General features: G+C 39.8%; 57 protein-coding genes, 1 other RNA gene and 1 pseudogene (1 of these 59 only partly in view). 27 read left to right on the plus strand and 32 right to left on the minus strand.

Annotated elements, in window-relative coordinates:
• Positions 1-573 carry the beginning of an SfnB family sulfur acquisition oxidoreductase gene (locus FTT92_RS03535; RefSeq protein WP_180171465.1) on the minus strand. 675 nt of this gene lie to the left of the window's left edge, so the window shows 573 of its 1,248 coding nt (coding positions 1-573); its start codon is at positions 571-573; its stop codon lies beyond the left edge, outside the window.
• A 304-nt stretch (positions 574-877) separates the two neighbouring features.
• On the opposite strand from FTT92_RS03535, the gene FTT92_RS03540 reads away from it, so the two are divergent.
• Positions 878-2,287 (plus strand): LLM class flavin-dependent oxidoreductase, encoded by a 1,410-nt coding sequence (locus tag FTT92_RS03540; RefSeq protein ID WP_180171466.1) that lies wholly within the window; start codon positions 878-880, stop codon positions 2,285-2,287.
• 51 nt (positions 2,288-2,338) lie between these two features.
• Here FTT92_RS03540 and FTT92_RS03545 read toward each other — a convergent pair whose 3' ends face one another.
• Both FTT92_RS03545 and hpaI read right to left on the minus strand, forming a co-directional pair.
• Complete coding sequence (locus FTT92_RS03545) at positions 2,339-2,557, minus strand: transposase (protein WP_180171467.1); 219 nt, start codon at positions 2,555-2,557, stop codon at positions 2,339-2,341.
• 327 nt (positions 2,558-2,884) lie between these two features.
• Positions 2,885-3,679 carry a 4-hydroxy-2-oxoheptanedioate aldolase gene (hpaI, locus tag FTT92_RS03550; protein WP_180171468.1) on the minus strand — a complete coding sequence of 265 codons (795 nt, stop codon included), beginning with the start codon at positions 3,677-3,679 and terminating at the stop codon, positions 2,885-2,887.
• 252 nt (positions 3,680-3,931) lie between these two features.
• On the opposite strand from hpaI, the gene nfsB reads away from it, so the two are divergent.
• The 3 genes from nfsB (at position 3,932) to FTT92_RS03565 (ending at position 5,313) form a co-directional block, all read left to right on the plus strand.
• Positions 3,932-4,585, plus strand: coding sequence for an oxygen-insensitive NAD(P)H nitroreductase (gene nfsB, locus FTT92_RS03555; protein ID WP_111883737.1), 654 nt, complete (start codon positions 3,932-3,934; stop codon positions 4,583-4,585).
• 115 nt (positions 4,586-4,700) lie between these two features.
• Positions 4,701-4,934, plus strand: coding sequence for a hypothetical protein (locus FTT92_RS03560; RefSeq protein WP_180078415.1), 234 nt, complete (start codon positions 4,701-4,703; stop codon positions 4,932-4,934).
• 148 nt (positions 4,935-5,082) lie between these two features.
• A complete protein-coding gene (locus FTT92_RS03565) occupies positions 5,083-5,313 on the plus strand; it encodes a hypothetical protein (protein WP_180106494.1) in 231 nt (76 codons plus the stop codon).
• On the opposite strand, the gene FTT92_RS03570 is transcribed toward FTT92_RS03565, so the two are convergent.
• The 4 genes from FTT92_RS03570 to FTT92_RS03585 form a co-directional block, all read right to left on the minus strand.
• A complete protein-coding gene (locus FTT92_RS03570; RefSeq protein WP_180084315.1) occupies positions 5,273-6,127 on the minus strand; it encodes an EamA family transporter in 855 nt (284 codons plus the stop codon). The two genes, FTT92_RS03565 and FTT92_RS03570, sit on opposite strands and share 41 nt — an antisense overlap.
• 111 nt (positions 6,128-6,238) lie before the next feature.
• Positions 6,239-7,276: a class II fructose-bisphosphate aldolase gene (fba, locus tag FTT92_RS03575; RefSeq protein ID WP_078193509.1), complete on the minus strand. Its 1,038-nt coding sequence runs from the start codon at positions 7,274-7,276 to the stop codon at positions 6,239-6,241.
• Between the two features lie 122 nt (positions 7,277-7,398).
• Complete coding sequence (locus FTT92_RS03580) at positions 7,399-7,674, minus strand: hypothetical protein (RefSeq protein ID WP_180171469.1); 276 nt, start codon at positions 7,672-7,674, stop codon at positions 7,399-7,401.
• Positions 7,675-7,823: 149 nt separating this feature from the next.
• Positions 7,824-9,011 carry a phosphoglycerate kinase gene (locus FTT92_RS03585; protein ID WP_180084314.1) on the minus strand — a complete coding sequence of 396 codons (1,188 nt, stop codon included), beginning with the start codon at positions 9,009-9,011 and terminating at the stop codon, positions 7,824-7,826.
• Positions 9,012-9,151: 140 nt separating this feature from the next.
• Between FTT92_RS03585 and FTT92_RS03590 the strand changes: the two genes are divergently transcribed.
• The 4 genes from FTT92_RS03590 (at position 9,152) to FTT92_RS03605 (ending at position 12,034) form a co-directional block, all read left to right on the plus strand.
• Entirely contained in the window at positions 9,152-9,535 is a 384-nt protein-coding gene (locus FTT92_RS03590) for a DUF2237 family protein (RefSeq protein WP_078193708.1), read from the plus strand.
• Positions 9,535-10,128 (plus strand): nucleoside triphosphate pyrophosphatase, encoded by a 594-nt coding sequence (locus FTT92_RS03595; RefSeq protein WP_078193512.1) that lies wholly within the window; start codon positions 9,535-9,537, stop codon positions 10,126-10,128. The genes FTT92_RS03590 and FTT92_RS03595 overlap by 1 nt, the downstream gene beginning before the upstream one ends.
• 106 nt (positions 10,129-10,234) lie before the next feature.
• The gene (locus tag FTT92_RS03600; protein ID WP_180155508.1) at positions 10,235-10,780 is read left to right on the plus strand and encodes a hypothetical protein; all 546 of its coding nucleotides are present in this window, start codon (positions 10,235-10,237) and stop codon (positions 10,778-10,780) included.
• 96 nt (positions 10,781-10,876) lie between these two features.
• Positions 10,877-12,034 (plus strand): cupin domain-containing protein, encoded by a 1,158-nt coding sequence (locus FTT92_RS03605; protein ID WP_180171470.1) that lies wholly within the window; start codon positions 10,877-10,879, stop codon positions 12,032-12,034.
• A 59-nt stretch (positions 12,035-12,093) separates the two neighbouring features.
• On the opposite strand, the gene FTT92_RS03610 is transcribed toward FTT92_RS03605, so the two are convergent.
• The 6 genes from FTT92_RS03610 to FTT92_RS03635 form a co-directional block, all read right to left on the minus strand.
• Entirely contained in the window at positions 12,094-12,789 is a 696-nt protein-coding gene (locus FTT92_RS03610) for a hypothetical protein (protein WP_180171471.1), read from the minus strand.
• A 23-nt stretch (positions 12,790-12,812) separates the two neighbouring features.
• Positions 12,813-14,705 carry an ATP-binding protein gene (locus tag FTT92_RS03615; protein ID WP_180171472.1) on the minus strand — a complete coding sequence of 631 codons (1,893 nt, stop codon included), beginning with the start codon at positions 14,703-14,705 and terminating at the stop codon, positions 12,813-12,815.
• Positions 14,705-15,388 (minus strand): response regulator transcription factor, encoded by a 684-nt coding sequence (locus FTT92_RS03620; protein ID WP_078188703.1) that lies wholly within the window; start codon positions 15,386-15,388, stop codon positions 14,705-14,707. The genes FTT92_RS03615 and FTT92_RS03620 overlap by 1 nt, the downstream gene beginning before the upstream one ends.
• 225 nt (positions 15,389-15,613) lie before the next feature.
• Positions 15,614-16,393: a glutathione S-transferase N-terminal domain-containing protein gene (locus tag FTT92_RS03625; RefSeq protein ID WP_180171473.1), complete on the minus strand. Its 780-nt coding sequence runs from the start codon at positions 16,391-16,393 to the stop codon at positions 15,614-15,616.
• A 146-nt stretch (positions 16,394-16,539) separates the two neighbouring features.
• The gene (rraA, locus tag FTT92_RS03630) at positions 16,540-17,052 is read right to left on the minus strand and encodes a ribonuclease E activity regulator RraA (protein ID WP_180171474.1); all 513 of its coding nucleotides are present in this window, start codon (positions 17,050-17,052) and stop codon (positions 16,540-16,542) included.
• Between the two features lie 10 nt (positions 17,053-17,062).
• Positions 17,063-17,728, minus strand: coding sequence for an NAD(P)H-binding protein (locus FTT92_RS03635; RefSeq protein ID WP_180115776.1), 666 nt, complete (start codon positions 17,726-17,728; stop codon positions 17,063-17,065).
• A gap of 215 nt (positions 17,729-17,943) precedes the next feature.
• Between FTT92_RS03635 and rpsT the strand changes: the two genes are divergently transcribed.
• Positions 17,944-18,210, plus strand: coding sequence for a 30S ribosomal protein S20 (gene rpsT, locus FTT92_RS03640; protein WP_078188707.1), 267 nt, complete (start codon positions 17,944-17,946; stop codon positions 18,208-18,210).
• Positions 18,211-18,314: 104 nt separating this feature from the next.
• Here rpsT and FTT92_RS03645 read toward each other — a convergent pair whose 3' ends face one another.
• A complete protein-coding gene (locus tag FTT92_RS03645) occupies positions 18,315-20,909 on the minus strand; it encodes a M66 family metalloprotease (RefSeq protein WP_180171475.1) in 2,595 nt (864 codons plus the stop codon).
• A 445-nt stretch (positions 20,910-21,354) separates the two neighbouring features.
• Between FTT92_RS03645 and FTT92_RS03650 the strand changes: the two genes are divergently transcribed.
• Entirely contained in the window at positions 21,355-21,798 is a 444-nt protein-coding gene (locus tag FTT92_RS03650; protein ID WP_180171476.1) for a hypothetical protein, read from the plus strand.
• 88 nt (positions 21,799-21,886) lie between these two features.
• On the opposite strand, the gene FTT92_RS03655 is transcribed toward FTT92_RS03650, so the two are convergent.
• Positions 21,887-22,630, minus strand: a complete 744-nt coding sequence (locus FTT92_RS03655) for a histidine phosphatase family protein (RefSeq protein WP_078188709.1) — start codon at positions 22,628-22,630, stop codon at positions 21,887-21,889.
• A 69-nt stretch (positions 22,631-22,699) separates the two neighbouring features.
• Positions 22,700-23,551 (minus strand): 3'(2'),5'-bisphosphate nucleotidase CysQ, encoded by an 852-nt coding sequence (locus FTT92_RS03660; RefSeq protein ID WP_180171477.1) that lies wholly within the window; start codon positions 23,549-23,551, stop codon positions 22,700-22,702.
• A gap of 13 nt (positions 23,552-23,564) precedes the next feature.
• On the opposite strand from FTT92_RS03660, the gene FTT92_RS03665 reads away from it, so the two are divergent.
• The 4 genes from FTT92_RS03665 to FTT92_RS03680 all read left to right on the plus strand — a co-directional run bounded on the left by FTT92_RS03665 (position 23,565) and on the right by FTT92_RS03680 (position 26,612).
• On the plus strand, positions 23,565-24,266 hold the full coding sequence (locus tag FTT92_RS03665) for an HAD-IA family hydrolase (RefSeq protein ID WP_180171478.1): 702 nt from the start codon (positions 23,565-23,567) through the stop codon (positions 24,264-24,266).
• Complete coding sequence (locus tag FTT92_RS03670; RefSeq protein WP_168377604.1) at positions 24,259-24,699, plus strand: RNA-binding S4 domain-containing protein; 441 nt, start codon at positions 24,259-24,261, stop codon at positions 24,697-24,699. Before FTT92_RS03665 ends, FTT92_RS03670 begins: the two co-directional genes overlap by 8 nt.
• A 145-nt stretch (positions 24,700-24,844) precedes the next feature.
• Positions 24,845-25,888, plus strand: coding sequence for a recombinase RecA (gene recA, locus FTT92_RS03675; protein WP_078193524.1), 1,044 nt, complete (start codon positions 24,845-24,847; stop codon positions 25,886-25,888).
• A gap of 79 nt (positions 25,889-25,967) precedes the next feature.
• Positions 25,968-26,612: a regulatory protein RecX gene (locus FTT92_RS03680; protein WP_180171479.1), complete on the plus strand. Its 645-nt coding sequence runs from the start codon at positions 25,968-25,970 to the stop codon at positions 26,610-26,612.
• 107 nt (positions 26,613-26,719) lie between these two features.
• Here the strand turns inward: FTT92_RS03680 and ffs are convergent.
• An RNA gene (ffs, locus tag FTT92_RS03685) (signal recognition particle sRNA small type) lies at positions 26,720-26,816 on the minus strand.
• A gap of 291 nt (positions 26,817-27,107) precedes the next feature.
• On the opposite strand from ffs, the pseudogene FTT92_RS03690 reads away from it, so the two are divergent.
• A pseudogene (locus FTT92_RS03690) lies at positions 27,108-27,969 on the plus strand (YbgF trimerization domain-containing protein).
• 59 nt (positions 27,970-28,028) lie between these two features.
• Here FTT92_RS03690 and lpxA read toward each other — a convergent pair.
• From lpxA to rimO, 12 genes are all read right to left on the minus strand, one after another.
• A complete protein-coding gene (gene lpxA / locus FTT92_RS03695; RefSeq protein ID WP_180115180.1) occupies positions 28,029-28,817 on the minus strand; it encodes an acyl-ACP--UDP-N-acetylglucosamine O-acyltransferase in 789 nt (262 codons plus the stop codon).
• Entirely contained in the window at positions 28,814-29,299 is a 486-nt protein-coding gene (fabZ, locus tag FTT92_RS03700) for a 3-hydroxyacyl-ACP dehydratase FabZ (RefSeq protein WP_171263789.1), read from the minus strand. Before fabZ ends, lpxA begins: the two co-directional genes overlap by 4 nt.
• A 5-nt stretch (positions 29,300-29,304) precedes the next feature.
• A complete protein-coding gene (lpxD, locus tag FTT92_RS03705) occupies positions 29,305-30,375 on the minus strand; it encodes a UDP-3-O-(3-hydroxymyristoyl)glucosamine N-acyltransferase (protein WP_180171480.1) in 1,071 nt (356 codons plus the stop codon).
• A gap of 3 nt (positions 30,376-30,378) precedes the next feature.
• A complete protein-coding gene (locus FTT92_RS03710; RefSeq protein WP_180171481.1) occupies positions 30,379-30,879 on the minus strand; it encodes an OmpH family outer membrane protein in 501 nt (166 codons plus the stop codon).
• Between the two features lie 41 nt (positions 30,880-30,920).
• Positions 30,921-33,557 (minus strand): outer membrane protein assembly factor BamA, encoded by a 2,637-nt coding sequence (bamA, locus tag FTT92_RS03715; protein ID WP_373684094.1) that lies wholly within the window; start codon positions 33,555-33,557, stop codon positions 30,921-30,923.
• A complete protein-coding gene (rseP, locus tag FTT92_RS03720; RefSeq protein ID WP_180123599.1) occupies positions 33,538-34,893 on the minus strand; it encodes an RIP metalloprotease RseP in 1,356 nt (451 codons plus the stop codon). The genes bamA and rseP overlap by 20 nt, the downstream gene beginning before the upstream one ends.
• Before the next feature lie 3 nt (positions 34,894-34,896).
• A complete protein-coding gene (gene ispC / locus FTT92_RS03725; protein ID WP_180171483.1) occupies positions 34,897-36,093 on the minus strand; it encodes a 1-deoxy-D-xylulose-5-phosphate reductoisomerase in 1,197 nt (398 codons plus the stop codon).
• On the minus strand, positions 36,094-36,918 hold the full coding sequence (locus FTT92_RS03730) for a CDP-archaeol synthase (RefSeq protein WP_180094482.1): 825 nt from the start codon (positions 36,916-36,918) through the stop codon (positions 36,094-36,096). It lies immediately after the preceding gene.
• Complete coding sequence (gene uppS / locus FTT92_RS03735; protein WP_180041113.1) at positions 36,919-37,674, minus strand: polyprenyl diphosphate synthase; 756 nt, start codon at positions 37,672-37,674, stop codon at positions 36,919-36,921.
• A gap of 6 nt (positions 37,675-37,680) precedes the next feature.
• Entirely contained in the window at positions 37,681-38,235 is a 555-nt protein-coding gene (frr, locus tag FTT92_RS03740) for a ribosome recycling factor (protein WP_078188724.1), read from the minus strand.
• A gap of 79 nt (positions 38,236-38,314) precedes the next feature.
• Positions 38,315-39,043 (minus strand): UMP kinase, encoded by a 729-nt coding sequence (gene pyrH / locus FTT92_RS03745; protein ID WP_078193535.1) that lies wholly within the window; start codon positions 39,041-39,043, stop codon positions 38,315-38,317.
• A gap of 45 nt (positions 39,044-39,088) precedes the next feature.
• Entirely contained in the window at positions 39,089-40,432 is a 1,344-nt protein-coding gene (gene rimO, locus FTT92_RS03750; RefSeq protein WP_111883759.1) for a 30S ribosomal protein S12 methylthiotransferase RimO, read from the minus strand.
• A 352-nt stretch (positions 40,433-40,784) separates the two neighbouring features.
• Here rimO and glnL point away from each other — a divergent pair, with 352 nt between their 5' ends.
• Positions 40,785-41,891, plus strand: a complete 1,107-nt coding sequence (glnL, locus tag FTT92_RS03755; RefSeq protein ID WP_078193537.1) for a nitrogen regulation protein NR(II) — start codon at positions 40,785-40,787, stop codon at positions 41,889-41,891.
• The gene (gene glnG / locus FTT92_RS03760; RefSeq protein WP_180023811.1) at positions 41,881-43,356 is read left to right on the plus strand and encodes a nitrogen regulation protein NR(I); all 1,476 of its coding nucleotides are present in this window, start codon (positions 41,881-41,883) and stop codon (positions 43,354-43,356) included. The genes glnL and glnG overlap by 11 nt, the downstream gene beginning before the upstream one ends.
• A 70-nt stretch (positions 43,357-43,426) precedes the next feature.
• On the opposite strand, the gene FTT92_RS03765 is transcribed toward glnG, so the two are convergent.
• From FTT92_RS03765 to mnmG, 3 genes are all read right to left on the minus strand, one after another.
• Positions 43,427-43,753 (minus strand): hypothetical protein, encoded by a 327-nt coding sequence (locus FTT92_RS03765; RefSeq protein ID WP_078193710.1) that lies wholly within the window; start codon positions 43,751-43,753, stop codon positions 43,427-43,429.
• Positions 43,754-43,867: 114 nt separating this feature from the next.
• Entirely contained in the window at positions 43,868-45,073 is a 1,206-nt protein-coding gene (gene mhpT / locus FTT92_RS03770; RefSeq protein WP_168377614.1) for a 3-(3-hydroxy-phenyl)propionate transporter MhpT, read from the minus strand.
• 343 nt (positions 45,074-45,416) lie between these two features.
• Positions 45,417-47,297, minus strand: coding sequence for a tRNA uridine-5-carboxymethylaminomethyl(34) synthesis enzyme MnmG (gene mnmG / locus FTT92_RS03775; RefSeq protein WP_180003879.1), 1,881 nt, complete (start codon positions 47,295-47,297; stop codon positions 45,417-45,419).
• A 253-nt stretch (positions 47,298-47,550) separates the two neighbouring features.
• On the opposite strand from mnmG, the gene FTT92_RS03780 reads away from it, so the two are divergent.
• From FTT92_RS03780 to FTT92_RS03825, 10 genes are all read left to right on the plus strand, one after another.
• Positions 47,551-47,901 carry a hypothetical protein gene (locus tag FTT92_RS03780; RefSeq protein ID WP_078188731.1) on the plus strand — a complete coding sequence of 117 codons (351 nt, stop codon included), beginning with the start codon at positions 47,551-47,553 and terminating at the stop codon, positions 47,899-47,901.
• A gap of 148 nt (positions 47,902-48,049) precedes the next feature.
• Complete coding sequence (locus FTT92_RS03785; protein ID WP_180171484.1) at positions 48,050-48,928, plus strand: bile acid:sodium symporter family protein; 879 nt, start codon at positions 48,050-48,052, stop codon at positions 48,926-48,928.
• A gap of 74 nt (positions 48,929-49,002) precedes the next feature.
• Positions 49,003-49,890 (plus strand): bile acid:sodium symporter family protein, encoded by an 888-nt coding sequence (locus FTT92_RS03790; RefSeq protein WP_180003877.1) that lies wholly within the window; start codon positions 49,003-49,005, stop codon positions 49,888-49,890.
• A gap of 126 nt (positions 49,891-50,016) precedes the next feature.
• Complete coding sequence (prmA, locus tag FTT92_RS03795; protein ID WP_078188734.1) at positions 50,017-50,919, plus strand: 50S ribosomal protein L11 methyltransferase; 903 nt, start codon at positions 50,017-50,019, stop codon at positions 50,917-50,919.
• A gap of 18 nt (positions 50,920-50,937) precedes the next feature.
• Positions 50,938-51,822: a DUF3426 domain-containing protein gene (locus FTT92_RS03800; RefSeq protein ID WP_180171485.1), complete on the plus strand. Its 885-nt coding sequence runs from the start codon at positions 50,938-50,940 to the stop codon at positions 51,820-51,822.
• Positions 51,823-52,214: 392 nt separating this feature from the next.
• Positions 52,215-52,484 (plus strand): DNA-binding transcriptional regulator Fis, encoded by a 270-nt coding sequence (gene fis, locus FTT92_RS03805; RefSeq protein WP_001086304.1) that lies wholly within the window; start codon positions 52,215-52,217, stop codon positions 52,482-52,484.
• 95 nt (positions 52,485-52,579) lie between these two features.
• A complete protein-coding gene (purH, locus tag FTT92_RS03810) occupies positions 52,580-54,154 on the plus strand; it encodes a bifunctional phosphoribosylaminoimidazolecarboxamide formyltransferase/IMP cyclohydrolase (protein ID WP_180041125.1) in 1,575 nt (524 codons plus the stop codon).
• A gap of 132 nt (positions 54,155-54,286) precedes the next feature.
• A complete protein-coding gene (purD, locus tag FTT92_RS03815) occupies positions 54,287-55,570 on the plus strand; it encodes a phosphoribosylamine--glycine ligase (protein ID WP_180171486.1) in 1,284 nt (427 codons plus the stop codon).
• Positions 55,571-55,649: 79 nt separating this feature from the next.
• Positions 55,650-56,987 carry an anti-phage deoxyguanosine triphosphatase gene (locus FTT92_RS03820; protein ID WP_180171487.1) on the plus strand — a complete coding sequence of 446 codons (1,338 nt, stop codon included), beginning with the start codon at positions 55,650-55,652 and terminating at the stop codon, positions 56,985-56,987.
• 98 nt (positions 56,988-57,085) lie between these two features.
• Positions 57,086-57,640: a GNAT family N-acetyltransferase gene (locus FTT92_RS03825; protein ID WP_180171488.1), complete on the plus strand. Its 555-nt coding sequence runs from the start codon at positions 57,086-57,088 to the stop codon at positions 57,638-57,640.
• Positions 57,641-57,671: the final 31 nt, after the last annotated feature.

Consider the following 57,671-nt stretch of genomic DNA (forward strand, 5'->3'; position numbering starts at 1 on the left):
ATTCACTGCAACCACAGGTATCCAATGTGCAAGCAAAGCGCCTGTTGCAAAGAATTTTTGACCATTAATGAGCGCATGATCATCTTTAAAATCAATGGCTGTTGTTAAATCTGCAACTGTTTTGGAACCTTTTTCTGAAAATGCATTGCCAAAGCGTTTACCTTGTAAGACTTGATCAAAGAAAAACTCTTGCTGTGATGGATTTGCATCCAAAAGAATATGCTCGACAAAGGCCCAATGGTTTTGGGCAATTTGTCCTAGGGATGAGTCTGCACTAGAAATAATTTTGACCACTTCTGCAAGGGTTTTATAACTCACTCCTGCACCACCAAATTGACGCGGTACAGTAATGCCCCACAAACCTGATGCTGAATATTGCTGTACTTCCTGCAAAGGTAAGCGGCGTTCATGATCGCGTTTAGCTGATTCTTTTGTAAATTCCACAGCTAACTGTTCAGCAACCTCGATAGCTTCTTGATCAGATCGAATAATATGCGCTAAACCGTTAGATTGATAAAAATCGCGCGGAATGTTTTGCGCCTCTTTTAGTTTAATTTCAATTTTTGAAGTCATTATTAAAATGCTCAGTTTAGATATTATTCAAATAAGCTAGCACTTTTTAATTTGATTATTTATAGAATTATCATCAAAACAAATCAGTTTTCATGACATGGAATTTACATTTTTAATTGTCAAACAAAATCTTTATAAGCCGTACCAAACAAAAAAAATATCTGCTTATCCATATGAATATATGAAGTATTCAAAAATTATGATTAGCATTTATTCAGATTTGTTTTTGACTTTTTATTAATAAATGCAGCTGTATTTTTATATACCCTCTTATGCAAGAGATTAAATAACCCAGTAAAAAATCATGTCTAAAAATATTCGCTTCAATGCCTTTGAAATGAACTGTATTGCACATCAGTCACCCGGTCTATGGCGTCATCCATTAGACCGTTCTACAGAATACAAAGACCTAGAATATTGGACCGACTTAGCTAAAATTTTAGAACGCGGAAAATTTGATGGCGTATTTATAGCAGATGTTTTGGGTATCTATGATGTCTATCATGGTTCTGCTGAACATGCGCTGACTGGCGCTGTCCAAGCACCTGTGAATGATCCTTTGCAAGTTGTTCCAGCAATGGCAGCTGTCACCAAGCACTTAGGCTTTGGTGTCACGACTTCGATTTCATTTGAACATCCCTATCCTTTTGCACGGCGTATGAGTACTTTAGATCACCTGACGAAAGGCCGTGCAGGTTGGAACATTGTGACTTCCTATCTAGAAAGTGGCTCTAAAAATCTAGGTCTGAAAACCCAAGTCAGCCATGATAACCGCTATGATATCGCAGATGAATATTTAGAGGTCCTCTATAAACTCTGGGAAGGTTCTTGGGAAGATGATGCTGTGCTACGCGATAAGCAAAAAGGGATTTTTGCCGATTACCGTAAAGTGCATCCAATTCAACATGAAGGAAAATACTTTACAGTTCCTGGCATTCATATTTGCGAACCTTCACCCCAGCGTACACCGGTTTTATATCAAGCTGGCGCTTCAGCACGCGGACAACAGTTTGCTAGTCAAAATGCGGAATGTGTTTTCATCTCTGCACCAACTCAAATTGCTGTAAAAAAGCTGGCAGATGGTATTCGTCATAATTTAGTGAAAGAAGGCAAAGATCCGAATTCTGTTCTGATCTATACCATGCTGGCCATAGTGGTTGATGAGACCGATGAAAAAGCCCAAGCTAAGTTCCGTGAATATCAGCAATATGGCAGCTATGACGGCGGCTTGACCCTGGCTTCTGGCTGGTCAGGTGTCGACTTTTCGCAGTTTAAACCAACAGATCAAGTTGAATACATTCAAACCGATGCCATTCAATCCATGCTGCAATCTTATGTAGAGGCAGATCCTAATAAAATTTGGACGATTGAGGAAATTGCAAAATGGACCAGTGTCGGCGGTAACGGCCCAGTCATTGTTGGCTCACCAATCACCGTGGCAGACCGCTTACAAGAGTGGATTGAGTACACTGGTATCGATGGCTTTAACTTAGCCTACATATTGGCGCATAAGAGTTTTGAAGATATTGTGGAATACGTGGTACCAGAATTACAACGTCGTGGTGTATATCAAACAGAATATGCTGACGGAACCTTGCGTGAAAAACTCTTCGGCCAAGGCGCGAAATTGCCCGACAACCACCGTGCGGCGCAATACCGATATAAAAACCAAGCTCAAGTTGCGAACAAGCATCAACACCTTGAAATGGCTTAAGCCGCTTTTTTTTAGGAAAAAAAACAGCAGATGATCTGCTGTTTTTTGCTTTCAGGCTAAGCGATATAGCTGGTTTGGGCCAGTATAGAAGCTTTTACCATCTAGATTCAGGTTAAATGTCTCACCTGTTTCTAATTCAATCATTTGCCCAACATCAACCCAAATTAAACCATCATTGGTATTTTGTTGACGTTTCAAAGGCACCAATTTCACATTAATTTCATCGCCATTTACAGCTTTGGCAGTTTGCCAAGTATTTAAAATATTCAAAAGATTTACTCAACATGTGAGCTTTTTGTGACAGAACAAAGAGATTAATCAATCGGGTTTGGAATAATAATTCTGTAGTTACAAAGATAAGATTCAAGTCAGAAGCTTGAATACAGATAAATCACAATCAGCTAAATAAAAAAGATAAGCAGGAACATTACCTGCTTCGAGTTAAGCAGAAGTATACAATATTGCCCTTTGATTAGCAAAAGTAGAGTTTACATATACTCTAAGCCACTACTTTTGCTAAAATTATTGAATTAAAATTTTAACCATCGAGTAAATTAATTATCCATACAGTGAATAATATAACGAAGGCTGTATCGCTTAGTAACCACCTTCTGTTTTCGTAACTGGGGTATCATTTTTGTATTTCGATAAAAGTTCACGTAACGAATTCATGAGCACACTGGTATCGACACCCACGGCAACAAATTCTGTGCCTAACTCGATATATTTCTGAGTCACATCATGTTGTGTCGACAAAATACCTGCAGCTTTACCCGCCTTACGTATGCGCTGAATCGCATCAATCACGGTTTTTTGTACTTCAGGATGATTCGGATTCCCTTGATAACCCATCGTCGCCGACAAATCTACTGCACCAATAAACACCCCATCGATGCCATCAATTTTCAGTATTTCATCTAAGTTTTTAATCCCTTCAACCGACTCAATCTGAATCAGTAAACAGATATTTTTATGTGCATTTGCATAATAGTCAGCAATACTGTTCCAACGTGTTGCACGTGCTAATGCTGCACCAACGCCTCTAATACCCTCGGGTGGATAACGTACTGCCTTAACCATAAGTTGAGCTTGTTCAACAGTTTCGACCATAGGGATGAGCAAGGTTTGCGCACCGATATCCAACAATTGTTTAATCAGTTGCACACTACCAATTGGAGGTCGAACCACAGCCTGCGAAGGATATGCTGCAATACTTTGCAGTTGCGACAATGTCGTCCGCAAGTCACTTGGCGCATGCTCACCATCAATGAGCAACCAATCATAACCTGCATTTGCAGCTATTTCAGTACCATAAGCATCGGCTAAACCGACCCACAAACCAATCTGCTGTTCGATTTTTAATTTTTTCTTGAAATGATTGGTGTAATCCATCGCTGCTGTCTCATGCTTAAACTATGATTAACTACAATTGATTAAACGCCTTTTGGCAAAAACTACCAATAGCATTTATCTATCTTATGATTTTATATAACTCTAATTCGCACTTCATACAGCTTAAATCTGTTAATTTTTAGCCAATGAGTACAGCATATACGACTAAGATCTATCCTTGGAAAATTTTCTCCTTAGACCATTTGTCCATTTATCCGCTAAACTACAGCAAACTATATCTGGAGATATTCGATGGATCTGTTAAACGTATCAAAACAACGCTATACCACGAAAGCATATAATCCTGCTAAAAAAATTCCACAGGAACAATTTGAGCGTTTATTACAAATACTCCGTTTAACACCATCTTCCATCAATATTCAGCCTTGGCATTTTTTTATTGCAGATCATGATGCAGCCAAACAACGCATTGCCAAAGCCTTAGTAGGAAAATATGCCTACAATGCCCCAAAAGTTTTAGATTCATCACATACGATTTTATTCTGTACTAAAGCAGACATCACTGCAGAGCATTTAGATAATCTTTTAAATCAGGATGATCGTAGTGGTCGCTTTAAAGATGACAAAGCCAAACAAGGTCAAAAAGACAGCCGTACAGGTTATGTCGATTATTATCGTAATGAAAAAGGTGATATTCAACGTTGGGCTGAAAACCAAACATTTATTGCTTTAGGTCAAATGCTTTTGGCAGCAGGCATTGAAGGTGTGGATGCAACACCGATTGGTGGATTTGACGAAGCGATCATCACTGAAGAATTGGGCTTAGTTGAACAAAACTTGATTCCTTCTGTACTGATGACTTTAGGCTATCGTAGCGAAAATGATTTCAATGCGAAATTACCTAAATCACGTCTGAATGCTGAAGAAATTTTTACACACCTCTAAGCTTTCCATAAAACCGACGAAAGGGGCAATTTTGCCTCTTTTTTGTCATTTCGGGACTTATTATTTAAACAATTATCGAGTATATTCTGCTCAAAATATACTCAGGTCTCTCCCTATGCCTACAGCTATAAAATTACCTATGAAATTTCATTGCGAAGCGTGCAATACGGTTTATTTACAAAAATATGCGGGCGATATGCTCCATAGCTATCCAAACTGCCCTAACTGTAAACAACCGGGTCAATTACAAGGCACCATTGAAACACAAGATTTCCTAAAACACCCCGTTGCAGTGGGTAAATGTTATTTTGAAAATACCTTACAACGTTTTCAACAATTCACGCGTTAACTAAGCATCTAAAACTAAAAGCCCTCAACTCGAGGGCTTTTTTAATAACGACATATTTAGCAACAATGTGAAAATATAATATTTATAAATTGGTCTGGACTTTGCTGAATAATTTGAATCAGAACAACAAATCAAGCAGAGGTGGGACATGTCATATTTACTACAAATGCCGATGAAGTTTGAATGCGGTCATTGCCATCAAATGTATCTACATACTTATCAATATACCGACCTCCACTGCCCTGAGTGTCCAACCTGTCGAGATCAAGGACTGCTCATGGGCGTGGCTGAATGGGATGATTTACTACAACACCCGATCGTTTTTGCTAAAAATTATCTTAGACATACATGGCATATGCTAAGCAAACCACACTCATGATCCCAGCAATCAAACCAAATACGGTTGCGACTCTCAATTTTTCTTTAAAGATGATGAGGCCCGCAACCACACCTAAAACCACGACCAAAATATTCATTCCAGCAAACACGATTGCAGGTGTGTCTTTAAGCAACATGTGGGCTTTCACATACAGTGCGATATTGGCAAAGTTCAAGAGACCTAAGCCCAATCCAGCGAGGATATTTTTGGTCTGCCCCAAACTGCCGTGCTGTACGATGTTATAAATGCTCGAAAGTAAAAATGCACAAATAAACACCAAATTTAAAGTCACCGCAAACTGCATGCCCAAACCTGAAGCAAATTTTAATAGCACATCAATCAGTGCATAGCCTGCCCAAACGCTTAATAAAAATAAAATACCCTGCTTTCCATCAATGCTTCCCTTGCGCTGTGAAAATAAAATCAGCAATACCGCAAGTACACCAAGTGCGATACCAATGAGCTTAATGGCATTAAAATATTCACTGAAAATAAAATAGGCTGCGCTAAGAGAAAGCACAACAGATAAGCGCTGAGCCAATTCGGTTTTTAAAATACCCGCTGTTTGCAGTGAGCGTGCTAAGCAATAAAAAATCGTCGGCAGTAATACACCCAAAGCCGCAATTAAAACCCACGGCGTTTTATTAATCGAAATATGCGCTAGATCCGGCTTAAACCATAGAAAACATAAAATACTCGCAGATGCATAATTCCATGTGATCATTTGTGCAGGGTTAAAACCCCGATCACGACATAGTTTTAGAATTACTGAAACGAGAACACTGCAAATCGCGGCAGCAAAGATCAATTCCATGACACGCTCTTATTCTTGAGTTATATTTAAAGCAATTTTTCTAAGTTCAAATCAAAGAAAAGCCCACTTAATTGTGGGCTTTTCTTCAAAAATAATCTATCTCAAGACAAATTATTTATAGTGACTCACCATTTTCTCTAAAGAAATTGGACGAATCTTGTCAGCATTACCCGCTGTACCAAATGCTTCATAACGATCGATACAAATTTGTTTCATCGCATCAACAGTTGCAGAGAAGAATTTACGTGGGTCAAATTCAGCTGGTTTTTCAGCCATCATACGGCGCATAGCACCTGTAGAAGCAAGACGTAAGTCAGTATCGATGTTAATTTTACGAACACCGTGTTTGATTGCGTCTACAAGTTGGTCTACTGGAACACCATAAGTTTCGCCGATGTTACCACCGAATTCATTAATTACAGCTAACCATTCTTGTGGCACAGAGCTTGAACCGTGCATTACAAGATGTGTATTTGGTAAAGCAGCGTGAATTTCTTTAATACGGTCAATTGCTAAGATGTCACCTGTAGGTGGGCGAGTAAATTTGTACGCACCGTGTGAAGTACCCACTGCAATTGCAAGTGCATCAACATTAGTATCGGCTACAAATGAACGCGCTTCTTCAACTGAAGTTAAAAGCTGAGAATGATCAAGTACGCCTTCAGCGCCTACACCATCTTCTTCACCAGCCATACCAGTTTCAAGGCTACCTAAACAACCGATTTCGCCTTCTACTGAAACGCCACACGCATGTGCCATTTGAACAGTACGACGAGTCACGTCTACGTTGTATTCGTATGAAGTTGGCGTTTTACCGTCTTCACCTAAAGAACCGTCCATCATCACTGATGAGAAGCCAAGTTGAATAGAACGTTGACATACATCAGGGCTAGTACCATGGTCTTGGTGCATAACCACAGGAATATGTGGCCATTCTTCGATTGCTGCCAAAATCAAATGACGCAAGAACGGAGCGCCTGCATACTTACGTGCACCCGCAGATGCTTGTACAATTACAGGTGAATTTGTTGCATCTGCTGCAAGCATAATTGCACGCATTTGTTCTAAGTTGTTTACGTTGAATGCTGGTACGCCGTAAGCATGTTCGCCGGCGTGATCCAAGAGCTGGCGCAATGAAATAAGAGCCATAATATCCTCCCAGGTAATGCCGCATATTCTACATGCTCAATCATTTCAATTCAGCAACAAATAACACTATTTAAAAAAAAATCCCTGCATTTGCAGGGACTTTTTAAATAAAGACAACAATCTTAGTGAGCGGCTGCTGCTGAAGCGGCTGTTTCAGCGTCAGCTGTTGCTTCGTCTGCAGGTGCATTTGCAATTTCAGCAGGAACATCTTGGTTCTTTTCATCCAATACTGGCTTATCAAGTTCATCAATGACTTTTTGTTGTTCTGGCGTTGTTTGAGCATTGTCTACGGCAACAGCAGATGCTTCTGATTCCGTTGGTGCAGACTCTTTTTTAGCACAGGCTGTCAAAGTTAATGGTGCGATTAAAAGTACAGCAAGTGCAAGTTTTAAGTTCATCGTTGTTTCCTACTACTGCGAATTAGGTGTTGCGATAAATTTTATTGCAGAAATATTGCACTTTGATGACGGCAAAATGAATGGGCGAAAAAAAGGCTGACCGAAGCCAACCTTTTTTAATACTGTACTATCTTATTAATAATACTAAATTAAGCACGGTCAAGAAGCGCTGCTACAGCAGGAAGAGTTTTACCTTCAACGAATTCAAGGAAAGCACCACCACCAGTCGAGATGTAACCAATATTGTCTGCAACTTCATATTTATCAATTGCAGCAAGCGTGTCACCACCACCCGCGATCGAGAAGCCTTCAGATTCTGCAATCGCTAAAGACAATGCTTTGGTGCCTTCGCCGAATTGATCAACTTCAAACACACCTACTGGACCATTCCATAGAATAGTTTTTGAAGTTTTCAAGATTTCTGCAAATGCTTTTGCAGTTTCAGGGCCAACATCCAAAATCATGTCGTTGTCTGTTACATCTTCAACTTTTTTCACGACAGCTTTAGCAGCAGCTAATGAACCGAGGAAGTCTGCAAAATCAATTTCAGCAGCATCAGCAACAACAACATCTGTTGGAAGTGGTACAGATACTTTTGCAGCAATGGCTTTTGCTGTGTCGATCAGGTCATTTTCACAAAGTGATTTACCAACATTGAAGCCCGCAGCAGCTAAGAATGTATTGGCAATACCACCACCCACGATCAATTGATCACAGATGTCAGATAGTGAAGTTAATACATCTAATTTAGTAGAAACTTTTGAGCCTGCAACAATCGCAACCATTGGTTTTGCAGGAGTTTTAAGTGCACGGCCTAGCGCATCAAGCTCAGCAGCAAGTAAAGGACCTGCGGCAGCCACTTTTGCACAACGTGCTACGCCTTCAGTCGATGCTTCTGCACGGTGAGCCGTACCAAATGCATCCATAACGTAAACATCACAAAGTGCTGCATATTTAGCAGATAATTCAGGATTGTTTTTCTTTTCACCTACGTTGAAACGGCAGTTTTCTAGTAAAACCACTTGACCTGGCGCAACGTCAACACCGTCTAAATAATCAGTGATCAGTTGAACATCTTGACCCAAAGCTTCTGTTAAATAAGCGGCTACAGGTGCTAGAGACTGTTCTGCTTTAGGCTCACCTTCAACAGGACGACCTAAGTGTGAATACACCATTACAGCAGCACCTTTTTCTAAAGCTGCTTTAATTGTTGGCAACGCCGCACGTAAACGTGCATCGCTTGTAATCACGCCATTTTTAACTGGTACGTTAAGATCTTCACGGATCAGAACACGTTTACCCGCCAAATCTAGGTCAGTCATACGCTGAAAGTTCATGCATTACTCTCTTTTATTGATATCAAAACGCGACGATTTTAAATGATTATGCAGAAAAACGTTAGCTTCTTTTGCAGAAAAGCTATGTCGAGCCAAAGTTTTGTTATGATAGCGAAAAGCCTTATAAAGATTCAGCGCTTATGTCGATTCATCCAGACCCAAATATTAATCGTTTAAATGTTTTAGGCGAACCCTTGGCAAGCTGTTGTTTTGATCCGATTACCGGATATTTTAGAAATGGCTTTTGCCATACAGCAACAACAGACCTTGGTCAGCATACGATGTGTGCACAAATGACATCTGAATTTTTAAACTTTTCCCAAAAAGTTGGCAATGACCTAATCACACCCTTACCCGAAGTTGGTTTTCCAGGACTACAACCTGGTGACTTCTGGTGTATCTGTGTGACTCGCTGGGTGGAAGCGTATCAAGAAGGATTTGCCCCACCTATTAAAATACAAGCGTGTCACCAAGCGGTGCTGTCTTATGTACCGCTTGATGTACTTATGGAATATGCAGTGTAATGAGTACTTCCAAAATCATTTTGGCTTCGAGCAGCCAAACCCGTAAAGACCTAATGGACCGTTTACGGATTGATTACCTCTCAATCGTACCAGATATAGACGAAACACCTCGTGGTGAGAACCACGCTGATGAGTTAGCAAAGCGACTGGCATTTGAAAAAGCTTCTGCGATTGCAAACCAACACCCAGACGCGATTGTGATTGGTTCTGACCAAGTCGCATGGCGCGAAGGCGCACCAGATATTTTTATCGGTAAACCGCTTTGCGATGAAAAAGCCATTAAGCAGCTTCAAGCCAATTCTGACAAAATCGTTTATTTCAGTACGGCACTCAGTGTCCAACAAAAATCGACAGGTTTTGAACAAACCCTTGTCGAGCACTATAAAGTGAAGTTTCGCAAACTTAGCTTGCCTGAAATTGAACGTTATGTTCAGGTTGAACAACCGTTACACTGCGCTGGCAGTTTTAAATGTGAAAGTTTAGGGATTAGCTTATTTGAAGAAATGATCGGGCAAGACCAAACTACACTCATGGGTATGCCGATGATTAAACTCTGCAATATTTTGCGTGAGCTTAAGATCTTAGTCCCATAATTTTAAAATCTTTATCTGTTACAGCATAATAAACACATCATTAGCTCTTTATGGGCTAATGATTAAAAAGTCACTTACTTATTTATTACAACCAAGAACTGAAAACATGAAAACGTTTAATTTAATTTCATCTAGCCTCATTAGCATTAGCCTTCTATTTTGTTCGACAAACGGTCATACCAATACAGTGAATCAAACTGTGACCAACTCTCAGCAATACAACAAAAACTTAGTCAATGAGTGGGTTCAATATAAATTTATCTATGCTGAATTAGAACAACAAGGCGCTGCGATGCAGGAGCAAATCATTCAACAACTGGGCACTAAAACCAAAACCGGTGGTAGTAACTCACCAGAACAACAAATCAATAAACTGGTTGCTCTAGGCAAACAAAAATTTGAAAGTATTCAACCACAAACAGTTGAAGTGAAAAAACTTCTAAAACTACAAACCGAAAATGTTGAAATGATGGCAAAAGTCATGCCGAATCATTTCAAATTAATGTCGGACAAAGAAAATACTAAAATTGACACCAATGCACATTTTGAGCAATTCATGAAATTTTCAGCGACCACGGCTGCTGCCAATAGCTATGATTTGGAAGTTGAAAAATTAGTCATGCAATATCTCAAAGACAATCCTTTAAAATAGTCTCAAGCTAATCGAAATAATTTAATGAAATAGAGCCTTGCTAAAAACAGGAATCTCAAGGGACAATATATCCATTGAAATTGTATGTATTTAGCTATGGCTCATTCTCTTGACATCCTCGGCGGCATCAGCGCTGAACAATTCCTTGCCGAATATTGGCAAAAAAAACCATTATTGGTTCGAAATGCACTCCCTGAAATTGCCCAAATACTTGAACCGAAAGACGTTCTAGAATTGGCTTTAGAAGATAACGTCACTGCACGTCTCATTAAACAAAAAGATCGTGATCCTAACCAATGGACAGTAAAATCTTCTCCGCTACTTAAAGCTGATTTTCAAAAAATGCCGAAACTGTGGACTTTATTGGTTCAAGCTGTCGATCATTATTCTTTTGACCTAGCCGAGCTATGGAAGCAGTTTTCATTTATTCCGCAATGGCGTCGTGATGACATCATGGTGTCGTATGCACAAAAAGGTGGCTCTGTCGGGCAACATTTTGATTTTTACGATGTATTCCTCGTACAAGGCTATGGTCACCGCCGTTGGCAATTAGGTCAGATGTGTGATGCAGATACTTCATTTGTCGAAGGTCAACCGCTTCGCTTACTGCCAGAAATGGACGTTCATTTTGATGAAGTGCTTGCTCCCGGCGACTTACTTTATGTGCCACCAGGCCTGTCACACTATGGCGTAGCTGAAGATGAATGTCTGACCTATTCATTTGGCTTCCGCATGCCAAATGTCACTGAAATGATGGATCGAGTGACAGACAAATTCACAGACAATCCCCTACTTAAAAATCCATTAACTGATATTTTACGTGATCAAATCAGTGCGATCGGCCAAGTGACTGAAAATGAACTTGAGTATTTAAAAGAAAAGTTATTTGAACAATTGCAAAATTCAACCGTACTTGAAGATGCAATCATGAGCTTAATGTCAGAACCTAAATATCCTGACAATATTCCTGAAGCCGAAGAAATCGGCACTGGTGATCTTGAAGAGGCCTTAGATCAAGGCTATCAACTCATGTTAGAACCGGCTTCACGCTTACTATATACAGAGCAAGACGGTGATATTTTGTTTTGGGCAAATGGCGAAGGAATCTGTATCTCAGACGAATTTGCAGTGCATTTAAAAACCATTGCAGATGGCCAAAGTCTAGCGCTAGACGAATCTTTATATGATGCTGATATCTTAGAAGATATTGCCATGCTATTAAATGAATCTGTGCTGATGCTCGTCCCAACGTAAGCTGAATAAACTCAATAAAAAGGGAGCGTCATGCTCCCTTTTTATACTGCTGAATAGCATTATTTTCGCTTTCTACGATTTAAAAAATCTTCGACTTGATCGGCTTTTTTTTCCACGATGACGTGATAAACCCATACAATCAATAACACCAATCCAATAAACCAAAGATAGCGCATTACACCATATTGACCACCTTTGCCTTGCCAAATTTGTAATTCAATACTTTGAAACTCCACATTCCTCGACTCAAATAAACTTAGTTGACTGGTCATACTATTTGGATCATTGGCAGCATTGACTGAAAAAGGCGCACCGTCCATAACAAAAGTAAATTCTTGTCCTGCATCCAATGTTTCTAATCGTTCAACCTGATCAATACCTGCATCCATTTGCATAAGATTGCTTGAGGTTTGTTGAATAGCGGCATTGTAGTTATCAATTTGAAATTTTACAGATACCTCACCACTGGTCATTGCCCTACCTTTGACCAACAAGACTGCACGATATGGGTTTTGATTGGATGTCGCCGTGTAATCCACTGCAAAATTTTTAGTGTTTAATGTATTTGTATCGCTTTGACTTTCACTGAGTAATTGTTGAATTTCTTCGGTACTTAACACCGCATGCTGGAACAAAATCTGCCCATACTCACCCGGTTTAGGCGCATGATCCTGCGAACCACAAGCGGCGATAAAAGTGACACAGCAGAAGAATGCAATGCGCTTTAGATGACTTAATATCGAATTGATCATCATTTTTATTATTTCAATATATTATTTTATGCAGCTGATTTTAAATTAATTTCTGTTTGAATAATGGTACAGCCTTGCTGAGAATGAATTTTGAAATTTCCGCCTATACGCTCCACACGCATTTTCATACTTCTCATACCGATACTCATGCCATGATTTGAAACACTCTCAACATCAAAACCGACGCCATCATCTTCAATAGTTAATAACAATGCGCCATTTTCGAACTGTGACAGCGTGACATTGACATGATTTGCTTGGCTATGTTTCACAATATTGGTCAGGCTTTCTTCAATCACTCGTATTAAAGTCAGACACTGAATTGCCGTTGGTTTGATCGCCCACTGCGAAGGAATACACCATTTGGCATTCATTTCCACTTCATCCATCAACTGACTAAAGCGATGTCGAACAGGTGCGATCCAGAGCAAAGGTGAATCTGGCACTTTACTGTCTAAAGATGATCCACTATCAATAATTTGCCTTAAATCATCGCGCAATAATTTCAACATCGACAAGAACTGTCTGTTTGGAATATTACTTTCACACTGATCAACCAAGATCATCGAGCGCACAATGGATGCGCCCAGACCATCATGCAGATCATGCGATAATTTAATCCGTTCCTGCAGGCGTACATTACTCAGTTCAAGCTGATGTTTATCATTCAAGCTACTACATAGTTCATCACTGACTTTCTGAACTTCAAATGCCAAATCATCATTATATTTTTCAATTTTCTGTATATTTCGATTGAGTCTCGCCCCCAAGATCACCACTATAAATAAGGTTATAATCGGTGAAGTAACGGGTGATAAAGGTGTAAAATTTTCTTTTGGAAAGAGCACCAAGACTGTGATATCAGCTATGACTATCACAATTATCACAGTCAAACAGATTGCTAATAAAATATAGTCCTTTCTTCGTTCTTTGAAACAAATTTTACACAGATAGAGGTAAGTGATAAAAAAGAATGCACAATACAAAAAGAAAATAAGGCTCGAAATATCTGCATTTTGTTCGAATGGCCAAATACACACCACACCAATCAGTGCAGCAGTCAACATTGTAAATGACAGTTCTATTCGTGGAAACTTACGCCCAAGAAAGCGTAAGATATAAATGCTAAAGCACTGAAAGTACAGCATTACAAATATCAGATTAGCTTTGGCAGAAAAAACCGAATCTGGGTATGGAAAGGTTTCAGTAGTCAGGGCATTACTGAGAAATAAAATCCACAGCACTGTTGAAAGCGCAAACCAGCCAAAACTGGTATCACGAGGACGCATCAACCAAATGATAAAGCAAATTAGACCCAAGACCCCAGAAAGAAAAATATTTAACTGTAATATGGTCCGACGTGTAAATGTAGTTTTTTCGGCTTGCTCTACCGTTGCCATTACATTATTAAATACTACTGGGCCCAAGCCAGCATTTAAACTCGAGTAACCATACACATAGATCAAAGTTTCATTATGATCATGTTTGATTCCACTTATCGGTAAAATCCAATAGCGCGCAACATTCCAACTTTTAGAAATCGGTTCTTGAAGATTTTTATTGGTCCACAGCAAGTCGCCATTCAGAAAGACTGAACCCGTATTAATGATATAATCAATATATAGTACGATGGGTTCTGCCAAACGGGCATTATTTTTACAGTACCAAGACCAGTCTAGTTTATACCAAGCACCACCTTGATAACCTTCCCAGTCTTTATCTTCTTTCCAACGATCAGGTAATTGTGTGGTTTTCCATCCCGTTCTGGGTAATTCTTGATTGGATGGTGTTTTCACCCGTGAAATGCTATTCACAGTTACATTACATTGATCATTTACAGGGAAAACTTGCTCTGCATGACTCAAGGTCCCCCATACTAAACAGAGGATAAATAATAAAAAATATCCTCCTTTACGCATTATAAAATACCCATAGATCTTGCTGTACTCACGGCTTTTGTTCGTTTCGTTACGGCTAATTTTCGGTAAATATGTTTAATATGGCTTTCTACGGTATAGCGCGATACAAAAAGCTGTTCAGCAATCTCACGATTACTCAAACCTTGAGCAACCAAACATAAAATTTCTTTTTCACGACTGGTCAGCAAGTTCAAGTCTGCTTCATCAGCGACTGTTTGTTCTGGACTTGGTGCTTCAGCTTCAGATATTTGTTTGAGGATTTCTCGTGCAATAAATGGGTCAATCGGCGCCCCACCACGTAAAATACTCCGAATAGATAAAAGTACTTCAGCATCATCACGTTCTTTTAATACATAGCCTGTTGCACCTGCTTTAATCGCAGCAAATAAGCTTTCTTGTGTACTCCATGCAGAGACAACCAAGATCATAGTATTACTTTCGAGGGAACGTATTTTTTCAATAATTTCGATACCACTGCCATCAGGCAAACCTAAGTCAACTAAGGCTAATGATATCGGTTGTGTCTCTACGGCTTGAATAGATTCTTTAACATTTTTGGTGAAGATAAGCTCTTCACGCTTATAACCCAGCTCCGTCAAAATTTGACGTAAACGTAATTGAATAATTTCCTCATCTTCAACGACAAGCACCGGTACGGGTAGTATGACTTCTTGTGGTGACATGATTTACTTCCCCCGAAAACATGAAATGTCTTTTACATTAATCAGTTTAATCCTTTTAAGATATCCCTGTAATTAAGTAAATTTCTTATTTTTAATAATTTATTCTAATTCAATTGATGCAGTTATGATGCATTTTTCTTCTAATTTTAGACCCATTTATCATTACAATATGTGTATAGCCATCTGTCTGACTATACACTGCACTTAGCTTAAACTTGAGTAAGATTAGCTCAAATATTGCTTTTTCAGATATTGCACAATTTTTTCAGATTCGAAAAGTTCAACACCAGTATTGGGATCTTTCAAATATGGCACTTGAATATTGTTCCCCATGATTTTTAACACTTGTTCACGCTTACCACCTTTTAGAGGTACATATTTACCCAGTTTTAAGCGCATTATCGCTAATCCCTGATCTTGCCAACGCTCCTTGGCCACATTATGAAAAGTATATGCCAGCTCCATTTCAGACAATGCGCTACGTACGATGCGTGTATATGGACTCGCTTCAAAACCCCATAGTTCTAAGAGTTGACTTGGTGCATCACGATGGATAACTTTACGCTGCACCCACACGCCTTGAGCCCCATTAATTAAGGTTCCAACATAGGCAACATACGGAATTTTAGGATAACTGGCATATTTCTTAGGAGTCTGACCTGTTTTGCCATAATGTTTAAATAAATGATGAATAATTTGCTGAGATTCGTACAAACGATCCCCTGTATTGTCATCCACCAAGAAAGGAAATTGCTGTTTTCCACCTAATTTCTGTACCTCTAAACGGTACTTTCTAGCCCCTTTGGGACATGGGTAAACCTCATAATCCAAATTAAGTGTGGTCAAAACTTCACGCACACGACGGCAATACGGAGAACCTTCAAATTCGTACAGTTTAAGGGCTTTTTCAGGTTGTTTGGGATAAGGCGTCCCATTTGTACCTCGTCCGCCCTCTGCTACGCCTGAGAGCAACGCTTGCGCCACTTTTAATTGATGCAACAACATACTTTTTTCCTTTCTTTTTTTATTTCGTATTTTTATACAACAGCCGAGAGTCCTCAGCTGAGGTTTGTATTTTCTTTTTCACATTTATATCGTCGTGTATGAGCAAGAATTACGCTTTCATTCCACGACTAAAAATTCAAGTACGCTTATAAAGCAACCAATTGCTCTTTTGAAACAACAATGCCGTTATTGTCAGCATAAATAAAATCACCAGATTGAATGTTTACACCACCAAAACTCAATGGAATATCTGTTTCACCCACGCCTTTGCGGTTACTTTTTTGTGGAATTGCGGCCAAAGCATGCACACCTAAATCAAGTTCGGCTATTGCATCGACATCACGCACGCAGCCGTAAATAATGACACCATTCCAATGATTCTTGACTGCAGATTCAGCAATCATATCGCCCATCAAGGCACAGCGCATCGAAGCGCCACCATCCACAACCAATACTTTACCCGTACCATCGGTTGCCAATAATTCTTTAACACGAGAGTTATCTTCAAAACATTTGACCGTCACCACCTGACCGCCAAAACTTTTTCGTGCACCATAACTTTGAAAGAATTTACCATCCATTGATGGGATCACCACTTGTAATTCTTTGTCTGGATGATTATCAAGTAAATCACAAGTGACGAATGGAACTGTAGACACGATATTTCCCTCATTTAATTGTTAGTATGCGTAAATTATCATAAATCTCGAACTTTTCAGTCTGAGTTTGTGCCGCTTCGACCATAGTATGAGCCACTTGCTGTGCTGTCACTGGCTTAAATTTGAAACGATCAGGTACAAAATGCGAAAAGCGCATATAAAGTTTCTGTGTCGCATCTTCTAAACGTCGAGATTCATGACGCTCACCAAGTAACAGCGAAGGCTTTAATATCGAAAGCTGATTTAACTTTAAGGTTTTTAAATAATATTCCAATTCCCCTTTGACTCGATTATAAAAAAATGCGGAATTGGCGTCAGCGCCCATAGCACTGACAATGATCAATTGTGTATCTGTATATTCTAATAATTCAGCAAAATGCGCATTGATGCTAAAATCGATCTGATAAAAATGATCTTTAGACCCTGCTTTTTTAATGGTCGAGCCTAAACAACTAAAGGCATGACTATAATCTCTCACATCATCCTGAGTCAGAGAAAGAAAGTCACTGATCACCATTTGTTGAACTTTTGCCAGTCCATTCAGTTCATGGTCACGCTGACGTACCACAGCAGTAATATTCTTACATCTTGCATTTTGACTGAGCTGACGAACCAATTCCCGCCCGACCAATCCTGTTGCTCCGATGACAATCGCATTCTCTATACTTTTAGTCATTTTTCATACAATCTCAATCACTTTAGACTAATCTAACGTTTTCTTTAAAATTTTTCTGCATCTAAAATGTTGTCAAAGCATGTCAAGACTTGACTTAAGCGCTTAGTTTAATCACAATATGGCACTTGTTTACGGGCTGGTGATAGTTCTTCTGATGTTGGTTTTCAGATGTAATTTCAGCCCGCCCAGACCAATCTATTTCAAGGAGTGCACGAGTGGCAAACTCTGCTCAAGCAAAAAAACGTGCTCGTCAAAACGTTAAAGCACGTCAACACAACGCAAGCTTACGTTCTATGGTTCGTACTTATCTTAAACGCACAGTAGCTGCTATTGCTGCTGGTGATTACGCTGTCGCTACAGAAGCTTACAAAAAAGCTGTTCCTGTAATCGACCGTATGGCTGATAAAGGCATCATCCATAAAAACAAAGCTGCTCGTCATAAGAGCCGTTTAAATGCACAAGTTAAAGCTTTAGCTAACTAATTTGTTGCGATGAAAAAAGCCCTTTTTAGGGCTTTTTTTGTGCCTATTGATTTTTAAAAGCAAAAAAATAAGGTCCTTATTGGACCTTATTTTCTATTTACAGATTATTTATTAATCAGTTTCATATTCGTCGCTGATAAATATGTCCATAATAAGTTTTTGCTTGCTGTCAAATTTGTCCAACGTTGATTGCCACCGTTGGTACAGCTATATCGAATTAAATCCGCACGGTTATTTTGCAAACGTCCCGTATTTAAATCCATGCATTGACCACTTTGACGAATCGTTGTAGTCGCAGGGTCCATGGTCCAAATTTGATTGGTTTGGTTTAACATGCAGCGTTCTAGCGTCACTTTAGCTGAACCACCGTTGCCTGTAATACATTGATCTGGATTTGACTTACTGTGTATACGACCAATGGCATCATATACCCACTGTTCAGTATCATCCGCAGTACATCCGCTTGGGCCACTGATGTATAAATTTAATGTTCCATCAGTTAAGGTTTCAGATTTCAAACAGTTGTTACCATTTTTGATCAATGTCGCCTGCTCGAACAAACCTTCTTGAGTGACTGAAAGCTTTTTCATAAATGCTTCAAGTGCGCTTTGTGCCTCAGGTAATTGATTGGTTAAGTCTTGTGCATACACATTCATCCAACGATTTAGTCGGTATGCGGTGTTTTGTTGCGATTCATAACGGGTTAATTGCTGACGCGCCACACTATTCATCAATGACTTGTCATTTTTATATGACTCATACAGCATTTTTTCAGTTGGATTTAGTGCAACAACAGCATTTGCAGCTTGCGCTTCCAAAGCACTTTCCAATTGAGGAAGTTCGATAGCACGCAAAGCACTATAACCATGTTGACGTCCAATTTTGACGGCCGGCTTGATCGCTGTGCTGTAGACTGGAATATCAATATTTGCTAATAATTTGGCTTCTTCACCTGCTTTTTTACAGTATAAATCGACCTTCTGTGGTTGATCTGCCAAAGCTAAATTGACATGCAGTTTATTGGCATTACTACCTAATCGTGCAGGTGCTAAAGCAATATTGTTGACTTTATTAGAGTATTGCACATTCAACCAACATGCCGCTTGATCTAAGGCCGTATTGGCAGCTGTTAGATCATAAACATTGCCCCAGTTTGAACGTGCCGCAGGGTATAACAAACCGACTTGATTGACTGGATCATAACCACCTAAAATTGTAATGACAGGCTGCCCAAATACCCGAGGTCGTGGATAATTTTGATCTGCGTTATACCAAACCGGAGCCGTAGAATTTGGCATCTTCGGTTGAGCGACTTCCATTTCACGAGTGGTTTTATTCCACTTTTTGTAGCCGGTAGGTGATGTTTCATCCCAGACATAACGGTCAAAGTGTGGTTGAATTTTCAGGAATGTGCTGTAACCCGTATAGTGTGTGTAGCGTGATACATTACTATCAGGATACCCGCCGGACATGGCATCTTTTCCGTACGGAAACAAATTTTTAAAATTTGGGATACCATTCGCTCCATCCCACTTCCATGTCGCCGTCCATGATAGATTTCCGCGCATCATATTGCGATTGGCAATATAACCCCATCCACTGTCCGCATGATGTGCAGCCCAAAATAGATTGTCACCTACCTGACCAGGGTAATGTCCTAAACCATAGTGATGGCCAATTTCATGGCTAAATTCATTCCCTACAGAATCATAAAGCGTGAGCATGCCATTACCACCACTCAGTCCATGAGTATGCACACCATTGGCATAGTTCCCCTTCGTATGATGGACAACTACTGTTTGGGTTAATTGTGGCTGACTTTGGTTGGCCATAGATGCACTGGTAATACCCCAGTTAGCAAGGTTTATACCAACACTAAAGGTTGATTTACCGACATCCTCACGCATGTCTCCTGCATAAACACCACCATCTCCGGCACTTTTACTGTCATAAATAACACCTGAAGATACCATTGCACGTGTTAACTGAATATCATCATATTGTGCAACCGTCATTTCCGCTGCAGGAATGGTTTGGAAATAATCTGTGCCCGCTTTTTCAGGCTCTAGTAGCATATAGTGGCCGGTAGAATTTGGCTTATCTGCCAACATACCAACACGGATATTATTTAAAACCAATTCCCCTGGTGCAGCAAAATCGATTTTATCCTCAGCCAATTCACCGCTGGCTTTATTTGCGTCGATAAATTTTAATCTTAGACCGGGTTTAACTTCATCCCAATTAAGTTTCGTGGTCCACGCGCGTTTACTGTACCAAACATCTGGACGACCTCTTTGCCCACTCTGGTCTGAAACAGGCATTTGCGTCGGATCGTCCAATGTCGCGGTACGAACTAAGCGGTTGTTTTGATAGATTTCTACTTTGAGTTGCTTGATGTTTTGCATATCAAGTGTTGGCGTCACGATAAGCAGCGCTTCTTTTTCACTGGTTAACCGTGGCATTTTCTTGGCTTCGTTCGCATTCGGATCGACAACATGACTTTGACCAAATTGAACTTGAGCTGAAAAGTTGCCGACTAAATCATTTCGTATTTCACGAACAGCATCATTTGCATCGTAGTCATAAAAGCCAATACTGGTATCATCGACTATGTCTTGGGTCGGTTCTGGATAATTTGCAGTTGATGCAGAACCACTTGAACTATCACCACCGCCTCCACCACCACAAGCAACTAACATTAATGACACAATACAAATTGATAATTTGTTATATGAAAAATCTATCACACTTTTCACTACTATTCCCCAATTAGCCACAAAAAAATCCAATAAAGAGACTTACATAAAAATATATAAATCAACAATTTACAACAAAGTTAATGCTATTTTCTTTTTTTTAATCATTCAATTGCCGTGTTTTGTCACTTATTAACAATTCAAATAAAATCTAAATATTTTGTATTGGTAGAATCATTATTAATGTGACAGGTATTTCACTTTTCAACTAAAATTAAGATGTAGACCTGTTAATACAATCGTATATTCCCGACAGAAATTGTCAGGATATTTTTAGAAACTTTGTAAATAAAAATTTTAAGAAATGGCTTAATCCCATATATTTTTTATGGTATTTTAATTTTCATCCTAGGCAGCCATTGCTGTACAAATGAAAAGAGGGATGAAAATGTCAATTAACCAATTTTTGCCATCATTAGAAAAATTTGCAGAAGCAGAACATCAATATATTGAATATTTTACAGCGAAAGGTGAAAAAGACATTTTAGGTAAAGTCATTTCAAATATGAAATCGACCGCTGAGATTCAGGCCTCTCAAGGTGTAGACTCATGGTTAGCATATGGCGTGTACTTACCAGCTGTAGAACGTATCTTTGCACTGCATCAAGGGGAAACAGAAGCTGAATTTTTTGAACGCACACAATATCCAGCTGAACTCGTGCAAGCGTATAGCATTAAAGATCATGACATTGCGACTTTGATTGCCGCTGACAAATATAGTCGAATCCACCAACAACATCTCCCTGTCAATACTAGCCGCTGGCCTTATAGTGACGACGGTTCAAGTATTGATTTAAATCAATACCCTGCACGAATTAAAGCCAATATTTAATCTTTTATTTAATGAAATACTGAAACAGATAAAAAAGGCATCCGCACATGGATGCCTTTTATAATTTTTTTATTATTAGCAAAATTTCTTAAAGTTGCTGTTCAGCTTGCTGAAATTCACGAATATTTAATTCATTTAGTTCACCACGCCAAATCCATTTCAGTTTTGACTCAAGGAATACATCTCCTTCAAACCAAACAAATAAACCTTCCATCATTTTAGGCCAATCTTCGCGTGTCACGATATTTTTACCTGAAATAATGGCAAGAATTGCAGCCAAAATCGTATCATGACTCACCGCTAGACTTAGACCATAATCATTGGTTGGATGAGTGTTGTAAATCAACTCCAAAACATCTACCACCCCATGAATGGGCTGTTTCATACCCGGCAAAGCATTATTCACAAAACTATTAATAAAGCCCAAGGCACCTTGCTTTTGAAAATATGGTCCTGCTTTTTTAATATCGAGCACAAAACTTCCCGGCTCGACCAATAATCCTTGTTCAATGATCTCGATATGGTGGGTATTTGGCTCAATCGTGACGTTATCTGCACCTTGAATCATCAAAGCTGCCGTATCCACACAGCGCTGAATTGGACTCGAAATACAGTGTTGAATAACACGATCGGTATTTTCAACCAAATAGCTGCCCCACGCTTCGGCTAAATCACGTCCTTGATGCGTAAGTTGTAAGTCATAACCGGCCAAACCCTGTCCTTGTACAACTTCACGAATGGAATGACGTGTAAACAATGTTACAGGCGTCTTTTCATCCGGCAATAAGTCTATTGCTTTCAGCATACTAGGAGGGAGCAAATCTAGGGCCATAATTGACAGTTCTTATATGCAGGAGATTTAACGGAGTGTGCAGACACTATAGCATGAACCCGATTTAGCTCAAGTTTTGTCAGGCATGTTTGCCAAAGCATTTAAGGCCAATTCTTTCATTGCGGCATTTTTAAATGCAATAAATCCACCATTTAATAAAGTTGTACGTTGGTTATATAAAAAAGCGCGACCTTTAAAATCAACCAAACCACCACCAATACGCTCGATTAAACATTGTCCAGCGCTGGTATCCCATTCACAGGTGGGATGAAAACGAGGATAAATATCCACTCGATCTTCTAACATCATACAAAACTTATATGCACTACCAGCATGGTATGCCTGATAAGGAGTGAGTTTTTCTAAAGCGTCTAGATAGTCCGTATAAATTGGCTTATTTTTGGCACTTTGACTCAAGCCAACGTGTACGACATTCTCTAAAGAGGTTTCAACATATTCATACCATGTGGTTGACTGGCTATCATATTTCAGCGGCAGTCCCTCAAAGGGACAAATATATACGCTGTATTCCCCGGGAATCGCCAATATGGCAAAGGTAGTATTAGCACCCTCAACCAAACTCAGATTAATGGTAAATTCAGGTCTTTTATGTAAAAACTCTTTGGTACCATCTAAAGGATCAAGCAGCCAAAATTTTTGCCATTGCATACGTTCAGACTTGTCACCTTCCTCTGACAATACAGGCAAGCTAGAAACTTTAGATAATGCTTGGGTAATATAGCTATTTGCACGATAGTCAGCTTGCGTTACAGGTGAATCATCACTTTTACGTTCCACATCAAAATCCGCACCTGAGCAATAACGCTGATATTCTTCTCGCAAAATTTCGCAAGCTTGTGTCACAATGGGAACCAACTGCAAAATCAGTGGGTCTTGCGGTGCTGTTGTTGTTTTAAACATAGAATACCTTTATATGCCAAATTACTCAGAAAAGCCGACGATCATTTTCGATATGGACGGTACTTTACTCGATCTTGCTTATGATGATTTTATCTGGAATGAGCTGCTGCCAATTCGCTATGCTGAACAGCATCAGTGCTCACTCGAACAAAGCAAGCAAACGCTATTTAGTTTTTATCAACAACATAATCATACCCTAAAATGGTACTCCTCTCGCTTTTGGACGTCACAAGTTGGCGTTGATGTTTTGGCAATGCAAATAGAACAAAAAGCCAAAGTGGCTAAACGCGAAGGCTGCATTGAGCTACTCACCTATCTTAAAGAAAATGGCTATCCTATTTGGCTTGCGACCAATGCCGACTATGCAGGCTTACAATTCAAACTTGAAGAAACCGGTCTTCGTGATTTTTTCGATGTTATCGTCAGTTCAGAAACTCTCGGTCATGCCAAAGAGTTTATTGAGTTTTGGCAAATATTAGCAAGTAAACATCCCTTCGATGCAAAAAACTGTTACTTCATTGATGACACAGAAAAAGTGCTTAATGGTGCAAAACTTTTTGGGATTGAACAGCTCTATTCGATTCAGCAGCCTTCATCTGCCAAAGCGCCTCGCGAGACTTGTAATTATCCAATGCTGTCCGCATTAACAGATTTAATCCCTATTTTAGAAGCTCAAATGACTGAGCAAGCCGAGGAACAGAAAAAATATGCGTAAATCAAATCTAGCCGAAGATGCGGTTGGTATGCGTATAGACAAATGGTTGTGGGCTGCACGTTTTTTTAAAACACGCTCTATTGCCAAAAATGCTATTGAAGGCGGTAAAGTTCATCATAATGGCGAACGCGTTAAAGTCTCTCGTGAAGTTCGTGTAGGCATGGAGTTAACCATTGCACAAGGCCTTGAGAAAAAAACTGTGGTGGTGAAAGCACTGTCGGATGTTCGTGGGCCTGCCCCAACCGCTCAGCTGCTTTATGATGAAACTGAGGTCAGTATTGCAAAACGGGAATTGCTCGCATCACAAAGAAAGTTGCATAATCTAGCTCGGCCAGATCATCGACCAAGTAAAAAAGATCGTCGCGATATTGGTAAATTTAAAAGAGAAAATGATCAACAGTTTGACCAGCAATGGTCTTATAATGATGATTAAGTTAAAGCGTCACAACATGTCGCACCTGTTGTGATTTTCATAGAACAAAAGGATGATTTCTGTCACTATACCCTCGTGGAACAGATCTAAACTGAATACATCCACTTGAGTATATTGTTTCGTGACATCGTATTGAGGTTGTAAGATGGATGATAATAAAAGCAAGGCGTTAAATGCGGCCTTAAGCCAAATTGAAAAGCAGTTTGGTAAAAACACCGTTATGCGTCTTGGTGATAACACCGTACAGGCAGTTGAAGCTGTCTCTACAGGTTCTTTAACATTAGATATCGCACTAGGTATTGGTGGTTTGCCTAAAGGTCGTATCGTAGAAATCTACGGTCCTGAATCTTCTGGTAAAACGACTATGACATTACAAGCTATTGCACAATGTCAGAAAGCTGGCGGTACTTGTGCATTCATCGATGCTGAACATGCATTAGACCCTCAATACGCACGTAAACTTGGCGTAGATATTGATAACTTACTTGTTTCACAGCCAGACAATGGTGAACAAGCACTTGAAATTGCAGACATGCTGGTACGTTCAGGTGCCATTGACCTGATCGTTGTCGACTCTGTAGCTGCACTTACCCCTCGCGCCGAAATTGAAGGCGAAATGGGTGACTCACACATGGGCTTACAAGCTCGTCTGATGAGCCAAGCACTGCGTAAAATTACCGGTAATGCGAAACGTTCTAACTGTATGGTAATCTTCATTAACCAAATCCGTATGAAGATTGGTGTAATGTTTGGTAGCCCAGAAACCACAACTGGTGGTAATGCACTTAAATTCTATGCATCTGTACGTTTAGATATCCGCCGTATTGGTCAAGTGAAAGAAGGCGACGAGATCATTGGTTCAGAAACCAAAGTGAAAGTTGTGAAAAACAAAATGGCTCCTCCATTCCGTGAAGCGATTTTCCAAATTCTTTATGGTAAAGGCGTGAACCATTTAGGTGAGCTTGTTGACCTCGCAGTACAACAAGAAATTGTTCAAAAAGCAGGTGCTTGGTATTCATACCAAGGTGACAAGATTGGGCAAGGTAAAAACAATACCATTCGCCACTTAGAAGAACACCCTGAACTTGTGCAAACTATCGAAAAACTGATTCGTGAACAACTTCTGACTACGGGTACAGCACCTGTAGAAGACAAAGACGAAGAAGAACCAGACTTTTTAGATGCTTAATACAGCATACTTTAATAGCACACGAAACGCCCTACGGGGCGTTTTGTTTTGCACTCAAAATTTGTATTAAAATGACCCCATGACTAAAGACCATTTTCCACTCTTGCTTGATTATGAAGCACTGAAACAACAGTTTGCAGAAGCTGAAGAAACTACCTGCGTAAATCATGCTGCACAAACTGACATTTCACATGACAATACTTCGGTGATCGATCACACTGCGTTGCATTTTGACACCAATGGTAAAGATGTTCATGCTGAAAAAAAACCGGGACTGCGCGGCTCTCGTCTACGCTCGTACGCTTTTGCAGTACTCACACGTAAAGAATACTCAAAAGCAGATTTAATCGAAAAATTAGCACTGTATGCGGATAGTCGTGAAGAAGTCATACACTTGGTGGAAGAACTCGCACGTGAGAGCTATCAAAGCGATCAGCGTGTAGCAGAGATGGTGCTATCGAGTCAAAAACGTAAAGGTAAAGGCCCTAATCGTATAAAGCTCGCGTTAAAAAATAAAAAAGTAGACAGTGAATTAATTCAGGATGAATTAAAAGAAACAGATTGGGTCACTGAAGCCTACCAGCTTAAGATAAAAAAATTTGGCAAAGCTGTTGAACGTGATCCAAAACAAAAAGCCAAACAAATACGTTTTTTGCAATATCGAGGCTTTGATCTCGATACGATTTTTAAAGTGATTGCACGTAAAGAATTTGATGACGAATAAAAAAAATATAGATCTAAATGAAGAATTAATAAAACTAAAATAAAGAATAATATAGGATTGAAAAAATGAGAGGACGTTTAATTTATTATTATTGAAACTGGTGGCAACCCTACCAGCAAGACTTCGGCACATCATATTTCTACTACCGTTGCTACCTTCCGGTCCTGGCGGGGTTTATAGAGTACAATTGCGAAGTAACCGGCAGGGCTACCATTGCAAGAACAGAGTATAGAGATTTTTAATAAACATGCAAGCCTAAAACCAAGAATTCCTGAATAGAAAAAACTGTTTGATTATTTATAAATCAATATGATGGTCGATGATGTAGAAAACGTGAAACTTCATCACTATATTTTTACTTTAATACACAGCAAGATTGTAAAAGCTTATTGCAATTCAGAACTTTGGCGTTTTTAATGTGCTTATCGTTTTATCTAAAGCTGTCTGTAATAAAACTATTCTATACGGACATGCTTGTAACTACATGGAATTTTTATGATGTTTAAACAGCATGTATTGTGTGCCCTTACATTGACTTGCTCAGGTGCATTATTTGCCAATATTCCAATTGAATCTCGTGGTTTGAGTGGCGCTAATAATGGCACTGTGTATACAGCAAATAATACGGCCATTCAAACAGGTGCTGGCTCTACCCCTATTCCAACCAATTTGAATTGGCAGCTTATGCAGAAGAACCAACAGCTCGAAAATGAATTGCGTAGCTTACGCGGTAAAATGGAAGAGCAAGACAATATTATCGAACAATTAAAAAGTGAACTTACAAACCGCTATGCAGATTTAGATCAACGTTTAGAACTACTCCAACAAAAAGTAGATCCAAGTGAAGACACAGAGGCTGCGGAGGATAACCAACAAGGTACTGCACCCAGTAACAGCTAATACAGCGCCTACACCTATTAAACAACCTACGACCCAAGCAACATTAAGCTCATCTGCAAACCAACCTGTAAATGCAGGTGGTGACTCACTTGAGCTCGAGAAAGCGGCATATACCGTTGCTTTAGATGCATACAAACAAGGTGGTGCGAAAAAAGCCATTGCACCGATGAAAAACTTTATTAAGAATAATCCTAACAGTGTCTATATTAGCAATGCATATTTTTGGCTAGCTGAGTTCAACCTTGCTGTTGAACCGACCAACTACGCGGAAGCGAAAAAGAACTATAGTATCGTGGTAGATCAATACCCTGAGTCGACCCGCGCACCTAGAGCGTTATATCAACTGTATAGCATTGCAAAAGACGTCGATCGAAATAGTAGTTTAGCAACGCAGCTCAAAAGCAAGCTTATCCAAAAGTATCCAAAATCTGAAGAAGCAGGCTTTGTTAAAAAATAGTCCTATTTTTAACGCAAAAAAAAGACACCTTATAAGGTGTCTATTTTTATTCGCAGTATTTAACGAACGATACCGCGCTTAGACTGCTCAAGTGAGTCAATCAACAATTGCGCTTCTGCCACATCAGGCAAAATTTCAGTACGAATACGCTCAATCGCTTCATTCGTCGTTAAACCATCTTTATAGATCAATTTAAAGGATTCACGTAAACCTTGAATCACATTTTTTGACCAACCTTTACGACGCATGCCTTCAATGTTCATGGCAAAAGCATGGGCTGGATTACCAGATACCATGACATAAGCAGGTACATCTTTCAAAATAAGCGAAGCACCACCGATCATACTGTATGAATCGATTTTACAGAATTGATGAATACCAGAGTTACCACCTACGATGACGTAATCACCAATGTGGACATGACCTGCAACGCCGACGTTATTAGCAAAAATATTATGATCACCTACTACACAGTCATGTGCAATATGTGTATTCACCATCAATAAATTGTGACTACCAACCTTAGTTAGACCCTGATCTTGAACAGTACCACGATGTAAACTACAGTGTTCACGAATCGAGTTATAATCACCGATTTCTAACCACGTTTCTTCACCAGCATATTTCAAGTCTTGGCAAACTTCACCAACACTGGCAAATTGAAAAATTTCGTTATGTTGACCAATACGGGTATAACCACCCACCACAACATGTGAATGCAGTTTAGTGCCCGCTCCAATTGTGACTTTAGGACCAATAATACAATATGGTCCAATTTGCACATCCGGAGCAATTACTGCTGATGAGTCAATAATGGCGGTAGGATGAATTAATTCGTTATTGCTCATGCTGTCTCTGTTTTCTGATGCGAAACCATAATTTCCGCGGTTGCTGCGACTACGCCATCTACAGTGGCAACACAATTATATTTGTAAATGCCACGCTTTTGCATCACTAATTCCGATTTTAATACAAGTTGATCGCCTGCAACGACTTGTTTTTTAAATCGAACCTTCTCTGCACCAGCAAATAAGAACAGCGAACCCGCTGAAGGTTTCTCATTATTCATAATGAAACCTAAAATACCCGATACTTGCGCCAATGCTTCAACAATCAGCACACCCGGCATAATTGGGTATTCAGGGAAATGGCCTTGTAAAAATTCTTCATTAATCGTTACATTTTTATAGCCTACAATCCCGTTGTCAGTCACTTCAACAACACGATCAACCAATAAAAACGGATAACGATGTGGCAAATATTCACGAATAGTCTGAATAGTCATTGGTAATTCAGGTTTTGTGAAAGCTGGGGTATTCGACTCTGTCATCATAATTATTTACGCAATTTAAATGTTGATTCAAGGGACTCAATTTGAGACTGCATATGATCAAGTCGTTTGACCAATTGGGTCAATGGCACATCTGCTAATTGTTTAAAGCGGATTGCTGCCTTTTTCCAAGAACCACTTTCAAGCATTGGCGTACCTGAAGAATAACTCCCAGCAACGGAAATACTTTTTGTGACCATTGACATACCGGTAATTGTCACATTATCTGCAATATTAATGTGACCTACGATACCAACAGCCCCTGCTAGCACACAATTTTTGCCAATAGTTGTACTACCGGCAATACCACATTTCGCAGCCATTGCCGTATTTGCACCAACTTTGACGTTATGCGCGATTTGCACAAGGTTATCAATAATGACACCATCTTCCAAAATTGTGTCATCTAGAGCACCACGGTCGATACTACAATTTGAACCAATACGCACATCATTCCCGATACGTACAGAACCTAATTGAGCAATACGATGCCATTTCCCTTGATAAGGTGCAAAACCAAACCCTTCACCACCGATCACCGTATTTGCATGGATACGTACGCGATCACCTAACTTGGCTTCACCAGTAATTGTCACATGCGAATCGATAAAACAATCTTTACCAATTTTAACGCCATGATCAATCTTCACTTGTGATTCAATGCGCGTTCCTTCATCCACCACACTATTCGCACCAATCACCACATAATGCCCAATATAAGCAGTATCAGAAATGATTGCGGAAGGATGAATTTGAGCAGTACTTTCAATTCCTATTTCTACAGATTTTTTTTCGAAAACATGCGTCAGAATAGCGAAAGCCAGATACGGATTGGGTACAACAATGAAGTTTTGCTGTGAAGGGATTTGTGACTGCATGTCTGCAGTCACAATCAGCGCACCAGCCTGAGACTGTTGAGCTTCATTCAGATATTTATCTGCGTTTAAAAATGCAAGCTGATGCGGTTGAGCACTCTCTAGACTAGCCATTCCACTGAATTGCAAGTCTAGCTGACCAATACATTGACCTTGAACAAGTTGAGCAAGCTTTTCTAAACTGAATTTTTGAGAATTCATTGATTATTTAATTGCATTAACCTTTTGAATCATTTTATCAGTTAAATCAAACTTAGGGTCATACGCAAGTGCTGAATTTTTATTCAAAACAACATCTAACTTATTTTCTGTGCGCAATTGTTCTGCAACTTGCTTGATTCGAGTATCCATCGTGCGATTTAAGGACTGAATATTCCCTTGAACCGAAGCTTGAACTTTTTGCTGTAAATCAGTCAGCTCTTTAAGTTTAGCTTGATACTGTTGACCCATTTGCTGCTTTTGCGCAGCAGTCAACTTATCACCACCCTGCTGAGCTTTCTGTTGCATTGCTTCCAGCTCTTTAGCAAGTGATTCAATTTTAGTGGTTTGTGGTTTCAATTGCTGTTGAATTTGAGCATTTTGTTGTTTTAGATAAGTGCTTTGTTCCACCACCTTTTCTAAATCAACCACACCGTAATCTGCTGCATGCACAACAGCAGAACATGACATACCCAATACCGCCAAACCAGCAAATAATTTATTCATCTTATCAACCTGTAATTTTGTTATTCCCAGAAGGGTCGTACTTAGAACGTACGACCAATCTCGAATTGGATTTCTTTTGTTTCATCGCCAGTTTTGTCATTCAGTGGGAATGCATAACTCAGTGAAATTGGACCAATCATCGTGATCCAAGTAAAACCTGCACCAACGCTATAACGCATGTTATTCATATCAAAGCCGTAGTTATCTTTACAGTATTGACGAGCGTTATACGTTTGACCATCTTTAATCAATACACTATCCGCGGCTGGAACGTCACATTGGGTATCAAATACTTGTGCCCCTTCAGCAAATAACACTGGGCGTACTTGACGTGCCCAGTCCCCCTTGAAAGGCACTGGTAATGCCAATTCAGCACCAAATTGAACAAGTGCATTACCGCCTACCTCTTCAAAATCCAGATCCTCTTTACCAACACCTTGATAGTAAACACCGTCGTATTTCGGACCTAAGGTGCTGTTATCATAACCACGGACTGAACCAAAACCACCTGCATAAAAGTTTTTATAGAACGGCAAATCATTACCATAACCCAATTTACCGTACCCACGTAATACAAAGTCTTTACCAAGTGGGAAATAAGCTTGTGCATCATAAGTAACTTTTTGATATTCAACATCACTACCTGGTAATGCAATTTCAGTATTTACGCGATGCGACATACCTGAAGTTGGGAACACAGGACGGTTTAGCGTGTTATACGACCAACCTAAGTTTAAGTTGTAGGTTAAAAATTTACCTTTAAATTCATCATTATAATCCACAAGGTCAACAGCCTGATATTTATCGTCGACACAATGAATTGCATCCTCATAATCACTTGGAATAGGATTAGGAGTTGGAGTTTTATTATAAATATCTATTGCTTTTTGTGAGACATAACTACCAGTACAAACGTCTTCCGCGCGATGAGTAGCTTTACCACCATTAGCAAGTAGGTAATCACGTACATAAGTTGAAACGTATGGACCCGTAGTAACCTCAGTTTGGTCTACATTTAAACCCATACTGATACTCTGGTTTTCATCAATCGGATAACCAAAGTTTATCCCACCACCAAAACTGTCAGTGACGTAGTTGTTAACGTTATAGTCGTTATCCAACTTAGTTTTACGGTAGTACATGTTATAACCGCGGCGCACACCATCAATGGTGAAGTACGGGTCATTTACACTGAGGTTGTAGTAATCTTGAGTCTCTGAACGAGACAAATCGATAGAAACTGCGTTACCTGTACCCAAGAAGTTGGTTTGACTCAAACCTGCTTGGAAAGTTACACCGCCACTTTGTGAGAAACCAACAGCCAAAGTACTTGTACCTGAATGCTGTTCTTCAACATTCACATTTAAATCAATTTGATCTGGCGTACCCGGAATACGTGCAGGTTTAACATCAACGGTTTTAAAGAAGCCTGTACGCTCTAAACGCACTTTAGACAAATCAATTTTTTCGTTACTTGCTAATGCGCCTTCCATTTGACGCATTTCACGACGTAGAACTTCATCAGCTGTTTTCGAGTTACCTGTAAAATTAATGCGGCGAACAGTGACTTGCTGACCCGGATTCACATAGTAATTTAAATCGACCAATTTGGTGTCTTTATTGATTTCAGGAACAATGTTCACTTCTGCAAAGTAGTAACCTGCGTTACCGTATTTACGAAGTAAAAGTTGTTTAACACCATTCACTTTTTCTTGTGAATATAAATCGCCATCTTTATAGAGTTTTAAAGCGTTTAAATCAGTTTGCGTATAAAGCGTATCACCTAAGAAATGAGTTTTACCAAACTTAAATTGTTCACCTTCATCCACCGAAACTTCGATAAAGACGTGTTTTTTATCTTCACTCAAATTCAGACTTGAATTGGTAATGTTAAAGTTGATGTAACCTTTGTTGAGATACATCGCACGTAAAGCTTCCAAACTCGCAGCCATCTTTTCACGTGCATAACGGTCATTACGAGAAATGATCGAGTTCCAACCACTTTCTTTTAATGCAAAAATTTGTTTAATTTCGCTTTCTTTAAAGACAGTATTACCAATGATATTGATATCAAATACTTTGGCAGATTGGCCTTCTTCAAACTCGATTAAGACATTAACACGGTTGTTTGGTTGAGCGGTTGTAATAACTTTGACATCAGCATCATAACGACCTTGCTGCATGTACTGTTGTTCTAATTCAGTTTCAACCGTTTGCAAAGATGATTTCTTTAAAACTTCACCTTCAGACAGACCCATTTTCTTTAAGCCTTCTTCCAAGGCTTCTTTAGGAATAAGTTTATTGCCTTTTAGCTCAACTTTAGAAATTACTGGGCGTTCAACCACTGTATATACAAGGGTATTACCGACTTGTGAAGACTTCACATCATCAAACAAACCCGACGCAAACATGCTACGAATTGAGTTTGAAATGATTTGATCATTGACACGATCACCAGCGGAGAATGGGATCATTCCGGCTACATTGTCAGGAGTTAAACGCACTAAGCCATCAACACGAATATCTTGTACTACAAAATCATCTGCTGCATATACTTGTTGTGCTACGGCCATAGCACTAACCAGTGCCAATGGCATAAATAAATGTTTGTGCTGCATGCCAGTCTTTTCCGCTGTTAATTTATTTCGTATAACGTTCTTATAAACGCATAATGTCATTGAATAGAGCCAGTAGCATCATGCTACCCAGCAATACCATACCAATTTTTAATCCAACCAATTGTATTTGTTCAGAAACAGGTTTACCACGAATTAATTCAATAAAATAGTAAATTAAATGACCGCCATCGAGCATAGGAATCGGTAGTAAATTTAAAATACCCAAACTTACACTCATCAGTGCCATAAAGGAAATGAAGGTTTGCCACCCCATTTCAGCACTTTGTCCAGCCACTTTCGCAATGGTAATCGGACCAGACAAATTATCTAAACCAACCAAACCACGCACCATTTTTACAATAGAATTCAGGATCATACTAGATATCTGACCTGTTTTTTCTACCGCTTTACCCATCGCCTCTACAGGCGTGTATTGAATGGTTTGTTTGTATTCGGCTGGAATATTGACTTTACCCGGATCGCTTTGTACACCTAAAAGCCCTGTGACTTTACCCATTTGGTCACGCTTACCTTGCGGCATCACGCTTAAATGCACAATTTTATTTTGTCGTAAAACATCAATTTTAAGTAACTTTTCTGGAGAAGCTTGTACAACTTGTACAACATCAAACCAGTCTTTCATTTTTACGCCATCGATCGAAACAATTCGATCACCCACTTGCATCCCTTGGCGAATCGCTGCGCCATCTTCACTGAGTTTTGAAACCACTGCAGGAATTTCAGGACGATACGGTGTAAAACCTAGAACATCGAGTGGTGACTGAGTTTGATCACGTAAGAAACTTTGAATAGGTAAACTGAAGTTTTGAATTTGCCCTGCTCGTTCAGCTTGAATTTGAATATTGCCAGTTTCACCTACACGATCAACCAAGGCATAATTCAAGCGCTCCCAAGTGGATACTTGAGTGCCATCTACGGCAGTAATTTTATCACCAGTCTGCATTTGCGCAGCCGCTGCTGGCGTATTCGGTAAAATTTTACCTACGCGCGTATTGAGCTGTTCCTGAGCTGGTAAAAATAAAATCCAAAACAACACTACTGCAAAAGCCAAGTTAATGAGTGGCCCTGCCGCAACAATTGCAATACGCTTCCAAGGGTGTTGTCTGTTAAATGCTTTCGGTAAGTCTTCTGCTGCGACATCACCTTCACGCTCATCCAACATTTTGACATAACCACCCAGTGGCAATGCAGACAGTTGATATTGAATACCTGATTTCTTCGACGTCCACTTGAGCAGTGTTGGGCCAAAACCAATCGAATACACCAAAACCTTTACGCCCAGTTTACGTGCAACGAAATAATGCCCAAATTCATGAATCGCTATCAGCGGTCCAAGTAGCAATATTGCTGCAATAATCATAAACAAGGCATTCATGTCTTAACTTCCTGAATTCAATACTGCTTTTTCAGCAACCATACGTGCCGATTTATCTGCACGTAAAATAACATCAATATTATTTGCAGCTGAGTTTTCAACTTGCCCCAACACATGTTCCACAATTTGAGGGATTTGAGTAAAGCCAATTTTCTCATGCAAAAATGCTGCCACGGCGATTTCATTGGCTGCATTTAAAATCGTAGGAGCTAAGCCTCCAGCCTTCATGGCTTGACGTGCTAATTTTAGCGCTGGGAATCGCTGTATATCAGGCTGTTCAAAATTTAACTGAGAATGAATAAATAAATCTAATGGAGGCACATGTGTTTGAATACGCTTCGGCCATGCTAATGCATGAGCAATAGGCGTACACATATCAGGATTACCCATTTGCGCCAAAGTCGAACCATCTACATATTGAACCATTGAATGAATGATACTCTGTGGATGGACAACAACTGTTACAAATTGTTCTTCAACTGCAAAAAGATGACAGGCTTCGATCAATTCCAAGCCTTTATTCATCAGCGTTGCAGAATCAACTGAAATTTTTTGCCCCATCGACCAATTTGGATGCTTACAGGCTTGGGCCGGCGTTACACTTTGCAATTGTTCTAAACTATGATGTAAAAATGGACCACCAGAAGCGGTAAGTAAAATTTGTTTGACACCTAGCTTTGGCTGACCATGACGCTCACCTTGTAGATAAGTTTCAGGCAAGCATTGGAAGATTGCATTATGTTCAGAATCGACTGGCAGTAACAAAGCATTATTTTCACGTGCGGTCTGAATCATGATGTCACCCGACATCACCAACGCTTCTTTATTTGCTAGTAAGACACGCTTACCCGCTTTCGCAGCAGCCAATGTAGGTAGCAACCCTGCAGCCCCCACAATAGCGGCCATGACCACATCAACTTGTGGATGTTCTGCCACTGCGATTAATCCTGCTTCATCATGCAGGATTTCAATATCATTTAATTTTTCAGCTACGAGTAATTGGCGCAGTTCATCCACCTTATTTAATGGAACAACTGCGATTTTCGGTCGATATTGTTTGCATATTTCGACAAGTTCTACAATTCGGCTATGTGCAGTGACTGCAAAAACTGAATACTCTTCGGGGTGCTGCTGCAGAATCTTTAAAGTACTTTGACCAATGGATCCTGTTACACCCAATATACAAACAGATTGTGACATCTATAAATCTACGCCAATTAATTTTAAAACATACATACCTGCCGCAAAGATAGGTGCTGCAGCAAGCAACGAGTCAATACGATCCAGCACACCACCATGTCCGGGAAGAATACGACCAGAATCTTTGATCCCTGCACGACGCTTGATCATCGATTCAAATAAATCACCAAGTACTGAACTAAATACTGTTATTACTGAAAGTATTAAAAATAAAATATGTTCAGCGATGCTTAAATCAAGATAAATAATTTCAACAACAATAACAATTAGCATTGCAGTGAATAGACCGCCATATAAACCTTCGATCGATTTATTTGGGCTCACATCTGGTGCAAGTTTTTTCTTACCAAATTTACGTCCCACGAAGTATGCACCACTGTCTGCACCCCATACCAACAGGAACAGATACATGAGCCACCACGGTGAGTTCATCCACACAGAAAAAATAGCAGTTACCGCAGCAGGAACTAAGACTAAACCAATACCACTGAGACTCGGGTTATACCAGTTATCGTAATCAGGATAAGACTTCACCCAATAGACACTTAAGATCCAAGTAAAGATCGAAGCCGCCCAAAGCAGTAATGCAACATCTGTAAAATGCAATGCTAGTGCTGAAAGAATAGCAGTGACTAGACCATAGCCCCAAGCGAAAGGCTTAATCACATTTTTTGTATTACGCGGCATGAGTTTGAACCACTCATAACCCGCGACAGCTGATGCAATAATCATCAGCACAAGCATTGGGTATTTAGACTCGGTTGCAAACATGCAACTCAATACAACTGAAACCAGTACCAATGCGGTTATTATCCGCTCTAACATTTATTTATTCTCAAACTGCTCTTGTTGAATCTGCTCTGAAGTCTTACCAAAACGACGTTCACGACCACCAAATACCGCTAGTGCGTCGTCAAATTCTTCAATGGTAAATTCAGGCCATAATGTCTGGGTAAAATAAAGTTCTGCATACGCAGCTTGCCAAAGCAAGAAGTTCGAGAGACGGAAATCACCACCTGTACGAATTAACAAATCTACCGGAGGTAGATCACTTAAACTGACATATTGACCAAAGACTTCAGCATCCACTGCTTCAAGATTTATTTTGTTAGTTAAAACATCTGCTGCGATTTTTTTTGCAGCCTGTGTCATATCCCACATACCACCGTAACTAATTGCAATAGTTAAAGTCATGCTGTCGAAATTAGCAGTCCTTTGTTCAGCTTGCAACATTAAGTCACGTAAGTTAGGAGATAAACGAGAACGATCACCAATAAAACGTAGAGAAATGTTAAATTTTTCCATGCGTGGCAACTGTTCATGAATGGTTTCTTCAAGAAGAGCCATCAACAAATCAACCTCAAACTGAGGACGATTCCAATTTTCACTCGAAAAAGCAAAAACGGTCAGTGCTTGGATATTTCTTTTACGACAATGTTCAACGATAGGATCTAGGATGTCCTTTCCAGAACGATGCCCTTCACCTTTTTGCATTTGATTCTTTTTGGCAAAACGATTGTTGCCATCCATAATGATGGCAACATGTTTTGGAAGACGGGAAGTTTCTTCAGATGAGGTCATTAAAACTTAGACCTTCATCAATTCAGCTTCTTTTGCAGCCAGACGTTTTTCAACTTCAGCAACGAATTTGTCTGTGATTTTTTGAATGTCATCACCCGCACGACGCTCATCATCTTCAGAAATTTCTTTTTCTTTCAACAATGCTTTGATATCACCCAAAACATCACGGCGGATGTTACGGATCGCAACCTTTGCATTTTCAGCTTCGTTACGTGCAACTTTCTGCATGTCTTTACGTGTTTCTTCTGTTAATGCAGCCATAGGAACACGGATCGCATCAGCAGTAATCGGGTTTAAGCCCAAGTCAGATTCACGGATTGCTTTATCAATTGCAGCAACCATTGAACGTTCAAAAGGCTGAACAAGTAAAGTACGAGAGTCTTCTACACCCACGTTCGCCACTTGGTTTAATGGCACATCAGAGCCATAGTAAGGAACCATAACACCATTTAAAATTGATGGGTGCGCGCGGCCTGTACGAACTTTGGCAAAACCATGCTCTAGAGAATCTAGAGATTTATTCATACGGTCTTCTGCGTCTTTTTTAAGATCGTTAATCATGTGATCTTCCTAACTTAATTCGAAAAGATGTAAATTCTAAAATAGCTTGTAGTATAAAGAGCTTTAGGGCCCACGTACATTAGTTAGTAACGTGAGTACCCTCTTTTTCACCCATTACCACTGAAAGTAATGAACCTGATTTGTTCATATCAAATACTTGAAGTGGAACGTTGTGGTCACGGCATAAGCAGATCGCAGTTAAATCCATCACACCCAGTTTTTCATCTAAAACTTGGTCAAATGTTAATGCATCGTATTTCACTGCATCTTCATATTTACTTGGATCTTTGTTGTATACGCCATCAACCTTCGTCGCTTTAAGGATAAGATTGGCTTCAATCTCGATACCGCGTAAGCATGCTGCTGTATCTGTCGTAAAGAATGGGTTACCCGTACCTGCGACAAATACACATACTTCGCCACGAGTTAAATGACGAATTGCATCGCGGCTAGAATATGATTCAACTACTGCACCAATGGGTAAAGCCGACATTAGACGAGTTTTGATATTACGACGCACCAAAGCATCACGAAGCGCCAAACCGTTCATCACAGTCGCCAACATACCCATTTGGTCACCTGTTACACGCCCAACCAAACCATCTTTTTGTAATTGGCTACCACGGTAAAGGTTACCACCACCGACAACGATACCCACTTGAACACCCAAACCAACAAGGTGCGCAATTGCGAGTGACATTTGATCGAGCACTTGTGCATCGATACCCATCTCTTTATTGCCCGCTAAAGCTTCACCTGAAAGCTTAAGCAAGATGCGACCAAAACGTGGTTTTTTAGAATCAAGCATCATCAACTCCGAATTATTTAATTTCAATTATTTTTAATGAATCGTTTAAGCAGACTTAACCGAGATTAGTTTTGCAAATAAGTCATATTCATCTGCATCTGTGATTTCTACTTCAAGTAAATCACCTGCTTTAATCACTGACTTATCGATATCTTCCACAAAAACATTACCATCAATTTCAGGTGCATCTGCATAAGAACGCGCAACAGCAACTGGGAACTCTTCTTCAAGATCATCCACAAGTACTGTCATTTTCTGACCGATACGACTTTGCAATTTCGCAGCAGAGATTTCTTGCTGAACTTGCATGAAACGTTCATAACGCTCTTGTTTGATTTCTTCAGGCACATGATCTGGCAAATCATTTGCAGTCGCGCCTTCAACTGGTGAGTAAGTAAAACAACCCACACGATCAAGCTGCGCTTCTTTTAACCAATCAAGCAACATTTGGAAGTCTTCTTCAGTTTCACCCGGGAAGCCCACAACAAATGTAGAACGAATCACAAGATCAGGACATTTCTCACGCCAAACTTTTAAACGCTCTAGTGTATTTTCACTGTGCGCAGGACGTTTCATGAGTTTCAAAATCTTAGGACTTGCATGTTGGAATGGAATATCCAAATAAGGCAAAATTTTGCCTTGCGCCATTAAGTCAATCACAGCATCCACATGTGGATATGGATATACATAGTGCAGACGCACCCAGATACCCAATTGACCCAATGCTTCACACATGTCATAGAATTTGGTTTTAACGGGCTGACCGTTCCAGAAGTCCAATTTGTATTTGGTGTCTACGCCATAAGCCGATGTATCTTGAGAAATCACAAGGACTTCTTTTACACCTGCTTTTTTCAGCGCTTGAGCTTCAGTCAATACTGAACCTACTGGACGAGAAACCAAATCACCACGCATGCTCGGAATAATGCAGAATGTGCAACGATGGTTACAACCTTCTGAAATCTTCAAATAAGCATAATGTTTTGGTGTTAATCGAATACCTTGTTCAGGTACTAGATCAATAAACGGATTGTGTTTCGGTGGCTCAGGCACGTATTCGTGCACAGCTTCCATCACTTCTTGATATGCCGCAGCACCTGTCACTTTTAAGACATTTGGGTGCATTTGGCGAATTTTGTCTTCGTCTTTACCTAAACAACCAGTCACAATTACGCGACCGTTTGAACTCATCGCTTCGCCAATGGCATCTAGCGACTCTTGTACTGCAGATTCAATAAAACCACAGGTATTTACAACTACTAAATCGGCACCATCATAATCTGATGCTACATCATAACCTTCAGTCTTTAACTGAGTTAAAATTCGTTCGGAATCTACCAATGCCTTAGGACAACCTAAAGAAACAAAACCGACTTTGGGGGATTTCATGAATCTGCGCTCCACTATAATCCGCGTATTGTATGTCTTTTCAAAACATAAAAACAGGTGAAAAGGCCACTCTTTATATCACGCACCAAAATAATGCTATAAATTCATCCATATAAATTCATTTGCACCATTTTAATGCATTTTAGATTTACAGCCTGTTTTTAATCAGCTATACACTTTATTTAAAGTCTTAAATAAGCGCATTTATTCAAATAAGCATCAAAACTTAGCGTATTTCTGAAATAGTTGGCTTATATCTTGCATAACTTGCATCAATTCGAACCTTATTAGATTGAACGATTTGCTTTATGAAGATGCCATTGCGCCATTTTAAGACAGGAACCTCTCGCTAATGGATCAGACTATGACGATTGATTACCGGCTTTTAGTGGATAATTTAACCACTGCCATTTTATTGGTCGATAGCAACCTGAATATTTTTTATTTAAATTCATCATGTGAAGCGCTTTTTGACATCAGCTTACTTCGTGCATCAGGTCAGCCTGTATTAAATTTACTCCATATGCCCGATGATGAATTCAATACGCATGATGCATTAATGAATACATTAACTTCTGGCCAGCACTATACGCGCCGAGAAGCAACGATTAATGTCAACTTTAAAGACATTCATGTTGATTACACCGTGTCACAGCTCAACTCTGGCAAACCCTACCACCCGTTGCTATTGATTGAACTCAATCAAATCGACCGGATGTTGAAAATCTCTAAAGAAGAAAACCTGATTCAACAGCATCAAGTCGCACGACAACTGATTCGTGGTGTTGCCCATGAAATTAAAAATCCTCTCGGTGGTATCCGTGGGGCGACACAACTTTTAGCGCGTAGCTTAAATGATCCGAAGTACAGTGAATTCACCGACATTATTATTAGTGAAGTGGATCGATTAAGAAATCTTGCTGACACCATGCTGGGTTCAAGACAATTGCCAAGTTACGAGCCAGTCAATGTGCATGAACCCCTTGAACGTGTTCGTTCACTGATCGTCAACCAAACCAAGAAGAAAATTAAGATCACCCGTGATTACGACCTTTCTTTACCGGATGTTTTCGCAGATCGTGATCAATTAATTCAGGTCATGCTGAATATCAGTGTTAATGCTGTTCAGGCGATGACTGAAAATAAAGAGTTCTTTGTTGAGCATCAACCAGAACTCACCTTGCGCACACGTATTCAACGGCTAGTCACCATCAACGGTGTATTAAAACGTTCTGCGGTACGCATTGACATCGAGGACAATGGACCAGGTGTCCCACAAGAAATATTAGAATCCGTATTTTACCCTTTAGTGACAGGACGAGCGAAAGGCACAGGTCTCGGCCTTAGCATTGCACAAAATATTATGCATCAACATAACGGAATGATTGAATGCCAATCAGTTCCTGGAAAAACAGTATTTAGCCTATATTTACCTTGGGAGTCAGATCATGTCGCGTAATAAGATTTGGGTCATCGATGATGATCGCGCCATGCGTTGGGTGCTGGAAAAAACATTCAAAGAAGAAGGTTTTGATGTTACCAGTTTTGAAGAAGCACAATCCGCTTTAGATCAGTTAAGTGTCGATGCGCCAGATGTTATTTTGACAGACATCCGTATGCCGGGTATTGATGGACTGACCTTTTTAGGTAAAGTCAAAGGCAACTACCCTGACTTACCTGTAATTATCATGACCGCACATTCAGATTTAGAATCTGCTGTGTCGAGCTATCAAACGGGTGCTTTTGAATATCTACCAAAACCTTTTGATATTGATGAAGCTTTAGCTCTTGTAAACCGTGCAATTTTACATATTGCCAAATTACAACAACAAGAATCTGCTAAAACCATTCAACCGATTCAATCTACAGAGATTATTGGTGAATCACCTGCTATGCAGGAAGTCTTCCGTGCCATTGGTCGTCTTTCTCAATCACACATTACTGTATTAATTAATGGTGAATCAGGCACAGGGAAAGAATTGGTTGCGCATGCGCTGCATAAGCATTCACCACGTGGCAACAAGCCTTTTATTGCGCTCAACATGGCGGCAATTCCAAAGGATTTGATCGAAACTGAATTATTTGGTCATGAAAAAGGCGCGTTCACCGGTGCCAACACACAGCGTCAAGGGCGTTTTGAACAAGCCAATGGCGGGACTCTTTTCCTTGATGAAATTGGTGACATGCCATTTGAAACCCAAACCCGCTTATTGCGTGTTTTAGCGGATGGCGAATTCTACCGCGTTGGTGGTCACATCCCGGTCAAGGTGGATGTCCGTATCGTTGCGGCAACGCACCAAGACTTAGAAAAGTTAGTACATGAAGGTCGCTTCCGTGAAGACTTGTACCACCGTCTAAACGTGATTCGTATTCATATTCCAAAACTTGCACATCGTAGTGAAGATATTCCGATGCTTGCACAACACTTCCTAGCAAGTGCAGGTAAAGAACTTGGGGTAAGTCCGAAGATTCTGCGTCCTGAAACGCAAGAATACATGCAAAAACTACCATGGCAAGGTAATGTGCGTCAGCTTGAAAATACCTGTCGTTGGTTAACGGTTATGATCACAGGCCGTGAAGTGTATCCAGAAGATTTACCTTCTGAATTAAAACAGATTCCAATTCAAGGCACAGATGGTAACCCTGCTGCTCAAGGGATTGATCGCATCGGTGTGCATCATTGGGATGAGCTACTTGGTCAATGGGCAGTACAAAAACTTAAAAATGGTGAGATGAAAATTCTAGATATTGCAACACCAATGTTTGAACGCACCCTCATCAATGCTGCACTACAACAAACACGTGGGCGTAAGCGTCATGCTGCAGAACTTTTAGGTTGGGGTCGCAACACCTTAACCCGTAAACTCAAAGAACTTGGCATGGACAGTGCCGAAGATGATGTCGAAGAAGAATTAGAAAGTTAATTTTCTGATTTACATTAAAAAAGCCAGTCACTTGACTGGCTTTTTTATTTTGAGATTTTTTAACAATATTTTATGCCGTAAAGCCGACATAACGTGAATAACCTTCCACCCCTAAATCAGACTTATAAATCAGAAACTCAGGGAAGCTCGAGGCGGTAATTTCAGTAAACATATGATACTGATCATCATTAGCATGCAAGTCATCGACTGTATGCTGCATAGTTTGCTCAAATTCATCGGTAATAAACTCAAAACCAATATCCATTGCAATAAACAGCACATGCTCACATGGCTGTACATACTGCTCTTCTGACCAATCAATCACTTGCTGCTGGCAATGTGGACACTGAATGTTATCTGACGGAGAAATATCAAGTTCGATCAATTGATAAGACATAAAAGTAAATTTATTCATAAATATTAGATTTATTCTAACAAAACTTAGTTTCAGCTAAAGATATTTATTCAATAAAAAAGGAGCCGTAGCTCCTTTAAATTTGACTGATTTCGATTATTTCTTAAGGGATGACTTATAGGCAGATAATGCAGCCACCGCGATAGCCGACAAAGCAATACCCGGCGCACTTGCAATTAAAATACCTGTCGTTCCTAGACCTAACGCCAAAATCTTGCCTGTAAGTAATGGACCTGTCATTGCACCCAAACGTCCCCATGAAATTGCACTTCCCACACCTGTCACTTTCCCAGCTGGTGTATAGAAAATTGGAGAGATCCCATACAAAATCGATTGACCACCTGTAGAGAAAATTCCGCCCATGATGCCTGCAGCAATGAGTACAGGAATGGAATTTGTTGTAAACAGCACAAACAATGCCACAAACAAACCTGAATAGATAATCACTGCCATTTGCCATAATTTTAGGCGATCCAGCAAGTAGCCTAAACCCAGCGTACCAATCACTGCGCCCACTTGGAACATCAACATGATCATAAAAGCTTGTTGCTTTTCCAACCCTTGTTCCATAAGCAAGTTAGGCAACCAACTGATCAGAATATAGTTCACCATTAAGGTAAAGAAGAAACTCAGCCAAAGCGGCAATGTATACTTATAACGCTGTTCAGCAAAAAGGATTTGCCCCATCGGTGGAACCGTTTCCTTGGTTTCTGCCTGAACTTTTTCTGTACGCTTATCTTTTAAGATAATCGCCATGAATGGAATCAAGATTAAAGGCGTTAAACCACCAATTAAAAATAGTGTATGCCATGAGATATCTTTAAAGATAATACCCAAGCCAGCAACAAAGATTGCACCTACGGGTAAGCCACAGTACATCAAACTATTTAAGCGCCCACGGTTAGCATCCGTCGCTTCATCACCCACCACCGAGATCATCGTTGGCATCGCAGCACCCAAACCTAAACCTGTAAAGAATCGTGCGATATATAAAATTTCAATACTTGGTGCAACTGCCGTAATCGACATAAATACACCGAAGATAAAAATCGACAGCATCAGGACTTTCTTCTGTCCCAAATAGTCAGCGACACGCCCCCCAAAGAACGCGCCAAATAACATACCAAACACACCTAAGCTAAACACATAGCCCATTTGCACCTGATCTAAGGAAAATGTCGCTGCGATTCCTTTTGCCGCGATACCGGGCGCTTGCAGGTCAAAACCTTCAAAAAATGCTACCCAGAAACACAAAAATACCGTTAGAAATTTTTGCATTTTTCCCGATTGTTGATTTGCCATAATCGAACTCCATTCATGTAGCGTAAACCCACTTGTACGCCATACCCTGAAGTTTCGGCTTTATTGGGTAGAATAAATACCACTACAAAGGTCGGAATTCACACGACCAAAAGCCCACTATTAAGACTTAAAACTTTGTATATCAATAGTTTTTAGATCTTATTTTTTGTATTTATAATTCATTATCAATCACTTAGGTTTATGAAAGATTTTAATAATCAAACCATAGCTAAAACTAATGATGATCAAAATATTCATTTAATCCGATCAAATACCAACAACCAATAATTTATTGACAATAAAAAACCCGCAACTGAGCGGGTTTTTTATTTAACTCAAAATCTTATGCAGATTTTTTCGCTTGGTTATTCTTACGAATCGTAATCATCACCAATTGAACAGCCGCAGGTGTAACACCCGGAATACGACTTGCTTGTGCCAATGTTTCAGGCAATACATTTTTCAGCTTCATGGTGATTTCACGTGAAAGACCAGAAACGACATCATAATCAAAATCAGCTGGAATACGCGTATCTTCCAAACGCTTCATTTGCGCAACGTCTTCTTGCTGACGGTTAATATAACCTGCATATTTCACAGCAATTTCAATTTGCTCACCCACAAATGCTGAAACTTCAGAACCCGTCAATTCAGCAATTTGCGCAAAGTTGATATTTGGACGTTTGAGCAAATCAATTGCATTGGTTTCTTTTGACAGGTCATCGCCAGTCATTTCAACGAATTTTTTGCCTAGTGGATTGTTTGGCGCTGCCCAAAGGTGTTGTAAACGACCTTTTTCAGTTTCAACAGCTTCCATTTTTTGACAGAAAGAATCCCAACGTGCGTCATCCACCAGACCCATTTCACGGCCAATTGCTGTTAAACGCTGATCCGCATTGTCTTCACGCAACATCAAACGGTATTCCGCACGCGAAGTGAACATACGGTACGGTTCTTTAGTACCCAAAGTAATCAAGTCATCAACCAATACACCCATGTACGCTTCATCACGTTTTGGTGTCCATTGCTCTTGATCCCATGCACGACGTGCTGCGTTTAAGCCTGCAAGCAAACCTTGCGCTCCCGCTTCTTCATAACCTGTTGTACCGTTAATTTGACCCGCAAAATACAGGTTATTAATCGATTTGGTTTCTAAAGAGAATTTCAATGATTGTGGGTTGAAATAGTCGTACTCAATTGCATAACCCGGACGCAAAATGTGCGCATTTTCCATACCACGAATCGAGCGAACCAATTCAAACTGAACATCGAATGGTAATGAAGTTGAAATACCATTTGGATAAAGCTCATGTGTATCTAGACCTTCAGGTTCCAAGAACACTTGATGCGAATCTTTATCGGCAAATTTATGAATTTTATCTTCAATCGATGGGCAGTAACGTGGACCTACACCTTCAATCACACCGGTATACATTGGTGAACGGTCTAAGCCGCCACGAATGATATCGTGAGTTTTCTCGTTGGTATGTGTGATATAGCAATTGATTTGCTCAGGATGCATGGACGCATCACCCATGAACGACATAGTCGGAGATGGGAAATCACCTGGCTGCGGCGTCATTACAGAGAAATCAACTGATCGTGCATCGATACGTGGCGGTGTACCTGTTTTTAAACGACCTACAGGTAAGTTCAATTCACGAAGACGCGCAGCCAATGAAATTGAAGGAGGATCGCCCGCACGACCGCCTGAAGCATTATTTAGACCTACGTGGATCACACCACCTAGGAATGTACCTGTAGTCAATACAACAGTTTTCGCATCAAAGCGAATACCCATTTGGGTGACTACACCTTTAACGGTATCGCCTTCAACAATAAGGTCATCAGCTGCTTGTTGGAAAATATCCAAGTTCGCTTGATTTTCTAAGGTTTCACGAATCGCAGCTTTATAACGAATACGGTCAGCCTGTGCGCGAGTCGCACGAACAGCCGCACCTTTACGTGAGTTTAAAATACGGAATTGAATACCACCTTTATCGGCAGCCAATGCCATTGCACCGCCTAAAGCATCAATTTCGCGTACTAAATGTGATTTACCAATACCACCAATGGCTGGATTACAGCTCATCTGCCCTAAAGTCTCAATATTATGAGTTAAGAGTAAAGTCTGTCGACCCATACGTGCCGCAGCAAGAGCTGCCTCAGTACCCGCGTGACCGCCGCCGATAACAATGACATCGTAAACTTTAGGATAATGCATAGTGGTAAAGGAGATTAAAAAAGGATGACGGAAGATTATAGCAAAACTTCACCGATAAGTTGACTGATTAACTCGATTTTATTGTTATTGACTACTGTTTTATGCCTATATATTTCTTTATGAACATACATACTTTGCATATTCCATATAAAAATATACATTTCTCAAGCAAATGTTACTCGAAGATTGTTGTTTTATTCTGATGATTTTTTATTCTGTTATAGATCCCATGAGAATCATAAGGACTATAAGCATGAATAAGAATATTTTGCTATCCACGGTTTTATGCGGTTTATGTTTATCACCACTTGCTGCCTCAGCCAATGATAAAGTTGAGAAAGTGTATGATGCACAGCGATATCAACAAGTCTGTAAAGGTAAAAGCCAAGGCGCTCAAGTATCATTTGCCTATCGCGGTATTATCTGGAATGGTACCTGCGAACCACAATTTTTTAGCTCTTCCAAAAATGCAAATCTGCATGGCGAAGAAGCAGAATTATTAAGCACATGTAGTGCAGATGCAAAAGCCACTACTGCAACGATTAATGGACAAGAAATTAAAGGAAAATGTGCTTTAGGGTTCACTCCCCCTCGTCCTAAATAAACAGTTGTCAATGAAAATATCGACCAATTAACAGATCAAAAATAAAGCGGGTAAAACATCAGTTTTTACTCGCTTTTATTTATTGCTTATTTATTAAACTGAGATAAACTCAAAAAATACTATAAGGATAAAAATATCAGGAAATTCCATGGATTCGGGATTATTTGCATTTTTTCTGCCCATTGCTTTAGCCATCATGATGATGGGTTTGGGGCTTGAACTTTCAGTCAAAGACTTTTTACGCGTTGGACGCTATCCAAAAGTTATTTTCATCGCTTTATTTATTCAGCTTATTCTACTGACCAGTATTGCGTTTTTCCTGTGTAAGTTGCTTGAGTTACCCCCATTACTTGCGGTGGGGCTCATGTTGCTTGCGGCTTCACCCGGTGGCCCCACAGCAAACCTATTCAGCTACCTATATAAAGGTGACGTTGCATTAAACATTAGCTTAACGGCCATTAACTCAGTTGTTTCGTGCTTTACACTGCCGTTTATTGTCAACCTATCCATTTTGCATTTTGTTGGTGAAAGTACCAGTATTGGCATGCCTATCGATAAGATCACCCATGTATTTTTGATTATTTTGATACCGGTATGTTTCGGTATGTTTATTCGCAACTCCTTTCCGACCATTGCGTATCACATCAACAAACCGATGCGAATGTTGTCTATTTTCTTATTAATTCTTATCTTTACACTCGCAGTTTTGCGTGAACAATCCAACATCATTACGTATTTTGCCAGCGTCGGCATTGCGACCTGTTTACTCTGTTTCAGTGGCTTATTTTTGGGTTACTTAATTCCATTCCTCTCGGGTGTGCCTGAAAAACAGGCTCGTGCGTGTACCTTTGAGATTGGTATTCATAACACCAGTATCGCCCTAACCATCGCACTAAGTGTGCTTGAAAACACCACAGTGGCGATACCTGCCGGTGTTTATTCTATTTTTATGTATTTATTGGCAACCTTATTTGGTTTTATTTTGACACGCCGTGGCAGCCACCTAATTCAACAAGTGAAAACCTAAACTATTTTTCAAACGTAATCACCATAAGGACTTTGGTGAAAAACCATTAAATATGCTCAAGGAGAATAAGTACGATGGATTCTGGAATTATTACGGTTCTTTTGCCATTAGCACTGGCCTTTATTATGATCGGGCTTGGGCTAGAACTTACCCCCAAAGATTTCGCACGTGTCACCAAACATCCTAAAGCCGTGTTGATCGCATTATTTTGCCAGCTCGTGTTGCTTGTCGGTATCGCCTTTCTACTATGTAAACTGTTAGCATTACCACCACTGCTTGCTGTCGGCTTGATGCTACTTGCAGCCTCACCCGGTGGTAGTACAGCGAACTTATTTAGCTATCTATTTAAAGGTGACTTGGCTTTAAATATTACCCTGACCGCCATCAACTCTGTCATTGCAGCATTAACCCTTCCATTGATCGTGAATTTTTCGATCATGCACTTCATGCAAGAAGGGCAACAAATCAGTCTGCAATTTGGAAAAATCCTCCAAGTTTTCGGCATCATTATCATCCCCGTCTGTATAGGCATGCTGCTTCGTCACTATGCACCCAAACTGACCGAGAAACTGCACAAACCACTCCGTATCTTTGCTGTGGTCTTTCTCATCTTAATTATTATCGGTGCTATTTACTCTGAACGACATAATATTGCGGCTTATCTAACCCAAGTTGGCTTAGCTACGGTTCTATTCTGTATTTTCAGCTTATGTATCGGTTATTTTGTTCCGCGACTGTTCGGCATCAATAGTGCTCAGGCACGTGCTTGTGCATTTGAAATCGGTATTCATAACAGTACGTTGGCCATGACCATCGCCTTAACGGTGATGGCCAGCTCGGCCGTTGCAATGCCTGCAGCGGTTTATTCAATCTTTATGTATATCTTTGCCGCTGTATTTGGCTTCCTAATTACACGTTTCGCACCGATCTCGACAACTACAACCGAAACAATTAAAAGTTAAGGCACTGAAAAGTTAAAAGGATGCTACGTGCATCCTTTTATTTTTTGTCAATTTTGATAATCGCTAGCTGCAAGTTGCCGAGTTCCGTTACAATAGCTTTTTATAAAACTCATTTAGGTTATGTCCGTGAAGTGGTTACAAATTCATATTACTGTTGAAAAAGCTCAAGTTGATTACACTGAAACGCTGCTCAGTTCTTTAGGTGCAGTCAGTGTCACGCTAGATGATGCAGAAAATCAGGATTTACTTGAACCACTTCCAGGTGAAACACCACTTTGGAATAAAGTGATCGTAACTGGTATATATGCACAAGAAGATGATGAAGAAATTGATGTTGCAGCATTAGAAACATTTATTAAAGCTCAACTTCCTGAAGCACCAATGCGTAGCGAATTCATTGAAGACCAAGAATGGGAACGCACATGGATGGATGCTTATGAGCCTATTCAAATTGGTGAAAAATACTGGATCGTCCCAGAATGGATGGAAGCGCCAGAAGCAGATGCCGTTAACATCAAACTAGACCCAGGTCTTGCTTTTGGTACTGGTAACCATGCATCTACATTCCTATGCCTACAATGGTTAGGTAAAGTTGATCTTAAGGATAAAATCGTAATCGACTACGGTTGTGGTTCTGGTATTTTAGGTGTTGCCGCTTTACTTTTGGGTGCAAAAAAAGTTTATGCCACTGATATTGACCCACAAGCCGTTTTAGCAACACAACAAAATGCCGAATTGAATGGTGTACTGGAAAATTTGTATGTAGGCCTACCTGAAGAGTTCAACCAAGAACTCGCTGGACAAAAAGCCGATGTGTTTGTTGCCAATATTCTTGCAGGCCCTCTAATGGCCTTGGCTGCAGAATTCTCAACTTTAATTAAATCTGAGGGCGAGTTCGCACTTGCAGGCGTAATTGAAGAGCAAGTTTCTGATGTTTCTAGTGTTTATTCTGAATTTTTTGATATATTAGACGTAGAAAAACGTGACGAAACATGGTGCCGAATTTCGGGTAAACGCCAACAGTATTAAAATTTAAAATGTGTACTTATGAGCGACAAATTAACTAACTGCCCAACTTGTTTTACAACATATAAAGTAACTGTTCCGCAGCTTACTGTCGCTCAGGGCATGGTTTGTTGCCCAAAGTGCTCTACATCTTTTAATGCACTGTCTCATTTGGTGGTAGATAAAGCGTTGTCTTTTTCTACCCCTGAGCAAGAAAATGCACCGCAAAAAAACTCCAATACTATTATTAATGTCAGCGAATTTAATAATACGCTTACACCAGTGACTATTGAAGAAACACCAACCCACCATTTATTAAAACTATTTGATCAAAAAGTCGAAAACTCTAATATCGATCTAAAAACTTATTTAAATAACTTAAATTATTTCAGCACCGAACCGATCGGCAACCTGCCTGCTGTAAATTGGGCAGAACAGGCTGAAAAAGATAAAAAACGTACACCACTGAATTATTTTATGTGGTTCTGTATTAATGCTTTCTTATTTGGTGCACTGATATTCCAGTTTTTCTGGTTCAATCCTCAATATTTAAAAAATAGTCCAGTGATGGGTGCTGCATTTACTGCGGTCTGTGATGTATTCAATTGTTCACGCCTAGAGGAACATTACAGTTTAATTAGTACCAAAAAAGTCAAAATTCGTAGCATTGGAAATAATGAAACACGTTTTACAGGTGAAATGATCAATTTTCATGACCGTAGCCTAGCCTTACCCAATATGAAAATTTCACTAAAAGAAAATGGTACTGAAATAGCAAACTATACGCTTTTACCTGAAGAGTATTTGGACAAAAGTCTGCATGGCATCCAACGGATCCCAAAAAGTAGTCCTTTTCAATTCCAATTTAGTCTACCAATTGCACGCAAGAGCTTCGATAATTATTCAATTGAGTTGATTCGCCCCTAATATTGGAAAAAACTATTAAAAAAGTAAAAAAAACATAAAAAAAATGCAGTTTTCTTGCTCACTTTTTCCTAGACAATGGTATGATACGCGCCACGAAAGCTTTGTGCTGCAAACTCCTCGCTAATTTTTCACAACAAATACAATCCCAACCGTGCGCTTTAATATTTATTGCGTATTGAGTAGATTTTTTGTTTGTTTTTTAGGCTGTAACAATTATTAATCTATTGTTACGCTTATTTTTCGAACAATTTTGCGAGTTGTGTCAAGCTACAAGTAATGTACAAGTTTTAGAACTCCGCATTAGGAACTAAAACGGAGTTCATTCAAGTTTATAGACCACTTTTAACAAATCACTTTACCCAAGTGATATTTGATTTTTCGGATTAATTCGCATGAATAGCAAATCTCCTATTTTTACTGCACAATCTGATGTCGCTCTTCGTATTCACGTAGATCGCGCAGTTCGCCATTACTTTGCACAATTGCAAGGCGAGCAACCATCTCAGGTATACGATATGGTGCTGGCGGAAATGGAGAAGCCTCTTCTATCTGTAGTTCTTGAATATACACGTGGTAATCAAACCCGCGCTGCTGAGATTCTCGGCTTAAACCGTGGTACTTTACGTAAAAAGTTGAAAGCTCACGGTTTAATGAGTGAATAAATGATAAAATGCTTGCGGCTTCCGCAGGCATTTTTTTTAACCTGCATTTTGCTAATTTTGTTTTAATCTGTTCCTTGAAAACTGTGACGAAGATCATGACTATTAAACGCGCTTTAATCTCTGTGTCTGACAAGACTGGAATTGTTGAATTTGCACAAGAACTTGCTGCTCTAGGGGTAGAAATTTTATCTACTGGCGGAACATACAAATTGTTGAAAGACAATAATGTTGCCGTAGTTGAAGTTTCAGAGCACACAGGTTTCCCAGAGATGATGGACGGCCGTGTAAAAACGCTACATCCGAAAATTCATGGTGGTATCTTAGCTCGTCGCGGTCTAGACGAAGCTGTGATGGCTGAACACAACATCGATGCAATCGATTTAGTTGTTGTTAACCTTTATCCTTTCGCTGCGACTGTGGCTAAACCGAACTGCTCACTTGCTGATGCGATTGAAAATATCGACATCGGTGGTCCGACTATGGTTCGTGCTGCTGCGAAAAACCATGCATCTGTAGGTATCGTAGTAAATGCATCTGACTATGGAACTGTTGTTGAAGAGTTAAAAGCTGAAGGCGCATTATCACATGCAACTCGTTTTGACCTTGCGGTTAAAGCATTTGAACATACTGCACAGTATGACGGCATGATTGCATCTTACTTAGGCGCTCGCGTAGGTAAGGAAGAAGGTCAAGCAGATAAATTTGCGCGTACTTTCAATACTCAATTGAACAAAGTTCAAGACTTACGTTACGGTGAAAACCCGCATCAATCTGCTGCTTTCTATGTAGAAGACACAGCAACTGAAGCATCTGTTTCTACTGCGAAACAACTTCAAGGTAAAGAACTCTCTTATAACAACATCGCAGACACTGACGCAGCACTTGAATGTGTAAAATCATTTGCTAAGCCTGCATGTGTCATCGTAAAACACGCAAACCCATGTGGTGTAGCAGTATCTTTAGACGGCATCCAAGCGGCTTATGACCTTGCTTATGCAACTGACCCTGAATCTGCATTCGGCGGCATCATTGCATTTAACCGCGAATTAGATGTCGCAACTGCGCAAGCCATTGTTGACCGTCAATTTGTTGAAGTGATCATTGCTCCAAGCGTTGCTGAAGGCGTGCTTGAAGTGACTGGCGCGAAGAAAAACGTACGTGTACTCGTATGCGGCGAGCTTCCTGCAATTACTGAACGTAAAGCTCAGTTAGATTACAAACGTGTGAATGGCGGTTTGTTGGTTCAAGACCAAGACTTAGGCATGATCACGAAAGATGACCTTAAAGTTGTGACTAAACGTGCGCCAACTGAAGCAGAAATTGATGACTTAATCTTTGCTTGGAAAGTTGCGAAATACGTTAAATCTAACGCGATTGTTTATGCGAAAGGCCGTCAAACCATTGGTGTGGGCGCAGGTCAAATGAGCCGCGTTAACTCTGCTCGTATTGCTGCAATCAAAGCTGAACATGCTGGTTTAGTTGTTGAAGGTGCTGTAATGGCATCTGATGCATTCTTCCCATTCCGTGATGGTATTGATAACGCTGCGAAAGCAGGTATCAAATGCATTATCCAACCGGGTGGTTCTATGCGTGATGAAGAAACAATTGCTGCTGCTGATGAAGCTGGTATTGCAATGGTCTTCACTGGCATGCGTCATTTCCGTCACTAAGTTGGCAACTTGATCATGACAATTAAGCACATTTTTTTGCTTAATACACTAGATTTCTAATCTTGCATAAAGTCCTCTCCTGCTTTCAGGTTGAGGACTTTATGTCATTTTCGATTCATGGAGTATGAACCGATGAATATTTTAGTTTTGGGTAATGGCGGTCGTGAACATGCGCTTGCATGGAAAATCGCACAAGATGACAAAGTTGCAAAAGTATTTGTAGCGCCGGGTAATGCGGGTTCTGCAACTGAAAATAAATGCGAAAATGTTGCGCTTAACATTTTAGACAATGCAGCAATTATCGACTTTGCAAAAAACAATGCAGTTGATTTAATCGTGGTTGGTCCTGAAGCACCGCTTGTAAATGGCGTTGTAGATGCTTGCCGTGAAGCGGGTGTAAAAATTTGGGGTCCTACTCAATTTGCTGCGCAGCTTGAAGGTTCTAAAGCATTTGCAAAGCACTTCTTAAAACGCCACAACATCCCAACTGCTTTCTATGACGTATTCACAGAAGTAGATGCTGCTAAAGCATTTGTTGAAAAAAATGGCGCGCCAATTGTAATCAAGGCTGATGGTCTTGCTGCAGGTAAAGGCGTGATCGTTGCAATGACCAATCAAGAAGCATTTGATGCAATTGATGACATGCTTGCAGGCAACAAATTTGGTGATGCTGGCTCGCGTGTAGTCATCGAAGAATTCCTTGCAGGTGAAGAAGCATCTTTCATTTGTATGATTGATGGCGACAACATCTTGCCAATGGCGACTTCACAAGATCATAAACGCATCTTTGAAGGTGACCAAGGTCCAAACACAGGCGGTATGGGTGCTTACTCTCCTGCGCCTGTAGTGACGGCTGACGTATTTGAAAAAACCATGAATGAAGTGATGCGTCCTACCGTTGAAGGTATGAAAAAAGACGGGCACTTTTATACAGGTTTCTTATACGCAGGCTTAATGATTGATGAACAAGGTCAACCTAAAGTGATCGAGTTCAACTGTCGTTTTGGCGACCCTGAAACTCAGCCAATTATGATGCGTTTAAAATCATCTTTAGTTGACCTAGTTGAAGCAGGTATTGCGGGTAACTTACCTGCGGAAGCTGAATGGGATGAGCGTAAGACTGTAGGTATCGTACTTGCATCTAAGGGCTACCCTGAAACTTCTAGCAATGGTGATGTGATTTCTGGTTTAGACACTGAAATGGCTGATGCGAAAGTATTCTATGCTGGTACTAAAGCACTTGAGAATGGTGACATTGTAACTGCTGGCGGCCGTGTACTGTGCGTGACTGCGCTTGGAAACACCATTGGTGAAGCTCAAGCGAAAGCCTTAGAACTTTGCCAAAAAGTAACCTTTGACGGCGTTCAATACCGTAAAGATATTGGTTACCGTGCAATTGCACGTGAAAATGCTTAATTAGATTTAAGAATAAAAACCCCGCTAAGTGCGGGTTTTTTATGTAAAATTGAAACATAAAAATTAAAAGGTTATAGATATGGAACAAAAACATTGGGAAGAAAGAATTCTTAAACAGGATAGAAAATCAAATGATTCACGTCATGAATATGAGCGTGATTTTTCTCGTTTAATTCATTCATCAGCTTTTCGTAGACTTCAAGCTAAAACACAAGTTTTGGGGCTTGGTGAGAGTGATTTCTACCGTACACGTTTAACCCACTCAATGGAAGTTGCACAAATAGGTACTGGCATTAAACGTCATTTAAAAAAGGGAACGTATACTAATAAACCTAACCCAGAAACTTTGGATAACATACTTCCTAGTTCTGCCTTAATCAATGCAATATGCTTAGCACATGATTTAGGGCATCCTCCTTTTGGTCATGGTGGTGAAGTTGCTTTGAATATATGTATGCGTGAATTTGGTGGTTTTGAAGGAAATGGGCAAACTCTCAGAATTCTTACAAAATTAGAAAAATATACTGAAAAAAATGGTATGAACCTTACTCGTAGATTACTTTTAGGGGTTTTAAAATATCCAATTTCCTATAGCGCAGCACGTAACGGTAGCTTCTACGGAACGCTACCAGAAAAAAATTGGCTGGCAAAAGCAGATTATCAGAAACCACCTAAATGCTATTTAGACTCTGAAAAAGATATTGTTGAAAAATTTATTTTAGACAAATTAAGTAAAAAAGATAAAGACCATTTTGTTGGACTCGAATTTAGTAGCACTAAACACCATAAACCTAAATTTCATAGTTTAGATGCAAGTATTATGGAACTTGCTGATGATATTTCATACAGCTTACACGATTTTGAAGATGCCATATCGCTTAAACTCATCACACTAGAACATTGGAAAATCCATAACGATAATAAAGAGCATTTCTTCGAAAAATGTGGTCTTACATCACACACTATCGGCCAGGAACTCTTTTCTAAAGATAGCTATAGACGAAAAGAACAAATTGGCAATCTTGTCCATCAATTCATTACTAGCATTTATCTTCAAGAAAATAAAATATTTGAAGAACCATTACTACGTTGGAATGCTTTCATGGCTGAACCTTGGGATTCACTGAGAGAACATATTTTTGAATTAGTATTCAAAAAAGTTATCAAAAGTACCAATGTACAATTATTAGAATTCAAAGGTCAAAAAATCGTAATTGAATTATTTGAAGCATTAAGCTCTGATCCTAAAAGACTACTTCCTAAATCCACATATGACAAATATGATCAAGGTAAAGATAACAATGAAAAGATGCGTGTAATTTGCGATTACGTATCTGGGATGACAGATGAATATGCAACACGACTATATGAAAAAATTTATGCTCCACATAAAGGGTCTATATTCGATCATCTGTAATTAACCTTAACAAGTTAGTAACTAAGTTAGAGTTATAAAAAACTCTGAGTAATCGGATAATATATTTATGTTATTCGATTACTCCCCTAAATATAACAATGTTACCTATAGTCACCCCTCGCCTCATCCTCCGCCAATGGCAAGACTCCGACACCGCCCCATTTATTCAAATGTGTGCAGATGACGAAGTCATGCGCTATTTCCCTAAAAAACTCGATGCTTCTGAAGCTACTGCCTTTATACAACGCATACGTGATGCAATCGAAACACGCGGCTGGGGCTTATATGCTGTCGAGCTTAAAGCTACAGGTGAATTTATTGGCTTTATCGGCTTACACGTACACCCACCTGAGTTTGAAATAGCCGATGCACCTGAAATTGGCTGGCGGCTACTGCCGCAATATTGGCATCAAGGTTATGCTACCGAAGGTGCGAAAGCAGTTCTCAAACATGCTTTTCGAAATCTAAGACTTGAGAAAGTCATTTCATTTACAGCGTGTCTAAATAAACCATCCGAACATGTGATGCAAAAAATTGGTATGCAAAAAGTCCGTGAGTTTAATCATCCACTTGTACCACTAGAGCATTCCTTAAATAAACACGTGCTGTATGAAATACAACGTAGTGATTATTTGCACATTCCATTTTGCTAATTGAATATTTATTCACAACAAAACCAAAGCA

The organism is Acinetobacter sp. YH12023, assembly GCF_013420135.1.
Classification (GTDB): Bacteria; Pseudomonadota; Gammaproteobacteria; order Pseudomonadales; family Moraxellaceae; genus Acinetobacter; species Acinetobacter amyesii.

Coding starts and splice junctions, on each gene's coding strand:
- FTT92_RS03540 (WP_180171466.1), top strand. CDS start 878: ATGTCTAAAAATATTCGCTTCAATGCCTTTGAAATGAACTGTATTGCA.
- hpaI (WP_180171468.1), bottom strand. CDS start 3,679: ATGGATTACACCAATCATTTCAAGAAAAAATTAAAAATCGAACAGCAG.
- nfsB (WP_111883737.1), top strand. CDS start 3,932: ATGGATCTGTTAAACGTATCAAAACAACGCTATACCACGAAAGCATAT.
- FTT92_RS03560 (WP_180078415.1), top strand. CDS start 4,701: ATGCCTACAGCTATAAAATTACCTATGAAATTTCATTGCGAAGCGTGC.
- FTT92_RS03565 (WP_180106494.1), top strand. CDS start 5,083: ATGTCATATTTACTACAAATGCCGATGAAGTTTGAATGCGGTCATTGC.
- FTT92_RS03570 (WP_180084315.1), bottom strand. CDS start 6,127: ATGGAATTGATCTTTGCTGCCGCGATTTGCAGTGTTCTCGTTTCAGTA.
- fba (WP_078193509.1), bottom strand. CDS start 7,276: ATGGCTCTTATTTCATTGCGCCAGCTCTTGGATCACGCCGGCGAACAT.
- FTT92_RS03580 (WP_180171469.1), bottom strand. CDS start 7,674: ATGAACTTAAAACTTGCACTTGCTGTACTTTTAATCGCACCATTAACT.
- FTT92_RS03585 (WP_180084314.1), bottom strand. CDS start 9,011: ATGAACTTTCAGCGTATGACTGACCTAGATTTGGCGGGTAAACGTGTT.
- FTT92_RS03590 (WP_078193708.1), top strand. CDS start 9,152: ATGTCGATTCATCCAGACCCAAATATTAATCGTTTAAATGTTTTAGGC.
- FTT92_RS03595 (WP_078193512.1), top strand. CDS start 9,535: ATGAGTACTTCCAAAATCATTTTGGCTTCGAGCAGCCAAACCCGTAAA.
- FTT92_RS03600 (WP_180155508.1), top strand. CDS start 10,235: ATGAAAACGTTTAATTTAATTTCATCTAGCCTCATTAGCATTAGCCTT.
- FTT92_RS03605 (WP_180171470.1), top strand. CDS start 10,877: ATGGCTCATTCTCTTGACATCCTCGGCGGCATCAGCGCTGAACAATTC.
- FTT92_RS03610 (WP_180171471.1), bottom strand. CDS start 12,789: ATGATGATCAATTCGATATTAAGTCATCTAAAGCGCATTGCATTCTTC.
- FTT92_RS03615 (WP_180171472.1), bottom strand. CDS start 14,705: ATGCGTAAAGGAGGATATTTTTTATTATTTATCCTCTGTTTAGTATGG.
- FTT92_RS03620 (WP_078188703.1), bottom strand. CDS start 15,388: ATGTCACCACAAGAAGTCATACTACCCGTACCGGTGCTTGTCGTTGAA.
- FTT92_RS03625 (WP_180171473.1), bottom strand. CDS start 16,393: ATGTTGTTGCATCAATTAAAAGTGGCGCAAGCGTTGCTCTCAGGCGTA.
- FTT92_RS03635 (WP_180115776.1), bottom strand. CDS start 17,728: ATGACTAAAAGTATAGAGAATGCGATTGTCATCGGAGCAACAGGATTG.
- FTT92_RS03645 (WP_180171475.1), bottom strand. CDS start 20,909: ATGTTAGTTGCTTGTGGTGGTGGAGGCGGTGGTGATAGTTCAAGTGGT.
- FTT92_RS03650 (WP_180171476.1), top strand. CDS start 21,355: ATGTCAATTAACCAATTTTTGCCATCATTAGAAAAATTTGCAGAAGCA.
- FTT92_RS03655 (WP_078188709.1), bottom strand. CDS start 22,630: ATGGCCCTAGATTTGCTCCCTCCTAGTATGCTGAAAGCAATAGACTTA.
- FTT92_RS03660 (WP_180171477.1), bottom strand. CDS start 23,551: ATGTTTAAAACAACAACAGCACCGCAAGACCCACTGATTTTGCAGTTG.
- FTT92_RS03665 (WP_180171478.1), top strand. CDS start 23,565: ATGCCAAATTACTCAGAAAAGCCGACGATCATTTTCGATATGGACGGT.
- FTT92_RS03670 (WP_168377604.1), top strand. CDS start 24,259: ATGCGTAAATCAAATCTAGCCGAAGATGCGGTTGGTATGCGTATAGAC.
- recA (WP_078193524.1), top strand. CDS start 24,845: ATGGATGATAATAAAAGCAAGGCGTTAAATGCGGCCTTAAGCCAAATT.
- FTT92_RS03680 (WP_180171479.1), top strand. CDS start 25,968: ATGACTAAAGACCATTTTCCACTCTTGCTTGATTATGAAGCACTGAAA.
- lpxA (WP_180115180.1), bottom strand. CDS start 28,817: ATGAGCAATAACGAATTAATTCATCCTACCGCCATTATTGACTCATCA.
- fabZ (WP_171263789.1), bottom strand. CDS start 29,299: ATGACAGAGTCGAATACCCCAGCTTTCACAAAACCTGAATTACCAATG.
- lpxD (WP_180171480.1), bottom strand. CDS start 30,375: ATGAATTCTCAAAAATTCAGTTTAGAAAAGCTTGCTCAACTTGTTCAA.
- FTT92_RS03710 (WP_180171481.1), bottom strand. CDS start 30,879: ATGAATAAATTATTTGCTGGTTTGGCGGTATTGGGTATGTCATGTTCT.
- bamA (WP_373684094.1), bottom strand. CDS start 33,557: ATGACATTATGCGTTTATAAGAACGTTATACGAAATAAATTAACAGCG.
- rseP (WP_180123599.1), bottom strand. CDS start 34,893: ATGAATGCCTTGTTTATGATTATTGCAGCAATATTGCTACTTGGACCG.
- ispC (WP_180171483.1), bottom strand. CDS start 36,093: ATGTCACAATCTGTTTGTATATTGGGTGTAACAGGATCCATTGGTCAA.
- FTT92_RS03730 (WP_180094482.1), bottom strand. CDS start 36,918: ATGTTAGAGCGGATAATAACCGCATTGGTACTGGTTTCAGTTGTATTG.
- uppS (WP_180041113.1), bottom strand. CDS start 37,674: ATGACCTCATCTGAAGAAACTTCCCGTCTTCCAAAACATGTTGCCATC.
- frr (WP_078188724.1), bottom strand. CDS start 38,235: ATGATTAACGATCTTAAAAAAGACGCAGAAGACCGTATGAATAAATCT.
- pyrH (WP_078193535.1), bottom strand. CDS start 39,043: ATGCTTGATTCTAAAAAACCACGTTTTGGTCGCATCTTGCTTAAGCTT.
- rimO (WP_111883759.1), bottom strand. CDS start 40,432: ATGAAATCCCCCAAAGTCGGTTTTGTTTCTTTAGGTTGTCCTAAGGCA.
- glnL (WP_078193537.1), top strand. CDS start 40,785: ATGGATCAGACTATGACGATTGATTACCGGCTTTTAGTGGATAATTTA.
- glnG (WP_180023811.1), top strand. CDS start 41,881: ATGTCGCGTAATAAGATTTGGGTCATCGATGATGATCGCGCCATGCGT.
- FTT92_RS03765 (WP_078193710.1), bottom strand. CDS start 43,753: ATGTCTTATCAATTGATCGAACTTGATATTTCTCCGTCAGATAACATT.
- mhpT (WP_168377614.1), bottom strand. CDS start 45,073: ATGGCAAATCAACAATCGGGAAAAATGCAAAAATTTCTAACGGTATTT.
- mnmG (WP_180003879.1), bottom strand. CDS start 47,297: ATGCATTATCCTAAAGTTTACGATGTCATTGTTATCGGCGGCGGTCAC.
- FTT92_RS03780 (WP_078188731.1), top strand. CDS start 47,551: ATGAATAAGAATATTTTGCTATCCACGGTTTTATGCGGTTTATGTTTA.
- FTT92_RS03785 (WP_180171484.1), top strand. CDS start 48,050: ATGGATTCGGGATTATTTGCATTTTTTCTGCCCATTGCTTTAGCCATC.
- FTT92_RS03790 (WP_180003877.1), top strand. CDS start 49,003: ATGGATTCTGGAATTATTACGGTTCTTTTGCCATTAGCACTGGCCTTT.
- FTT92_RS03800 (WP_180171485.1), top strand. CDS start 50,938: ATGAGCGACAAATTAACTAACTGCCCAACTTGTTTTACAACATATAAA.
- fis (WP_001086304.1), top strand. CDS start 52,215: ATGAATAGCAAATCTCCTATTTTTACTGCACAATCTGATGTCGCTCTT.
- purH (WP_180041125.1), top strand. CDS start 52,580: ATGACTATTAAACGCGCTTTAATCTCTGTGTCTGACAAGACTGGAATT.
- purD (WP_180171486.1), top strand. CDS start 54,287: ATGAATATTTTAGTTTTGGGTAATGGCGGTCGTGAACATGCGCTTGCA.
- FTT92_RS03820 (WP_180171487.1), top strand. CDS start 55,650: ATGGAACAAAAACATTGGGAAGAAAGAATTCTTAAACAGGATAGAAAA.
- FTT92_RS03825 (WP_180171488.1), top strand. CDS start 57,086: ATGTTACCTATAGTCACCCCTCGCCTCATCCTCCGCCAATGGCAAGAC.